This window comes from Xenorhabdus kozodoii, assembly GCF_002632875.1.
Taxonomy (GTDB): Bacteria; Pseudomonadota; Gammaproteobacteria; order Enterobacterales; family Enterobacteriaceae; genus Xenorhabdus; species Xenorhabdus kozodoii.
Window position 1 is genome coordinate 1 of the sequence record NZ_NJCX01000016.1, and the last position, 57671, is coordinate 57671.

Consider the following 57671-nt stretch of genomic DNA (forward strand, 5'->3'; position numbering starts at 1 on the left):
GGATCGGATAAGCTTTTACATCCCCTGCATTCAGCGTGATATCACCCGTTAACGGTTTTCCATTGATTTTCCGGCTAGCAGGAACCGCATTTTTCGCCAACTCCGCAGTTCCCTGTAAACCGAGGTTTTTCACAACCCACCATCACATAACATTACCCACCCGTTACAGCTCTGTACAAGGGATATGCCACTGAAAAAAATCCCATTTAGCCGTCAATAAATAACCAATAGGGTGGAATTGGGGAGTTGTTGGGGGATTGAGGGAAATGTGGGCGGATGCGAAAAAGCCCTCGGAGGGAGGGCTGAGGTTAGTCTTCATTGTTCACTTTGTCAAAAATGTCGTGATTGAGCTTTTGGACTTCAAGAAAGTTGATTATAAAAAATAAAATAGAAAAGGACATCACAAAACATATCAAAATTTGTATACTAAAAACGACATTTAATTTATTAATTGTAAAAAAAATAATATCTTTTTTAGGAGTATATTGCGTTGAGAGCATTCCTATTGTTGATATGGCGAAATAAAACAGAAATGAGTCTCTAACTTTTTTTAGGTTTATTCTAATTTCCTTTATGAAGGCCTTGTTTCTTACGCCAGACATGTTAAAGGTGACAATTAGCCCAAGACCAATCGAAAACATAATTCCAGCAATGGTATATAAAGTAGAGATTAGATAATTATCCGGCCGCGCATCGATGAGTGATGAACAGACTACGGAACCTAATGATATAGCTAGCAATCTAACTATTCTTTTCATTTTCTAATTCTACAATAAACCTACTCATTTCTTGGAATATTTGCTGTTCAACCAGTTTTCCTGACTCGGTAACTTCGATCTCAGCAGTCTTTAGCCTCAATAACTCGCTTCCCTTAACCATTGTCGCTCCGTTGGCTTTCTTGAATGATATACTATCAAGAGCTGCTATTGGCTTCAAGGTAGCGCCCAATATTGATGCATAATCTTCATCAGTCATCTTCTTTGGTTTTTTCTTGAATTTTATCAACAGCTTTGCTGATACTAGTTGACTTAGCTCTATATCGCTAAAGCTTCTAGCCTCGGACATACAATTTCTTAATACATCAACTGCTAATTTTGGTAGGCTGATTATTTTTTCCCCCATTGTTTGCGGGAGGTTATTATTTTGTGGTTCTTCGTTTTTATTTTTTAATGCTTTTTGTTTTTTTGAATGAGTAGGTTCTTTTACTTCTATTGAACTGATATCTTTGATTTTTATTTCATTTTTTATATCAATGACTGGAGTAAATTCGATAAGCTCATTATTTAAAAACCAACGGAGATATGTTTGCAAGCTATGAATCGTTCTATTTAATGGTTGATTAGTCACTAAATAATTGTTACTCATTGCAAAATAATAATAACCTTTGCATATTGCGGATGTATCAATATTTTTTCTTCCAATTTCATCAATAGTAAATAATTTTTTTCTAAACAATTCGTTAGTAACATGCTCCATTTCATTGCCGGGGGCTATTTTTAGCATAGTGCAAAGAACTGACTTGCTATGCTCAGAGTATTGGTAATAAGAGATTAAGTTTTGTTCTTTTTTTGGATCTTCATGGCTAAGTACCATGCATCGTGATTCCACTGTATCAGATTGCTCTAATAGCGAGTGCAACATTGAACAAATTTCGCTAGAGGCTTTAGTTATAGAATTGTTTTCAATCTTAAAGGCCTTAAATCTAACAGGTTTTGGTTTTGATGGTTTTGATGGTTTTTTGCGCGATCTTTTATCTTTAGCCATGCCTTCCCTCATATATTACCTAATTATCTGATAGTTGCTTACCTAGAATCATTTACTCCATATGACCCAACCTACATCATCCCCACTAATCTGTTGATCAGAAAGTGCCTAATTTGTGAGATTATAGACATAATTAATTCTCTTAGAGATCAACTAAAAGTTATTATTTAAATTTGAAACAGTATCGTTAGTCATATTATTGACAGGTGATTTTCATGATTGATATTAACCCGCAGAAAGTTGCAAATTAAACAACCTTAATTGTCTGTTGGATTTTAAGTTATGGTCATTAAGGGTGCTTACTTATACTAAAGCGGATAGGTGAATAGCCTATATGATATAGTGATTATCATTTCAGTACTCCATTAATAATGAAGTAATAATTAAGTGATTTCATTAAAAGGGGGCGATATGAAAGTTTTATTTAATATAATTTTAATAGCCTTATCTTTAATCATACAGCCAGTATTGGCAGCCAAAGATTATACGATAACTTTTGAAAAGCAAATTGAGCCATTCGAGTTATTAATACCTTTCTACCTATTGAAAGTAAACAATCAATGTATGCCTAAATTTGGTCCATATAATTTCACGCTTGACTCACTGTCTTCCAAGTTTTCCATAGATGCTCAGGATGTTAACTCTGGTGCGTGTGTAGGGAGGCAAAAAAAGATAGTTTGGTTGGTGAGCAGGACACTATTGCCACCCACTGGCTTAGATCCTCAGTCTTGCTTAGTGCAATTTAGCGTGACTTTCTATTGGATCGCTGGATGGCAGGCGGCAGTTACGAGTACTTGCGATGATCTTGTGAAACAAGCAACATGCGAGGGCGAAAATTGTTACAATTATTGCGCAGATCTGGATGATTGCTACATGCCTACTAAAGTAAACTTTGGCAATGAAGAGAAAGATCTTATAAAGATAGTTTTTAAATGAGAAGGCGCTGGACTTTAAAATTAATTATTTTCTCTTTGAAAAATTGAAACTATCCATATAAAGATGGTCAAGATTCTGACCATCTCAAAGTGTGATAACTCATTGATATCTAATCAGACGACAGATTTGGCGTCTGCTTGCTCAGCCCCTTGCGCACAAGTAACACGCTAAAAAGCAATGCATTTATTCCTTTTGTCCAGCACATGAATCAACCATTGGGATTTCCTCTATGGTTGATTCAAAGTAAGAATAAATGGAAAAATCAACAACTTACATAAAGGCGGGATTTCCCGACTTTTAGTTCAACATGCTTCCGTTTCAAACGTAGCGATTAAATACTGAGCGGTTTGGTTCACTGCCGTCATTTGGAGTCATCTCAGGGGTTCGCAAAAAGAAAAGGGCAGGATTACAAATCCGACCCTTTGGCGGTGATTCCAATCGGCGAAGTTTTTCGCTGAACTCTGTATGTTAAGGGGGGGGGATTTCTGGACTATAGTGATAGCATCTTTTCTTCCTAATCCTCACTTTTAAACTAGCCTACATTTATTTCATCTAATGCTATAAGATCAAGTGTCATATGATGTATTGAATACTTTTTTTGTTTGTACATATTTGTGTATATACGTGAATTTATGAAGATGATATTTTGTTGTAGTTTATTGTTTTTAATGGTGAATTTAAGATGAACACATATTTACAAGCTGGATATGTTGCTATCGCTAAGCGGATCTTGGGGTGGATTATTTTTGTACCGTCCCTGTTGTCGACTTTTGTTTCAGTGATTAATTTAGTCGCATGGCAACATGGTGTTAAAGGGGCTGGTGTTGAAAGTAGTGGTATTAACGCGGTATTGAATGATTTTCTCAACATGATGACAGAAATGATTAAATTTAATACACCATTTTTGGATTTTTTTTGGAAGCATTCTCCAACTCCTGATCATGTTGCGGGAATGACGGGAGAAAATATCAGTTTTCTTGTTATTTATATTCTGATGTTTGTAGGGTTGGCAATGAGTGCGTCTGGTTTGAGGATGTATCACCAATTTAAGTTCATCAAAGAGCGGATTGAGGATCAAATGATCCTTGAAAATGCAAAGGAAAGCGGAATAACTAAAGAACAATTGGAAGCCAAGATTAAATTCCCCCGTCACTCTTTATTCAGCCAAATTTTTACCCTCTATATATCACCAATTATTATCGGTGCAATTGCTTATTTCTTATTTCAATTTTTGGGATGATGATGGAATAAAATAAGTCATCAAATAATAACGGCGCAAGGATGCCCGATACTGCATTTTAGTGAAAATAAAATCATATGTTTCATGTAATTACTTCTTTGAATTGCGCCATTAATAAATTAGTTATATGTTATATTAATGAAATTTTTTCATACCTGTTCAGATAGAAGTTTATCAATAATATCTTGTACTAAGATAAAATTATCACCACCGAAAAGGTTATATCTATTCAACAAATAATAGAGTTGGTAAATAGGTTGGCGCTCAAGGAAATCTTTTGGTAGTGACCAGACACTCTGGTAACCATCAAATATTTGCAAAGGAAGATCCGGGTAAAGTGGTAGCATCGCCAGATCACATTCACGATCTCCCCAATAGCAGGCAGGATCAAAGGTAACTGCACAACTATCGCTCAATGATGCACAGTTCATGGGCCATAGATCGCCATGCAAGAGAGAAGGCTGAGGATGATGGTTATGTAATTTGTCACTGATTATTTGGACAATCTGGTTAATATCGCCAAACACGACTCCTTTATCAGCGGCAAGTTGCAATTGCCATCCAATACGTTTTTCGGCATAAAAATGATTCCAGCGCTTTTGCCACCCGTTAGGTTGTATAGTGGTTGCGAGCATGTTATCGAAATCAAAGCCAAATTTAGGTTGTTCACTCCATTGATGGAGTTTCGCAAGGTGTTGACCAAAAAGATATGCGCTATGTGCGTTAAATGGTTTTATAGGCAAATACTCCAGCAACAGGAAGCTATAGTTGCGATCGTGACCGACACCATAAACTTCGGGAACACGGGTTGTTTTGCTGCGAGCCAGCAACTCCAGTTGTTCCGCCTCTGCCTTAAAAATTGGCAGCATTTCTTTCACGTTGGATTTGATAAAGATATGTTGTTCACCATATTTAATGTGCCAGGCACGGTGAATATCTCCTCCAGCCAATTCCGTTTTATCGTGAATTTCAGCGTCACCAAAATGCTCACTTAATAGATGGTTCACTGCTTGCCACATGTTTCACCTCATTAAGTTGACAGTTGCTATGCTTATATTACAGACAGATGTAACGTTTGAACAGGCTAAATGGTATTTTAATAGAAATTAATAATGCCATATCTAAAATTTGATATGGCACTCTATTATTTTTTTTAATTTGTTTTTTCTGGAATTGATGTCGTTTGGGATAGATTTTTTTCAAATGATCCTTTGTTTGCTTTCTTGTAAGCTAATTTTATTTGGTCGTAAATAAGTGCAATAGTGAAGAAAATTGCCTGAATGATTACGATACAAGGGCCTGTTTCACCATCAATATGGAAGCTGATGATTGTCCCAATTACGCTGGATGATATGGAGGCAACCATGGCTACAATGAGCATGCGATCAAAATTTCGGCAAAGTATGAAAGCAATAATGCCAGGTGAAATTAACATCGCAATGACCAGGATGATACCGACGGCCTGCAAAGAGGCGACAATTGTTAGCGCCAGTAGTGATAATAATCCGTAATGCAGGCGTTTCACGGGGAGGCCAACCACTCGAGCTTGATTGGGATCGAAGCAGTAAAGCATAAAATCTTTTCTCTTTAGCAACACAATAGCCAATGTTATCCCTGCAATACCCAGTGTCTGGAGTAATTCATTCTGGCTAATGCCAAGTATGCTGCCAAATAAAATGTGTGTCAGGTGTTGATCCGTATCGATACGAGTAAACAGTACTAACCCAAATGCAAACATACCTGAGAAAACAATCCCCATGACAGTATCTTCTTTGATCCTGCTATGTTCTTTTAAATACCCGGTTGCAAACGCACAAAATATACCGGAAAGGAATGCACCTATTGCAAGCGGTATACCTGCTACAAAAGCGAGTACGATACCCGGCAAAACAGCATGAGAGATGGCATCTCCCATCAGTGACCAGCCTTTTAAGACTAAGTAGCAGGAAAGTATTGCACAAACGGCTCCTACCATAATGGCAGCATAAATGGCTCGTCGCATGAAATCATGCATGAAAGGTTCGGTAATTAATTCAATAAAAGTATTCATGAGCGTTTTTCCTGAATCAATGCCAGGGATTCCTTTCTGGCTTTTCGGCGGGAAGCTAACATGCCATGTTTGGGGGCAAAGAAGAACGCGAGTAAGAAAATCACGGTTTGCATCGTGACAATGACTCCGCCAGTTGCGCCATTGAGGAAATAACTCACATAGGCACCGATGCCACTGGTGAGTGCACCGATGGCGACAGCAATGATCAACAAATGTTTAAACCTGTCTGTTAATAAATAGGCGGTTGCGCCCGGTGTGACTACCATGGCGATAACCAAGATAGCGCCTACCGTCTGTAATGCCGCAACAGTACAGGCACTTAATAAAGTAAAGAAAATGATTTTCAACCGTAACGGTGATAATCCAATGGAGCGTGCATGAGTTTCATCAAAGAAAACAACCAACAGATCTTTCCAAATTACCATTAAGATAATGAAAGAAATCGCAATAATGATTTCAACTTGTAACACATCTTCATCAGCAATTCCCAGAATGTTGCCCAAAATAATGGTTTGTACATTCACGGATGTAGGGTTTAAAGAAACGATCAATAATCCAACGGCAAAAAAAGTCGAGAATATAAAACCGATCACCGCATCTTCACGTAACCGAGTAATATGACGCACCAATGTCATTGATAGTGCGGCGAGCATCCCTGTAAAAAAAGCGCCACCTGCATAAGGTAAACCAAGGGCATATGCACCGGCTACGCCAGGTACAACCGAGTGGGAGAGGGCGTCTCCCATTAGTGACCAACCTTTTAGCATCAGATAAGCGGATAAGAAAGCACAGACAGCCCCAACAATGGCACTTACCCACATGGCCTTTACCATGTAATTGTAATTGAATGGTTGTAAAAGGAGTTCCATCATGGTTGATTTCCCCTTTGTTTCAGGTTTTGTCGCGGGGAAATATGATGATCATGTCCGTAAAAGACGGCAGCCCGTTCATCATCAGTAATAACGGTCAGTGAGCGTGGATCATCATCTTTATGCAATTCAGAGCCAGAAAGATTAATATGGCGCAAGACACCGCCAAATGTAACTTCCAGATTTTTTTGAGTAAATGTGTTTTCAGTTAGGCCACTTGCGAGCACAGTGCGGTTGATCAAAATAACATGATCACAAAATTCAGGCACACTACCTAGGTTATGCGTTGACACTAAAATTAAGTGCCCTTCGTCACGTAAGTCGCGGAGTAAGTCAATAATGGCATTTTCTGTTTTAACGTCCACGCCGGTAAAAGGTTCATCCAATAGCAAAACTTTTCCTTCTTGAGCCAAAGCGCGGGCTAAAAATGCCCGTTTTTTCTGGCCACCTGAAAGTTCACCAATTTGGCGATCTCGCAATCCTGTCAGCCCGACACGGTCAAGGGCTTTATCGACGATTTCATGATCACGCTTGCTAGGGTGGCGCAAAAATCCCATTTTTCCATAGCGACCCATCATGACAACATCGGAAACCAGAACCGGAAAATTCCAGTCTACATCTTCAGTTTGAGGAACATATGCGATGGTATTTTGTTTTAATGCCGCTTTGATAGAATGATCATTGAGGGTAACTTTTCCTTGTGAAGGTGTAACTAATCCCATGATTGTCTTAAATAATGTCGACTTACCGCTGCCATTCATGCCAACTAACGCACAAATTGTGCCGCCGGTAATATCAAAACTGGCATCATAAATCGCGGTGTGTCCATTGTTGTAAGTGACAGTGGCGTTCTCCACAATTAAGTGGGGTGGCTTAAATAATGGTTGGTGATTCATTGATTAAATCCTTTTGCAATAGTATCTACAGTGGTATTAAGTAGATCAATATAAGTTGGAACAGGTCCTTTTTGCGTGGAAAGGGAATCAACATACAGTACTCCGCCGTAATGGGCTCCTGTTTCTTTACTGACTTGTTTTGCTGGCTTATCTGACACCGTACTTTCACTGAAGACAACAGGGATCTTGTTGGCCCTCACCGTATCAATGACACGGCGAACTTGTTGCGGGGAGCCTTGTTCCTCAGCATTGATTGGCCATAAATAGACTTCCTTAAATCCATAATCTTGAGTGAGATAGCTAAACGCCCCTTCACTGGTTACCAGCCAACGTTGTTCTTCAGGAATACGAGAAAGGCGTTCTCTAAGGGGCGCATCCAATTGGGCTATTTTTTCTGCATAATCTTTGGCATTGCGGTTATAAATTTCGGCATTTGCTGGATCGTTTTTGACAAAAGCTTTACGGATATTTTCAATATAAATCAGTGCATTGTTTGGTGACATCCAGGCATGGGGGTTAGGATTTTTATTGTAAGGGCCTTCACGGATCGGTAAAGGAGTAATACCTTCGGTTATAACAGCAACAGGTATGTCTTGCATGTTTGCAAAGAATCGTTGGAACCAACGTTCTAAATTTAAGCCATTCCAGAGGATAAGATCAGCACGTTGTGCCTTGATGATATCTTTGGGAGTGGGTTGATAATCATGAATTTCTGCGCCAGGCTTGGTAATTGACTCAACAATGGCCGCATCTCCTGCGACATTTTGTGCCATGTCTTGAATAATAGTAAATGTTGTAACCACCCTGAATTTTTTATCTGCATGAGCTTGCTGGCTGACTAGTGCCATTGTGAACAGAATAAGAACCAGTTTGAATATCGGAACAGTAGAAGAAGTGCATTTTTTATTCATTATGGTAGACCTTACTTGTTGTGTACATATTATTGATAATGATTATCAGTATCATTTATATAAAGTCAAGGTGATAAAGAACGAAATTGATGATAGATTCGATAGTTACACTTAAATTTCTATTGATGGATATGGCAGTGACACCTCACCCGAACGAAAAATCAGCATATTGTCCAGACTCACCACGATCAACAAGATATTTATTTTGATAAACGATAGATAAATATTTTTCGTTTATCAGTAAAATTATATATGCTTTATAGGGTTAATTATATTTGGGAGAAGCAGCGTGAAATTAAAATTCTGCTATATTGCTGTGGTATTGTTATTGTCAGGATGTGCAAACCAACAAGCATATCAATCAGATACCAATGGACAAACGGCAGCAAAACGTATGCTTGATAGTAATAAAGCGGCTTTTGGAACCCGTAAATTAACTAATAGATTAAAACCCACCCCATTTGATGGTCTTATTGCGCAAGCTGCAAAACGTTATGGTGTTGATGAAGCGCTTATCAAAGCGATTATTCAGGTGGAATCAGGTTTTCGCCCAGCGGTTGTTAGTCAATCGAATGCGGTTGGATTAATGCAGATTAAAGCATCTACGGCTGGGCGAGATGCCTATAGGATGAAAGGTAAATCAGGTCAGCCAACGATGCGCGAATTGAAAGATCCTGAAACTAACATTGACCTTGGTACAGCTTATATCAGTATCTTAAAAAAACAGCATCTGGAAGGTATTTCCAATCCAGAAACGTTGTACTACGCAACGATAGTCGCTTATGTCAATGGTGCTGGAGCATTATTGAGAACGTTTGATTTAAACCGGACTTTGGCAATTCATAAAATTAATCGAATGACACCGAATGAGTTTTATCAATATGTTCAAAATAACCACCCTGCACCACAGGCTCCGCGTTATTTATGGAAGGTCAAAAATGCTTATCGTGCTTTGGATGTCCAATAATCGTAATCCGAACATTTTCATTAGAATAGATTTGGCATCCTGTTTTTGTAATAAATAAAAACTAATAATCCATTGTCATTTTTAATGGCAGATATCGCACAAAACAGGGTTTTATAAATTATAGGCGTTATAATTTTTAGATAAATAGTGTGTAAGTATAGGTAAGATAATGAGGGAAATTAATTATCAAATGCTTGACAATGTAGTTCGGATAACAATAGATATTCCTTCCGATTGGGCGCAAGAAAATCGGGGTAATGGGGTTTAATTGATTATGCCGTAAGTAATATATATGGAAGCGAATATGGTTTCTCCCATGTATTAAGACGAGTTTTGTAATATACGCATTAAACTTCAAGTTGCAATTTACAACACTATATGAAACCTGATTTCTCCCCGCGTAGCGGGGAGATATAAACACTCACGTTGGTTTGCAAACGGCAACTTGAAGTTAGGTTGGTATAGACAGCTTTTTCATTATTTACCGCAATTTTAAATTTCCGTTAAGTGATGTACTTGCATAGTGGTGGTTTGGCTGTATGACTGACAAAGCTATTTTAACCTCTACTCTATGTGATAATATGTCGGGCGAGTTAGGGCAAATGTACTGGCTGCATTTTGAAAATGTGGTCTTAGATATGTGCACATCTTGCGGAGTGAAGCAAGGGTTTGCCACTAATGTAATGATTAATAATGAATTTTATTTAATGCAAGTGATCTTTCGTGCGGGTCACCACTGCATATAAGGATTTTAAATGCCTGTAATTACTCTTCCTGATGGTAGTCAACGTCAATTTGAACATGCTGTTTCCGTAATGGATGTGGCTCGTGATATCGGTGCTGGTTTGGCAAAAGCGTGTATTGCCGGCCGTGTTAATGGTGAATTAGTTGATGCCTGTGAATTAATCGATACCGATGCCAGCCTTGCTATTATCACTAGCAAGAATGAAGAAGGTTTGGAAATTATCCGTCACTCATGTGCACATTTGTTGGGTCATGCAATTAAGCAGCTGTGGCCTGATACGAAAATGGCTATCGGTCCTGTGATTGACAATGGTTTCTATTATGACGTCGATTTAGACCGCTCTTTGACGCAGGAAGACATCGAGCTGCTTGAGAAACGTATGCTGGAACTTGCCAAAAAAGACTACGATGTCGTCAAGAAAAAAGTTAGCTGGCAGGAAGCGCGTGACACATTTGCAGCTCGTGGTGAAGAGTATAAGATTCAGATTCTGGATGAAAATATTAGCCGTGATGATCATCCAGGCCTGTATCACCATGAAGAATACATTGATATGTGCCGTGGACCACATGTTCCTAGCATGCGATTCTGCCATCACTTTAAACTGCAAAAAGTGGCAGGGGCATACTGGCGCGGCAATAGTGACAACAAAATGTTGCAGCGTATTTATGGTACTGCATGGGCTGATAAGAAACAGCTTGGTGCTTATTTACAGCGTTTGGAAGAAGCCGCAAAACGCGATCACCGTAAAATTGGTAAGCAGCTTGACCTGTATCATATGCAGGAAGAGGCACCAGGTATGGCGTTTTGGCATAATGATGGCTGGACAATTTTCCGTGAGCTAGAAGCATTTGCTCGCGTTAAATTAAAAGAATACCAATATCAGGAAGTAAAAGGCCCATTCATGATGGACCGTATCCTGTGGGAAAAAACGGGTCACTGGGAAAACTATAAAGAGAATATGTTCACGACTTCATCGGAAAACCGTGAATATTGCGTAAAACCGATGAATTGCCCAGGACACGTCCAGATTTTTAATCAGGGCCTGAAATCTTACCGTGATTTACCGTTACGTATGGCTGAATTTGGTAGCTGTCACCGTAATGAACCATCAGGCGCTTTACATGGTTTGATGCGGGTACGCGGCTTTACTCAGGATGATGCACATATTTTCTGTACTGAAGAGCAAATCTTTCAGGAAGTGAGTAGCTGTATCAAAATGATTTATGATGTGTACGGCACATTTGGCTTTGAGAAGATTGTTGTTAAGTTATCCACTCGCCCGGAAAAACGTATTGGTACAGAAAAACAGTGGGATGAAGCAGAAGCGGATCTTGTTGAAGCATTAACCCAAAACGGTATTGAATTTGAATACCAACCGGGTGAAGGGGCATTTTATGGCCCCAAAATTGAATTTACTCTATATGATTGTTTGGATCGTGCGTGGCAATGTGGTACTGTGCAACTGGATTTTTCACTGCCACCGCGCCTGAATGCGTCATATGTGGGTGAAAACAACGAACGTAAGGTTCCTGTCATGATTCACCGTGCGGTTCTGGGGTCTTTGGAGCGGTTTATCGGTATCCTGACAGAAGAATATGCTGGGTTTTTCCCAACATGGTTGGCACCTCAGCAGGTCGTCGTTATGAATATTACTGATGGCCAGTCAGATTATGTACAGGAATTGGTTAAAAAACTTCAAGATGCAGGCATTCGTGCAAAAGCAGACTTGAGAAACGAGAAGATTGGTTTTAAAATCCGTGAACACACTCTGCGTCGTGTGCCTTACATGCTTGTTTGTGGTGACAAAGAAGTCGAATCAGGAAAAGTATCCGTTCGTACTCGCCGCGGCAAAGATTTAGGTAGCATTGAAGTCAGTGAGTTTGCCGAAAAACTGCTGACAGAAATACGCAGTCGTAATCTTCGTCAATTGGAGGAATAAGGTATTAAAGGCGGAAAAAGAATTCAACCGGCGCGCCCAAATCGCATTAATGAAGAGATTCGCGCCTCTGAAGTTCGTTTAACTGGATTAGATGGCGAACAGATTGGTATTGTCAGTCTGAAAGAAGCTCTTGAAAAAGCTGAGGAAGCTGGTGTTGATTTAGTTGAAATCAGCCCAAATGCCGAACCGCCGGTTTGCCGTATTATGGATTACGGCAAGTTCCTCTATGAGAAGAGTAAGTCAGTCAAAGAACAGAAAAAGAAACAAAAGGTTATTCAGGTTAAGGAAATTAAATTCCGTCCTGGTACAGATGAAGGCGACTATCAGGTCAAACTACGCAACCTGATTCGTTTTCTGGAAGATGGCGATAAAGCTAAAATCACCCTGCGTTTCCGCGGGCGTGAGATGGCGCACCAACAGATTGGTATTGAGATGCTTAACCGTATCCGTGACGATCTGAGTGAATTGGCTGTGGTCGAATCCTTCCCATCGAAGGTTGAAGGCCGCCAGATGATCATGGTGCTCGCTCCTAAGAAGAAATAGTCAGGCAAACAAGTAATAGACTCCAGTTCATTCTGGCCGGAGTCTATTCGCCTTACTAGTTCGTTGTAATTAACAATGCGAAGTGGAAATTAAAATGCCAAAGATTAAAACAGTACGCGGCGCAGCTAAACGCTTCAAAAAAACTGCCAGTGGCGGTTTCAAGCGTAAGCACGCTAACCTTCGTCACATTCTGACTAAGAAATCAACCAAACGTAAACGTCATTTACGTCCAAAAGGCATGGTCTCCAAAGGTGATCTGGGCTTGGTTGTTGCTTGTCTGCCATACGCATAAGCAAATTTTTTAGATTAGAACTCAGAGACGATAGGAGAAGTATATGGCTCGCGTAAAACGTGGTGTTATTGCCCGTGCACGTCACAAAAAAATTCTGAAACAAGCGAAAGGTTACTACGGTGCCCGTTCGCGCGTTTACCGTGTTGCTTTCCAGGCTGTTATCAAAGCGGGTCAGTACGCTTACCGTGACCGCCGTCAGCGCAAACGTCAATTCCGTCAATTGTGGATTGCACGTATTAACGCTGCTGCACGTCAGAATGGCTTGTCTTACAGCCGTTTCATCAATGGCCTGAAAAAGGCTTCGATTGAAATCGACCGTAAGATCCTGGCTGACATCGCTGTATTCGACAAAGTAGCATTCGCTGCTTTGGTTGAAAAAGCGAAGGGCGCTCTGGCATAAGTCAGATTAGAAGAGGGAGCTTGCTCCCTCTTTTACTTTTTTCCAAAATATGGCTTACTACTGATTAGATAATACTTGTGAGCAGATGATAGCGTAGATAGCGTAATTAAATTACGATTGGTGAGTGCAAAAAGGTATAGGAGAAAGAACTCAAATGATGAAATTAGCCTTTTTTCGTTTCTTTTTTTACTTTAGCGCCTGAAATCAGGGGGCTTCGCGCGTAAGAAAAGAGACGAAAAATAGCGCTTGAGCCTCCAGTGCGGAGGCTTTTTTATTTTTATGGCCTCATTAATTGATAGGTGAGGACATAGTCGATAACAACTAAAGGGCCATCTGGCCAAAGGAAGAGGAAAACGATGTCACATCTTACTGAGCTGGTTGCAAAGGCAAAAGCAGCCGTGGAAGAAGCCCAGGATGTTGCCGCGTTGGATTTGGTGCGAGTTGAATACCTGGGAAAAAAAGGCCATTTAACCCTCCAGATGTCATCGCTGCGTGACTTACCGGCCGAAGAGCGTCCAGCGGCAGGGGCTGTTATTAATCAGGCGAAACAAGAAGTCCAGGAAGCCTTGAATGCGCGTAAGGCAAAGCTGGAAGCCGATATTCTGAATACGCGTTTGTCGGCAGAAAAAATCGATGTTTCATTGCCTGGCCGTCGTATGGAAAATGGTGGCTTGCACCCTGTTACCCGCACAATTGAACGTATTGAAACTTTCTTTGGCGAGCTGGGTTTTTCTGTTGAATCTGGCCCTGAAATCGAAGATGACTATCATAACTTTGATGCTCTGAACATTCCTGCACACCATCCTGCCCGCGCTGATCACGATACTTTCTGGTTTGATGCGACACGTTTGCTGCGTACCCAGACTTCTGGGGTACAGATCCGCACCATGAAAGATCGTCAGCCACCAATCCGCATTATTGCGCCAGGGCGTGTATACCGTAACGATTACGATCAGACACATACTCCAATGTTTCACCAGATAGAGGGGCTGATCGTTGATAAAAATATCAGCTTTACCAATCTGAAAGGTACACTGCATGACTTTTTGAATAACTTCTTTGAAGAAGATATGCAGATACGTTTCCGTCCTTCTTATTTTCCATTTACAGAGCCTTCCGCAGAAGTTGATGTGATGGGTAAGAATGGAAAATGGTTAGAAGTATTGGGTTGCGGCATGGTGCACCCTAACGTCTTGCGCAATGTGGGTATTGATCCGGAAGTCTATTCTGGTTTTGCCTTTGGTATGGGAATGGAGCGCCTGACCATGCTGCGTTATGGTGTGACAGATTTGCGTGCATTCTTCGAAAATGATTTGCGTTTCCTTAAACAATTTAAATAAGGCGGGTATATCTCATGAAATTCAGTGAACTCTGGTTACGCGAGTGGGCAAACCCAGCCATTAGTAGTGAAGCATTGTCTGATCAAATCACCATGGCTGGTTTGGAAGTTGATGGTGTTGAAAATGTGGCAGGTCAATTCCACGGCGTATTTGTTGGTGAAGTTGTTGAGTGTGGCCAACATCCAAATGCAGATAAGTTACGCGTTACAAAAGTCAATGTCGGTGGTGAACGTTTGCTAGACATTGTCTGTGGCGCGCCTAATTGTCGTCAGGGGCTTCGTGTCGCTGTGGCTACCATCGGTGCTGTGTTGCCAGGTGACTTCAAAATTAAGCCTGCGAAATTGCGTGGCGAACCGTCAGAAGGCATGCTGTGTTCATTTGCCGAACTAGGCATTGCTGATGATCAGGATGGCATTATTGAACTCCCAGCCGATGCTCCGATTGGTGCTGATCTGCGTGATTACATGAAATTGGATGATAACGCGATTGAAATCAGTATCACACCAAATCGTGCTGATTGCCTGAGCATCATAGGGGTTGCTCGTGATGTTGCGGTTATCAATAAATTGTCCATGACAGAGCCGAAAATCGCAGCGGTTAAACCCACGACAGATGCAACATTCCCTATTCGGGTTGACGCTCCTCAAGCCTGTCCACGCTATTTGGGGCGTGTGATCAAGAATGTGAACATCAAGGCAACCACCCCACTGTGGATGCGCGAAAAATTGCGTCGTGGCGGTATTCGTTCTATTGATCCGGTTGTTGATATCACTAACTATGTTTTGCTTGAATTCGGTCAACCATTGCATGCGTTCGATTTGGAACGCTTAAGTGGTTCAATTATTGTTCGCTTCGCTGAGCAAGGTGAAAAAATTACTCTGCTAGATGGTAATGAAACCGAACTTTCTGCTGAAACACTCATTATTTCTGATGAAAAACAACCAGTTGCGATGGCGGGAATTTTTGGCGGGGAATATTCTGGTGTTAGTGCAGAAACACAGCATATTATGCTAGAATGCGCGTTCTTCGCACCGTTGGCAATTACCGGCCGTGCTCGACGTTATGGTTTGCATACTGATGCTTCCCATCGCTTTGAACGTGGTGTTGATCCACAGCTTCAACATAAAGCGATGGAATATGCTACCCAGTTGTTGATCGACATCTGTGGAGGAGAAGCAGGAGAAATCGTTGATGCTACCAGCGAATCTCACTTACCAAAACCAGCAACGATTACTCTTACTCGCAATAAGTTGGATCGTTTGATTGGCCATCATATTGCTGATGAACAAGTCACAGATATTCTGACCCGTTTAGGTTGTCAGGTCACTGTATTGAATGATAGTTGGCAAGCTGTTGCGCCTAGCTGGCGTTTTGATATGCAGATTGAAGAAGATCTTGTTGAAGAGATCGCCCGTATTTACGGTTATAACAACATTCCTGACGTGCCCGTGCGTGCAGATCTGATGATGACTTCACATCGTGAAGCTGATTTGCCACTGAAACGCGTTAAAACCATGTTGGTGGACAGAGGTTATCAAGAAGCAATTACTTATAGCTTTGTTGATCCTAAGGTTCAAAAATATCTCCATCCACAGGAAGAAGCGTTGATCTTGCCTAACCCGATTTCGTCGGATATGTCGGCAATGCGTTTGTCCCTGTTGACTGGATTATTGACTACGGTTGCTTATAACCAAAACCGTCAGCAAAACCGTGTTCGTTTATTCGAAACTGGATTGCGTTTTGTACCGGATGAAAATGCGGAGCATGGCATTCGCCAAGAACTGATGCTTGGTGGTGTTATCGCAGGTAACCGTTTCGAAGAGCATTGGTCGATTGAAAAACAATCAGTTGATTTCTTTGATTTGAAGGGTGATTTAGAATCTGTTTTAGAACTGACAGGTAAACTGTCTAACATTTCCTTTAAGGCAGAAGAACATTCTGCTTTACATCCTGGACAAAGTGCTGGGATTTATCTGGAAAATAATTACATCGGTTATATTGGTGTTGTACATCCAGAACTGGAGCGTAAACTTGACTTAAACGGCCGTACCGTGGTATTCGAGTTAATATGGACCAGTTTGGTAGACCGCGTAATTCCTGAGATGAAGGAAGTTTCTCGCTTCCCATCTAACCGCCGTGATATCGCCATCGTTGTGCCAGAAAATGTAGCCGCAGAAGATGTTCTGGTTGAATGTAAGAAAGTTGGCGTAAATCATATAGTTGGCATAAACTTATTTGACGTGTATTGTGGTAAAGGCGTCGCGGAAGGTTACAAGAGCCTTGCTATTAGCTTAATCTTGCAGGATACCATGCGTACACTGGAAGAAGAAGAAATTGCTGCGACCGTCAACAAGTGCGTTGCTGCATTAGAACAGCGATTCCAAGCATCCTTGAGGGACTGAACTTATGGCGCTTACTAAAGCTGAAATGTCAGAAAATCTGTTTGAAAAACTGGGTATTAGCAAGCGTGACGCTAAAGATCTGGTAGAGATGTTCTTTGAAGAAGTGCGTCGTTCTTTAGAGAATGGGGAGCAAGTGAAGTTATCTGGATTCGGCAACTTTGATTTGCGAGACAAAAATCAACGTCCAGGCCGCAATCCAAAAACAGGCGAAGATATTCCGATTACAGCTCGCCGTGTTGTCACTTTTCGCCCTGGTCAAAAACTGAAAAATAGAGTGGAAAAAGCGTTACCCAAAGAATAAATACATAAAAAGGCCGCATCTTGCGGTCTTTTTCTTATTTTCCTGTCCTCAATAGGAAGAGTATTTGTTTTCTCAATGGCCTCACACATGCGCTCTGTTTATGAATTAATCACCTACCAGAGAAGACGTAACCATCGAGTGATGGCCGTTTTGTCTGTTTTATTCGTTATTCTCTTTATTTTGTCATTGTGCGCCGGTGAAATCTGGTTTTGGCCTGATCAATGGTTATCGGAACCTGCCCAGTTGTTTATTTGGCAATTAAGACTGCCCAGAGCGATTGCGGTACTGGTGGTGGGTGCGAGCTTAGCCCTATCAGGCGCTATCATGCAGGCGTTGTTTGAAAACCCGTTGGCAGAGCCAGGATTACTTGGGATCAGTAATGGTGCCGGTGTCGTCGTGGTATGTTTAATCCTGATTTTTCATGGTATTGCACCATTGTGGTTATTAAGTGTTGGCGCGGTATTCGGGGCATTTTTCATGACCGCTATTTTGCTGGTTTTTTCCAGAAAACATCAGGTGACTAATACCCGTTTGTTATTGATTGGCGTCGCTTTCGGTGTGATCTTGGGTGCCATGATGACATGGATGGTCTATTTCAGTACCAGTCTGGATCTCCGGCAATTGATGTATTGGATGATGGGAAGTTTCAGTGGTGTTGATTGGCGCCAAAAATGGCTGATCGTTGCATTGCTTCCCGCCATTTTATGGCTAAGCAGCAAAGGCCACATTTTAAATTATCTCTCTCTTGGGGAGCTACAGGCTCGGCAACTGGGCGTGTCTCACCACACATGGCGCAATGTATTTGTATCCGTCATTGGGTTATTAGTGGGTCTGAGTGTGGCCCTTGCGGGCGCGATCAGTTTTATCGGTTTAGTTATTCCCCATATTTTGAGGTTGATTGGTTTGACTGATCATAAAGCGTTACTTCCGGCCAGTGCATTGGCGGGAAGCAGTGGTTTATTATTGGCAGATTTAGTTTCCCGTCTGTCATTATCTCACGCAGAAGTGCCAATCGGGGTTGTCACGGTAACCTTAGGTTCACCCATATTTATATGGCTTTTATTAAAAGCGCGTCACTATTAAAAAAACACCATTTTGTCGGTTAATGCAGACAAGGAAATGAGGATAAGAACATGGTCGGCCAGCCGATTTTGGAACTGGATAATGTTACTGTTAGCAATAGATTGAGTTCATTATCTGAGTCTGTTACGGCCGGGAAGCAAATTCATTTAGTGGGGCTAAATGGTTCAGGGAAAAGTACGTTACTTGCAGTAATTGCGGGCGTTTTATCCTATAGCGGCACAATCCACTTGCAGGGTAACAACTTGCAGGATTACCGCCAGAGCGCGCTAGCGAAGCGCCGGGCCTGGTTTTCTCAATCTTCTTCTGTTCCTGTCATGCCAGTTTTCCAGTACTTAGATATGTTTCGCCCTGGAACCGCTTCATTGTCCCAGAGTGAAAATGTGTTGTATGAACTTTGCCAGCAAATGAAACTCCTGCCACTGCTTTCTTCATCAATCGGCCAACTCTCTGGTGGCGAGTGGCAACGTGTCAGATTAGCGGGTACTTTTTTTCAAATATGGCCAGAGCTGAACCCCGATGGGAGCCTGCTTTTACTTGATGAGCCAACAAATAACCTTGATATCACCCAGCAAGCTATTTTAGATCAGTTGATAAAAAGATTTTGTGCATTGGGGGGAACGGTATTGCTGAGTAGCCATGATCTTAACCACACGTATGAGCAAGCGACAGAAGTCTGGCTGCTCTCGCATGGGAAGTTGTTAGCATCTGGAGTACCGCAGAATGTCATGACAGAACAAAATTTATCAGGGGTTTTTGAGGCAAATATTGGACATATCAAAAATGCCAGCTATAAATTATGGAGGGTCAGCCACGTGTAAATTTTTGTAAGTGCAATCCACCATAATTATAGTTTGCTTTTAGTGCTTGGTTGACCACAATTTGTTTTTCGTTGATGTTTCGTTAAAAAAACATCATCTAGAATCGACCAATTATAAAACAATTTGGGATGCAAGGCATAAGGCGGTTATGGATAGTTTTTTGCCATTTTCTCGTCCTGCGATTGGCAGTGAAGAGATAGAAGCGATAGAGAAAGTTCTACACTCAGGTTGGATTACGACAGGCCCGCAGAACCATCAGTTAGAGCAAGATTTTTCACTTATGTTTGGCTGCAAACATGCTATTGCTCTCTGTTCCGCGACAGCGGGAATGCATTTGGCTTTGTTGGCGCTAGGCATAGGCCCAGGTGATGAAGTGATTACCCCTTCACAAACTTGGGTTTCCACTATCAATATGATCTGTTTGCTGGGCGCTGAACCTGTCATGGTTGATGTTGACCGTGATACCTTGATGGTCAGTGCAGAAACAATCAAAAAAGCAATTACCTCGAAAACTAAAGCGATTATTCCCGTCCATTATGCGGGAGCGCCTTGTGACCTTGACGCTCTTCGCACTGTTGCTCAAGAAGCCAATATTCCCCTGATTGAAGATGCGGCCCATGCTGTTGGCACCCGTTATAAAAATGAATGGGTCGGAGAGCGGGGGACGGCAATTTTCTCTTTCCATGCCATTAAAAACATGACTTGCGCCGAAGGCGGTATGTTTGTGACAGATGATGATGCGCTTGCCCAGCGAATTCGTTGTTTAAAATTTCATGGGCTGGCCGTTGATGCTTTTGACCGGCAAATACAGGGTAGGAAACCTCAGGCGGAAGTGATTGAACCGGGTTTTAAATACAACTTATCAGATATTCATGCGGCGATGGCGGTTGTGCAACTAGGCAAACTGGCATCAATGAATGAACGCCGCCGCGAGTTGGTGGCTCACTATTCTGCTGCCCTTATTGACTCGCCCTTGCAAATGCTAAAAGTTCCCGAATATACGCATTTGCATTCCCATCATCTTTTTATGGTGCGTGTTGACAAAAATAGCTGTGGTATTGACCGCGATACTTTTATGGCACGCCTAAAAGATAGAAATATTGGTACGGGATTGCATTTCAGAGCCGCGCATACCCAGAAATATTATCGTGAGCGTTACCCACAACTTTCCCTGCCTGTATCTGAGTGGAATTCGTCAACACTTTGTTCATTACCCCTGTTCCCGGATATGAGCAATGACGATGTAGATCGTGTCGTAAATGCGATAGCGGAAATTCTTGCGGAGCATAAATAAGTGACATTTGAGAAAATCAAAAAAGTTTCAGTCGTTATTCCTGTTTACAACGAAGAAGAAAGTTTACCCCAGTTATTGGAAAGAACGCTCGCAGCGTGCCAAAAACTAGAACAGAAATACGAGTTAATCTTGGTCGATGATGGCAGCCGTGATAGCTCTGCCGAGATCTTAACCCAGGCGGCGGAATCTCCAGAAAATCATGTAATTGCGATTTTTCTTAACCGTAATTATGGGCAACATTCAGCCATTATGGCGGGCTTCCATCAAGCTGACGGTGATCTGGTTATTACACTTGATGCAGATTTGCAAAATCCGCCAGAAGAGATCCCCCGTTTGGTCAAAACCGCAGAGGAGGGATATGACGTTGTGGGTACACGTCGTACTCATCGTCAGGACTCTTGGTTCCGTAAAACCGCGTCTAAAATAATCAATGCGATGATAACCAAGGCGACGGGACGTTCGATGGGAGATTATGGTTGCATGTTGCGTGCCTATCGACGCCACATTATACGCGCAATGCTTCAATGTCATGAACGCAGCACGTTTATTCCCATTCTTGCCAACACCTTTGCCCGTAAAACGATAGAAATTGACGTCGCCCATGCAGAGCGTGAATTTGGGGATTCCAAATACAGTTTTATGAAACTGATAAACCTGATGTATGACCTTCTGACGTGCTTAACAACCGCCCCATTACGGCTATTAAGTGTCGCGGGAAGCATCATTGCCATAACCGGTTTCTTATTGTCGGTATTATTGATTGCCCTGCGCCTTATATTTGGCTCGATGTGGGCGGCTGAAGGGGTGTTTACCCTGTTTGCTATTCTTTTTATGTTCATCGGAGCACAGTTCGTCGCCATGGGATTGTTGGGTGAATATATTGGTCGGATATATAACGACGTTCGTGCTCGCCCGCGCTATTTTATTCAAAAAGTGGTCGGAGTTAAGAAGGCCAACGACAATCAGGAAGAAAGCTAATGAAAGCAGTTATTTTTGCCTATCACGATATTGGTTGTGTCGGACTTAATGCATTAGTAAAAGCGGGTTTTGAGGTTCAGGCTGTGTTTACTCACACCGATGATCCCAATGAAAATCACTTTTTCTCTTCGGTTGCACGTATCGGCGCTGATTTAGGTTTATCGGTGTTTGCGCCAGAAAATGTCAATCACCCGCTTTGGGTTGAACGCATTCGTGAAATGAAGCCCGATGTCATTTTCTCTTTTTACTATCGCAATATGCTTAGTCAGGAAATTTTATCACTGGCTGAAAAAGGCGCATTTAACCTTCATGGCTCCTTGTTGCCAAAATATCGTGGTCGTGCTCCTGTTAACTGGGCCGTACTCAACGGAGAAACTGCAACAGGCGTAACATTGCATAAAATGCTGGAGAAACCGGATGCGGGAGATATTATCGCGCAACAGGTTGTGCAAATTGATGAAAACGATACCTCTCTGGTCGTGCATGGAAAAATACGCACCGCGGCAATCGAGTTATTGGATCACATTCTGCCTCAAATAAAATCGGGTCATTATCCATCCATTCCACAGGATGAAAGCCAGGCTACTTATTTTGGCCGTCGCGCAGCCGACGATGGTGAAATAGTGTGGAATAAGTCAGCCAAAGAGATTAATAACTTAGTCAGGGCAGTAACGGAGCCATATCCAGGGGCATTTACTTTTCTCGGTGAACGCAAGATGACGATTTGGCGTTCACGGCCACTTACCCAATCCCACGGAAAACGCCCAGGAACTGTCGTTTCGACCGATCCCTTTGTCATTGCTTGTGGTGACGGTGCATTGGAAATTATGAGCGGGCAAGGGGAATCAGGGCTTTATGTGCAAGGTCATCGACTGGCCCTTGAGATGGGCATTGTGGCAGGGGGGCAGGTTGGCCCTAAAGCCACAACCCAAATCAGTCGTCGTAAGCGTGTACTCATTTTGGGCGTCAATGGATTTATTGGTAATCACCTGACCGAACGCTTGTTGAGTGATGGCAATTATGACATTTACGGCATGGATATTGGTTCTTCGGCTATTGAACGATTCATTGGCAACCCTCGTTTTCACTTTATTGAAGGTGATATCAGCATTCACACTGAATGGATTGAATATCACATCAAAAAATGTGACGTCATCCTGCCATTAGTGGCAATCGCAACACCGATTGAATATACCCGTAATCCTTTACGAGTCTTTGAACTGGACTTTGAAGAGAACCTTAAAATTGTTCGTTATTGTGTTAAATACAATAAACGGATTATTTTCCCATCAACATCCGAAGTTTACGGTATGTGTGATGATAAAGAATTTGATGAAGATACTTCGCGTCTCATTGTCGGGCCGATTAATAAACCGCGTTGGATCTATTCGGTTTCAAAACAATTACTTGATCGCGTGATTTGGGCATATGGTACACAAAAAGGCCTGAAATTTACCTTATTCCGTCCATTTAACTGGATGGGGCCAAGGTTGGATAACCTAAATTCAGCACGTATCGGTAGCTCAAGAGCCATTACCCAGTTGATTTTGAACCTGGTGGAAGGCTCCCCGATTAAACTGGTCGATGGGGGAGAGCAAAAACGTTGTTTTACCGATATTCATGATGGCATTGAAGCACTGTTTAGGATCATTGAAAACCGCGATGGGCTATGCGACAGCCAAATAATCAATATCGGTAACCCAACAAATGAAGCGAGCATTCGCCAGTTGGCTGAAATGCTGTTGGATAGCTTTGAGAAACACGAATTGCGGGGGCACTTTCCCCCCTTTGCCGGATTCAAGAAGATCGAAAGCAGCAGCTATTATGGGCAAGGTTATCAGGATGTTGAACACCGTAAACCCAGCATTAAAAACGCGGAGCGGCTGTTAGATTGGAGACCGACCATTGATATGAAGCAAACCATTGACGAAACATTGGATTTCTTTCTGCGTGGAGCCGTTGAAGAATTCAACGGCAAAAACTAAAAATCAATTGGAAAGCTAAGAACATATCGGGAATAACGTAATGAAGAAAGTGGGTTTGAGAATCGATGTGGACACTTATCGGGGCACTAAGGAAGGTGTCCCACGATTGCTTGAGGTTTTACAAAAGCACCATATCCAAGCCAGCTTTTTCTTCAGTGTGGGTCCTGACAACATGGGACGCCATTTATGGCGCCTGTTGCGTCCAAAGTTTCTCTGGAAAATGGTGAGATCACATGCAGTCTCTCTCTATGGTCTGGACATTTTGCTGGCGGGTACAGCTTGGCCGGGGAGAAAAATCGCACAAAGCCTGGGGCATTTGATGAGGCAAACAATGGATGCAGGCCATGAAGTTGGTTTGCATGCATGGGATCATCAAGGTTGGCAGGCAAAAGTAGGACGTTGGTCGGAGAATGAATTAGCAGAACAAGTGAAATTAGGTATTAACGCTCTGGAAGAGGCAACAGGGCAAGCCGTTACATGCTCCGCAGTTGCGGGTTGGCGGGCAGATGAACGAGTGCTGGCGGTTAAACAACGTTTTAGTTTTGATTACAACAGTGATTGCCGCGGAACACATCCATTCAGGCCACTTTTGCCCGATGGAAAAATGGGAACTGTGCAAATTCCTGTCACATTACCGACCTATGATGAAGTCGTTGGGACACAGGTCAGCGATGCAGATTTTAATCACTTTATCCTTGAAGCGATCAAAAATGATCATGGGGTTCCTGTTTATACGATCCATACCGAAGTTGAAGGTATGTCGAAACTTCCGCAGTTTGAGACATTGCTGGATATGCTTTATCAACAAGATATTCAGTTTTGTAAATTAAGCCATTTATTACCAGAGAACAGGGACATGCTGCCCGTTGGGAAAATTGTTCGTGCAGATTTTCCTGGTCGTGAAGGCTGGTTAGGTTGCCAACAAGAGGTATAAGCAGATATGTTTAACACTCGGACGAGTAAAGCAGGAGCCGTTCTGATGGCTCTTTTTTTTGTGCTTACTTACTTATTACCTCTGCATAGTCGCCTATTATGGCAGCCGGATGAAACCCGGTACGCTGAAATTAGCCGCGAAATGCTGCAACGTGCGGATTGGATCGTACCCCATTTTTTGGGTATCCGTTATTTTGAGAAACCCGTAGCAGGATATTGGATCAATAACATCAGCCAATGGATTTTTGGCGACAATAATTTTGCTGTGCGTTTTGGCTCCGTGTTCAGTACCCTAATCAGCGCATTTCTTCTGTATCGTTTGGCAATGATGATGTGGCAATGTCGCCAGACTGCTTTCGTTTCCAGCCTGATTTACATTTCCATGTTTATTGTCTTTTCCATTGGAACATACAGTGTCCTTGATCCTATGTTTTCTTTATGGGTTACCGCAGGGATTGTGAGTTGTTATTGGGCACTTAAGGCGACTTCGAACCGGGAACGCATTCTGGCATGGTCTGCTCTGGGGTTGACCTGCGGTATTGCCTTTATGACAAAAGGATTTCTGGCGTTGGCATTACCGGTGGTTGCTATGATACCCATCACGATATATCAGAAGCGCTTTTGGGAAATGGTTCGTTTTGGGCCTCTTGCCATAATTTTTGCCGTTTTGATCAGCCTGCCATGGGTGATTGCAATTGCTTTGCGTGAGCCAGATTACTGGCATTATTTCTTTTGGGTAGAACATGTGCAGCGTTTTGCTTCTGAAAACGCTCAACATATTGCCCCTATTTGGTATTACGTACCAATATTGATTTTAGGGGTGATCCCGTGGTTAGGGTTACTGCCAGGTGCCTTAATCAAAAGCTGGAAAGAGAAAAAAAGTCACCCAGAAATGTTTTTCCTGTTTTGTTGGTTCGTTGTTCCATTTATGTTTTTCAGTATCGCAAAAGGAAAATTACCCACTTACGTTTTACCTTTTATCGGCCCCTTAGCATTGATGATGGCAAAATATGCTGTCGATTGTGCCAAAAATGACAATATGAAGGTGTTAAAAATAAATGGGTTGGTGAATGTTTTCATCGGATTGCTTGCCATTTTGCTCCTGTTTGCTTTGGAAACGTTGAAGGCGCCGCCACTTTATCAGCCTGATGAATGGCTGAAATGGATTATGGGAATTACTGCCTTTGGCGTTTGGGCTGGGGTTGGTTATCTCTGTTTTATTCACGATGGTAAATATTGGTTATGGGCTGCGGCTTGTTCAATTATGCTCTCCTTATCTATAGGCAGCGCATTACCTGACAATACAATAAACTCGAAACTTCCCCAGCATTTCATTCAACAAAATGAGAAAGAGTTGGTGGGCAGTAAATATATTTTGACTCAATCTGTTGGGGTGGGGGCGGCGATGGCGTGGGAATTGAAACGCAGTGATATTTATCTGCTTGATCGTCCAGGGGAATTGGAATATGGCCTTGCTTACCCTGATAGCCAATACCGATATATCACCGAGCAAGAGTTTCCTGCATGGTTAGTGCAAGCGCGTAAAAAAGGCCAAGTTGCTATTGTTTTTCTATTACCCTCAGAAAGTGAATTGACTGAATTACCGGAACCGGATTTTGTGCGACGTAATCATAGACTTGTACTTTTAATTTATAAGAAACAGTCATGAGTAACAATATAATATTATTAATTTTGGTTAGCTTGCTCACTTGCGCTGGGCAGTTATGCCAGAAACAGGCGGTGATTTGTTGGCAGAAAAAAGATCCCCCGCATAAAGTGGTATCTATGGCGATGTGGCTGTTCAGTGCTATTTTTCTGCTGGGCATAGGGATGATATTTTGGTTACGATTATTGCAATTTTTACCACTGAGCATGGCTTACCCTATGCTGAGTATCAACTTTGTCATAGTGACTTTGATTGGGCAATTTTTGTATCAGGAAAAAGTCGGGCTAAGGCACTGGATGGGGGTTTTTGCCATTATGTTCGGGATATTATTGATGAGTTTGAGTCAATGAAAGGCTATCTTTGGGGTATAGTGAGCGTCTTGCTGATCACGGCAGCGCAGTTGTTATTGAAATGGGGAGTTGCCCGCCTGCCAGAACTTTCGTTATCAATGCATTGGCTGGACATTGATTGGCTTTGGGCAAATCATAATCCGTTGTTGATGATGATGGCAGGATTGGCGGGTTATACATTATCTATGGTATGTTGGTTTTTCACACTGAAATACCTGCCATTGAATAAAGCGTATCCTATTATCAGCTTGAGCTATGTTTTTGTTTACCTAATGGCGGCCTTATTGCCTTGGTTCAATGAAACTATCTCGCTGTTAAAAACGTTGGGCGTTTTTTCCATTTTATTGGGCGTTTGGTTGATCAGCAGACCGGAAACGAAGCAATCTCATTAAGTGAGTTACAGCGTAACCGGTACGAATAGCGCCGGATAAAATATCTCAGGTTAAATAAAATTATTAGGGATGCTTGTTTTTTTATTTCTCGCTGGATACAGTTCGTTGTTTCTATGTGATAACTGAGGGAAAGTTAATGGTAATAAGAATAAGGCATTTATGCTTATTATTGAGTGTCTTCCTTATTGGTTGTACCAATCCTGTTTCCAAGCCTAATTCACCTCAGTTGCAGGCAGCCCTTTCTGATCCGATAATGGTGATTGCCCAGTTAAACGATCAACTTGAACAATGGCAAAATACGCCCTATCGCTATGGCGGCATGGATAGGCGTGGTATCGATTGTTCTGGATTTGTTTATCGGACTTTTTCTGATCGTTTTAATATCCAACTTCCTCGGACAACCAATGAGCAAACCCAACTAGGCACACGGATAAGCAAAGATGATTTGATGCCAGGGGATTTGGTTTTTTTCAAAACCGGCAGTGGAAAAAGTGGATTGCATGTGGGAATTTACGATACGAACAATGAATTTATTCATGCATCCACCAGTAAAGGCGTAATACGTTCTTCCCTTGATAATGTGTATTGGCGGCGTGTTTTTTGGCAAGCTCGCAGAATTTGATGTTATTCTTCACAATACAAGAACGTCTTGAACTCAGGCAAATGCCCATTTTCCCGGAACTTAGCGGGGGTGGTATTAAAATGCTTTTTAAAAATTCGGGTAAATGTAGCTTGAGAGCTAAAACCATATTGAAGAGCAATATCAAGAATTGGCAAATTGCCTTCACGCAGAGATCTGGCTGCTTCATGGAGACGACGACGGCGTACATATTGGCCTAACGTACAGCCTTTCAGCTCCTTAAAAATTCGTTGTAAATGCCATTTTGAATAGCCACTTTTATGGGCTATGGCATCTATCTTAATACCTTCAGTCTGTTGAAGTTGGCTTTCTAACCATCTGACAATATCGTTGATAATATTTTCTAACACGTTTACCTCCCACATGGGTGGGTTTTTTTGCCAAAAATAGACTGACAAATAATTAATTGCGTTATTGTGTGAGCCATTTTAAGAATTTCTCTTTTAGCGTATACGCAAAATGTGCTGTTTCAGATTACTCACTGTCACCTATCGTTTATTTTGGGGCTGATAAAACCAACCGCCGCATCAGATGTTCATCAGGTTTTTGTATAAGTGGTATTATGCCCGGAGTTGTTAATTATAAACGAGGATATAATGCAATCGGCTCTCATCTATTTAACCCGGAAGCTGGTTTTTTTTATTTTCTACGCATTGGTGATCGCAGGAGTCACCGGTTTACTTTTTTTGGATGTCAATTACTTGCAAAATGGGGTAGGGGAAGATTCACTGACTGAAATTTTTCAGGAATTAACTTTACTGATTATTGCTACCTTGCTGTTTTATGAAGTCAAACAAAATGTAAAGTTGCGGCCATCATTGGTACTCATGGCGGGTTTTTTCAGTTGCCTTCTAATTAGAGAATTAGATAGCTATTTTGATAATCTCTTCTTTCATGGTGCATGGTCGTGGCTTGCCATTCCACTTGCTTTAGTCTGTATTGGATATGCCTGCAAAAATGGTCAGCAGACTCTCTCTGGGCTTGTTTATTTCACTCGTCACCAAAGTTATTCCATGATGGTTTGCGGCCTGTTGTGCGTGCTGGTGTTTTCCCGCTTATTTGGTATGGGGGCACTGTGGCAGGGGTTGATGGATGAACATTTTAACCGGACGGTTAAAAATATGGTGGAGGAAGGCTGTGAAATGTTGGGCTATGCCCTCTGTTTGATTGCGACACTTTGGTATTTGCCTTCGGCTCGCAAACAGCGTACTTCTAAAAATATTAATTAATTTCAAGCTGTTTTGAGCCAAATTGTTTATTTATTTGAGGCAAATTTTGCGGTGATCTGCAAAATTTGCCTTTCTTTTACTCTTGACGATTAAAAAGGAATAAACGATAGCATCTTATTGCCGGAGATAGATCTGTGGCTGGTGAGTTTCAGGATGCTGCATAACCCCCAGATCGGCTTGATACCATTGCTTAAGAACATCGTCACGCAGTACCTCTTTTGGCGTGCCGGATGCCACTAATCGGCCTTTATGCAATAAAATGATCTTATCGGCATAGAGTGACGCCAGGTTCAAATCATGCAAGACACAGCAGGCCGCAACGGGGCGCTGTCTTGTCAAGCGGTGAACTAATCGCAATGTATGTTGCTGGTGATAAAGATCCAGTGCTGACGTGGGTTCATCCAAAAACAGACAAGATTCGGTGGGTTCAGGGTGCCAAAGTTGGGCTAAAACTCTTGCCAGTTGGACCCGTTGTTGTTCGCCTCCAGACAATTGCTGATAGTTCCTGTTTCTCAGCTCTTCACACTCTGTCAAGGCAATCGCTTCATCAATGGCAGTTCTTTTGTGGGTATTTTCATGAGGAACACGTCCCATAGCGATGACTTCCTCTACACTAAACGGAAAGGAGAGTGAACTATATTGCCGCATTACGGCACGAATGCGAGCCAGTTGCTGAGTTGGCCAACGGGAAATAGGAACACCTTTTAATAAACAGTTTCCTGAATCAGGTAAAATATACCCAGTCAATAGACGCAACAATGTTGATTTTCCCGCCCCATTTGGGCCGATAATTGCCACAACTTCCCCTTGGCGCAGGGAAAGGGAAACATCCTTGATTATCTGACGCTGCCCGATGAAATAATTTAAATTTTGCGCTTCAAGTAAATTATTTGACATGATCGGTTCCATTATAAACGGCTTTTTGATGGCCTAAGGATGAGCCATAAAAAATAGGGCGCACCGATCAAACCAGTGATAAGTCCTACTGGCATTTCAGCAGGAGAAACTAATATTCTGGCTAATGTGTCGGCTTTTAACAAAAGACATGCTCCACCCAGGGCAGAGATTGGCAGTAGCCAAGTATGATCCCCACCAAACCGTAGCCTGGCAAGGTGTGGAATAACTAAGCCAATGAAACCAATGACACCCGTCAAAGCAACGGCACATCCAACTAATAGGGCACTTAACAGTAATAATTGATATTTGGTGCGTTGGACATTAATGCCTAAATAGTGTGCTTCTTCATCGCCCAGTTGCAATAAATTGAGTTTACGTGACTGGCTGAGAGTCAGTATACAAACAGGGATAATGAGCGAAGCAGCAATAATCAGTGTTGGCCACTCTATTTGGCTGAGTGAACCCATCATCCAAATGGAAAATTGGCGTAATTGTTGGTCGTTACTGATATAACTCAATACGCCGATAAATGACGAACATAATACATTGATGGCAATGCCTGCAAGGAGTAGCTTTGACAGGTTACCGTGGTTATATTTGTTGAGAATGAATATCAGGGATGATACCAATAAGCTACCGATAAAAGCGGCAATGATATGTCCGTACAACGCAATACTGGCGGGTAAGGAGAAAGGCAATATAATAAACATTGCAACGGTCAGTGCCGCTCCACTACTCATCCCTAATAATCCGGGATCGGCCATAGGGTTACGGAATAATCCTTGCATGACGGCACCCGATATCGCCAGCGCTCCTCCAACGAGGATCGCCAGCAAAATGCGTGGTAACCGAATATTCAGCCAAATTTGCCACTGTGGGTCATCCAAAGAGGATTCCCACAGTGTTTTAAAAGAAAGTGGCAATGCCCCCATATTCGCTGAGCTAATTGCTATCAGGAACAACAATAAGCTCAGGACTATCACACCGAGACTGGGGGATCGGGAATGACTCATTGCACTTTCTCCGCGACATCACGGACTTGTTTCATTACGGCCGGTGTTTGCAGGCCAAATCCAAGTAGGCCCATTTCATCAACCACCACGACCTGTTTTTTCTTTCCTGCTGGCGTGAAACTTAACCCAGGAAGCTGCCAGATTTTATCCATACCCCCCAAAGTCTTTAACCCTTCGGTGCTGATCAGCAGTAAATCCGGTTTGCTGGCAATAACGCCTTCTTGAGATAAAGGACGATATCCCTGGAAGCCTTGCATCGCATTTTTTGCACCAATGGCACGGATAATTTGATCGGCTGCGGTTTTCTGGCCCGCCGCCATTGGCATGATGCCACCGTGACTCATGATAAAAACGACGTTAGTGGAAATATCTGACGTGTCGATATCTGCCAGTTGTTGCCGATATTGGGCAATCAATGCTTCCCCGCGTTTTGCCTGATTGACCGCCTTGGCGACGGTCATAATCTTTGCAGGAACGGCTTCTAACGAGGTTTCGCTGGTCACTTTAATCACTTTTATACCGGCATCTTCGACTTGCTTGAGTGCCAGGGAAGGTTGTGCCGATTCACTTGCGATCACCAGTGATGGGCGCATGGATAAGATCCCTTCTGAATTCAGCATCCTCATATACCCGATATCAGGCAGGGAAAGCAGTTCTTTAGGATTTTGGCTGGTACTGTCCCTTGCGACAACATGCTGTCCTTCGCCAAGTGCAAAAACAATTTCAGACACATCGCCACCAATGGTAACAATGCGTTCAGCAGAGAACACATTGAAAGAGATGGCAAGCATAAATGTTAGAAGCCATTTTTTCATGCTACACACGTTTCCTGTTCTGGTTGCAGTTTAGGTAAAGCCGCAATTTGTTCACGCCAATGAGCTTGCTCAGGCGTACCTTCAGTACGTTGGCCGTACAATTGTGCGATTTGATTGCCAGAGGCATCAAACAACTCAAGGCTGGTGACGAAGCCACAATCAGTCGGTTTACGGGTAACCCAACTTTCTGCAATGGCACTTTCAATCAGGTGCAAAGTGAAATTGCGATTGAAAATGTTGATCCATTTCTGGGAGGAATTTTCTTCCTGATAAGGCATCAGACGTTCCAATTTACCCGTGAAAATCTGGACACAACCACGGTTCCCGACAAAGATCATGATTTCGTTTTGATCTTTATGGGCAACCTCTATCAGCTGAGTCAGGGCTGAATTATCCACACGATAAGCTAAATCCTCTTTTACTGCATTGAAAATCTGCTGGCGGTTAAGGTTGTGGCGTTTCATCATGATGAAGAATTGATGAACGTCAGTCATGGCACGCCATTCTTCATCTAGCTGGGCTTTCAGTTGCTCTGTGACTTCTGCATGTTCAGGCACTGCTTCCGGTTGGATCTCCAACTCTGGATTTTCACTGGTCTGATATTTTTCGATCAGCGCTTCCCATGCAGCCATATCGGTGTTGCTGGTGGCATAGACTTTATGCAACGCATCGCCTTGGCGATCAAAGAATTGAATGCTATGACGCATCCCATTTTTGGCCGGTTCAACCAGAGAGAAAATGCTGCTCCAGTGATCGAAGAATAGACGCAGGTCAAGCTCACGTGGGTTGAGGATCAAACCAACATGTGGGCTAAATTTAGTATTTTCATAGCATCCAATATGTTCATGCACGGCAAAGTCATTACGGGTGATCGCCTTGGTTTCGCCTACGGTTGCCAGCGCTTGAAGCAGAGTAGGTGCATCAATGTTCAGACGTTTTGCGTCGATACCGACACGGCTATGTAATAACTCGCTTTCACTGACATTAAGGTAAGCGGCCAGATCGCGGGCATATTTAGCTTTGTTTTCTGCCTTGGCTTGTAGATAACGTTCATAAAGTGACTGGTTCACAGTTGCTAGCTCCTTAAAAAAACGGTGTTTAAAAATAATGTTATTTTAAAATCAAAGTCATAATCTGTTTGTTCTTTACCACTGGTAGCTCACAAACAGCTTGGCATTACGACCAGCCTGTGGTGCTCCCAGTGATGAGTAATAGGATTTGTCGAAAGCGTTACCCAGCACAACGGAGGCCGTCAGCTCTTTTAATGTTCCATTACCATGGTAGCTGACGTAGAAGTCATTGACGCCATAACCCGCGTATTGGGTAATTTTTTGGTTACGTTCATTCTTATCACCATTTTTTCCTCTGAGGTTGGTATGTTGGGTAAATTTACCGATCCATCCAATAGAAAAATTGGTATTAAATAATGGAATATCCAATGTGCTGGTTAGGGTATCAGGACTCAATGCGCCTATAGAGGCGTCAGTTTCTTTATTTTTACCCGTTGTTCGGTTATAAGCGAGATCCCAAGAGAACCAGTCAGAGTCATACGTCATAGAAATGTCCCAACCCCAAATTTTGGCTTTTGGGATATTGAAAGATGTCGTAAATCTCATATCAGGTGTCACAGTGGAAGATATGTAATCTTTCGCCTGAGTATCAAAATAGCTAGCTTTAAATTTCAAACCATCATTGTTGGTAAACAGTTCATCGAAACGCAGCCCGAAACCGTATTCTTGAGTTTCATTGCTTTCAGGACGTAAGTTTGGATTGGGTTTCCAATAGTTTGTAAGTCCAGGACCACCTGTCTTTGAAGGCATATAGAAATGTTTCGAATCGTTATACATTTCGCCCATACCCGGAGCACGGAATGCCTGGGAATAGGAAGCAAATAACATTGACCAATCTGTAGGGGTGATACTAATGGCGCCTTTTGATGACCATTTGTCGGCACTGATATCATCATATTTGCTATTTGTGGCTTTGTAATTGTCGTAACGTGTACCCACAATAAACGAGACAGGTAGATCACGCAGGGTCATCTCGTTTTGGAACCAGCCAGAGGCAAAATGAATATTGGCGTTGGGAAAACCCTCTACTATATTGCTACTTGGCTGTTGTTTTTGCTTATAAGCCTCACCACCATAGGTAAATTGGTGTGTCGCAAAGGCGGTATTTCCCAAATGGGAACGATTTTCAAGTTTTATACCATAAGTCTCTTGCTTACGGCCTTCAAAGCTCTTGTCTTTATTTTTGTTATTAATATTTATATCGGAATAATAAATATCTGCTCTGGCGTTTAACCAGCTATATTCTGCTGGATTTAACTGATAAGACAGTTGGGCATCACGTTGTATTGTGGTGCGGTCTACATGTTGACTGTCATCTCTGTTTGGAAATTGTGGATTTTTAGGCTCATGTGCATCGTTGCGATAATAACGCAGGCTTCCGCTGAGTTTTTGGTTGTCATTTATTTTCCAAGAACCTTTTGCCAAGGCATTACCGATGAACTCATCGTTATATTCTGTTACGCCTTTTCCAAAACGGATATTGCCGACATCGCGGGTGCCAAATGCAAATAATCCATCAAACTGTTCTGTCTTACCGAATGCGGTTCCACCCAATCCCAGACTATGGTCACCACTACCTGCGCGGCTGAAGACACGAAAACCCGTATTTTTGCCTTCTTCCAATAGATCAGCGGCATCCACTGTTTGGTAGGCGATAACACCACCCAAGGCACCACTGCCATATAATAACGCTGATGGGCCACGGACAACTTCAACTTGCTTAATCAAGGCTGGATCAAGGAACACGCCGTTGAGGTGCCCAGTGTCAGTTCCTTGTCGAATACCATCAACCAGCGTCAAAACCCCTTTTTGAGAATAACCGCGCATGCTGATATCTTGGCCATTGGCACGACCAATGCCAGCGATATCAACGCCTGGAATGGTGCGCAGTAAATCATTTGCGTTGCCTGCAACCTGGTTACTGGCTGAATTGCCTTCAATAACTGTCACCATCATAGGTGCTTCAAAACTGTCACGTTGGTTGCCAGTGGCATATACCACCAACGTATCTTTAGATGATTTATCTTTCTCAGAATGTACTGTTGTTGCATTCGCAGAAGATAAACCTGCGAAGATGAGTACGCTTAATGTCGACAGTTTTAGATTTGATGATTTCATTAGAGTCATGCAGGTCAATTTCCGTGCTGAAATAGCGTGTTTCTATGAACACAATTAACTGATATCTCACCGTTATTCAGCGGTGAGCTTGTTGGGTTTTTTATCGCGTTAGAATAAATTTGCTGGATTTGGGCGGACGTAACGGGAAAATCTGCTTTGGTGGCAAATTTTCATAGCATACGGTTTTCCCAATAGCGGTTGACGATCGATGTCATTGATCCTTACAGGATCGTTGGATAGATCAGGAATAATCTGCTGTTGCAGATGACTTGTGTCGCAACGTTGATGGTGTGCTAATTTTTCCATAATCAAATTGAACAATAATTATTCTGATATTGAGAATAATTATCGTTTCAACAGGGGTTAACTTCAAGCTCTTTTTTCGATATCTGGAATTTTATATCATTTATTTGAATTTAAAGGATTTATTTTTCATGGTGGGTGGCTCCGACGGCGGGTAGGAGCCAAGATAAAGAAAGGATTCAGGAACGATTTTGTATGGCTTGGTCAAGGATATTGATAAATTCTTCCGTATCCTGCCAACTAAGGCATGGGTCGGTAATCGATTGGCCGTAGGTTAAGGTTCCACCCTTGATGACTTTTTGTGTTCCTTCGACTAAAAAACTTTCAGCCATCACACCAGCAATCGCGGTTGAACCAGATTGGATTTGTTCACCAATATTTCTTGCAATATCCAATTGACGACGATGAATTTTCTGACAATTCGCGTGGCTGCAATCCACAATTAAGCGTTCGGGTAAGTGAAATTCACGTAATTTATGGCAGGTTGCTGCAATATCTTCGGCATTGTAATTCGGTTTTTTCCCACCCCGCATAATAATATGTCCATAAGGGTTGCCGTTGGTTTGATAAATCGTCATTTGACCATTTTTATCTGGGGATAAAAACATATGCTTGGCGCGTGCCGCACGTATTGCATCAATGGCGATAAGCGTATTGCCATCCGTCCCGTTTTTAAAGCCAACCGGGCATGACAGGGCGGAGGCCATTTCCCGGTGAATTTGGCTCTCTGTTGTTCTGGCGCCGATCGCTCCCCAGCTAATTAAATCGGCAATGTATTGGCCGGTGATCATATCCAGAAATTCTGTCGCAGTCGGAACACCCAATTCATTGATCTCAATTAGTAACTTACGGGCAAGAGAGATCCCTTTATTGACCTGACACGATCCATCCAACAGGGGATCTGAAATTAAGCCTTTCCAGCCAACAACCGTTCTCGGTTTCTCGAAATAGGTTCGCATGATAATTTCTAAATTGTGCTGGTATTTTTCGCGCAGGGGGAGTAAGCGAGAGGCATAATCAAGGGCGGCATCAACATCATGAATCGAGCAGGGTCCAATAATGACCAGTAAACGGTGATCTTCGCCGGTCAGGATGGATTCAATACGCTGTCGTGACGATGTCACATTTTGCAAGATCTTGTCTGATATAGGATATTGTTCTGCAAGTGCTTTAGGTGTAATCAGGCTATCAATACGGCGGGTTCTTAGCTCATCTGTTTTGTACATATACTTTCTTTCTCGGATTCCACTTCATATTGAGACAGAGTTTGAAATAACTGGGGGATCACAATAACTCAACGCCCGGTAAATTCAACAGACAATCATGATATTTATACCCGTCGTCTTTCAAGATGCGTCTTATATCTCCCCGCGCAGCGGGGAGATATAAACACTCTCATTGGCTTGCAAACGGCAACTTGAAGTTGGATTGGTATATGCGAGAAAGTGGCGTGAATAAATATTGTTAAACATATTTGTGTTTTGCCATCAGAACATACGGCGTTTTAATCCCAGGCTGTCAATAATTTTGGTAGAAATCTCTTCGACAGAATAATTAGTGGTATTCAGGTAACTGATCTTATTTTTTCGGAATAAAGCCTCAACTTCAGCAATTTCAATCCGACATTGTCGTAATGACGCATAACGGCTATTTTCACGCCGCTCTTCACGAATGGCCGCAAGCCTTTCCGGGCTAATCGTCAGGCCAAACAATTTATGTTGAAAGGGTTTTAAGGCGGGGGGTAGCTGTAAATTATCCATATCATCTGAGGTAAAAGGATAGTTTGCCGCCTGAATACCAAATTGCATAGCAAGATAGAGGCTGGTTGGTGTTTTTCCACAACGGGATACGCCCAGAATAATCACGTGGGCCTGATCAAGATTACGCAGTGAAATACCATCATCATGGGCGAGGGTGTAATCGATGGCAGCAATGCGGGCATCATATTGCCCCAGATTTTTTTTAGATAAGCCGTGGGTTCGGTGTAATTCCGGTTGTGGCTCCAGGCCAATTTCTTGTTGTATTGGCGCGACCAAGGTTTGAACAATATCCTGACAAAATCCGTTGCTACGCGTAATAATGCTTTTAACTTCATCTGAAATAATGGAGTAAAAAACTAACGGCCTGATTTGGGTTTGTTGATATATCGCGTTTATTTGATCCCGAACTTCCTCTGCCCTGGTTTTGCTCGTGACGAAAGGTAAGGTATAGGAAATAAGGGTAATTGGAAATTGGGACAACACGGCATGGCCTAATACTTCTGCCGTAATTGCTGTTCCATCGGAAATAAAAAATACACTGCGTTCCAGTGTTTCATTTTCCGGTGTTTGGGGGATAAGCGTTTTTATCATTGGCGTTTTTCTTTTGTCGTTAATAAACATCATCAGCGTGGTTCATTTTCCAGATTATACCCGTAAAAAAATAATATTGTTGGGTTGATCGATTCACCTTTCCATATCTGACAAGACAATGTGCTAGGCTATTTCCTGCTGTAAAGAGCAGCTTCAATTTTCCGATTTGTACCTCCGAATGTAAAAAAGGATCGTTTCTAATGTCCAATAGTGGCCTCACCCCAAGCAATGTGCTCTGGTATAACCAATTAGGCATGAATGATGTTAGTCGAGTCGGTGGTAAAAACGCCTCGCTTGGCGAGATGATTACCAATCTGGCTGAACTTGGCGTGTCCGTTCCCAATGGGTTTGCTACAACTGCACAGGCATTTAATGATTTTCTGGAACAAAGTGGTGTGAACCAGCGTATTTACCAATTGCTGGATGAAACCCATGTGGATGATGTCAATCAATTGGCTAAAGCCGGTGCACAGATCCGCCAATGGGTGATTGACACACCATTTACGGCTCAACTTGAAAAAGATATCCGTAATGCCTATCTGCAACTCTCTGAAGGCGTGCCTGATGCTTCTTTTGCCGTGCGCTCTTCTGCAACAGCGGAAGATATGCCGGATGCTTCTTTTGCTGGACAGCAAGAAACGTTCTTGAATGTGCAAGGCATTGATGCGGTGATGGTCGCTATCAAGCATGTCTTTGCATCGCTTTTTAATGATCGGGCTATTTCTTACCGTGTTCATCAGGGTTACGACCACCGCGGCGTTGCACTTTCGGCGGGGGTGCAGCGTATGGTGCGTTCTGATTTGGCTTCATCTGGGGTCATGTTTACCATTGATACTGAGTCAGGTTTTGACCAGGTTGTGTTTATTACGTCAGCTTATGGCCTGGGGGAGATGGTCGTGCAGGGAGCGGTAAACCCTGATGAGTTTTATGTTCATAAACCTACGTTGGAAAAGCATCGTCCTGCCATCGTGCGCCGCAATCTTGGCTCCAAAAAAATACGCATGGTTTACGCGGACAGCAAAGAACATGGGAAACAAGTGCGTACGGAGAATATATCAGATGAACTGCGCAATCGTTTTTCTTTGGCCGACAGTGAGGTGGAAGAATTAGCCAGGCAGGCTGTGCTGATCGAGAAACATTATGGTCGCCCAATGGATATCGAGTGGGCGAAAGATGGGCACAATGGCAAATTGTATATTGTCCAGGCTCGCCCTGAAACGGTTCGGTCAAATCAGCAGGTCATGGAACGCTACCAACTCAATGAGCACGGCAATGTGTTGGTGGAAGGTCGGGCGATTGGGCATCGTATTGGTGTTGGAACGGTCAAGGTTATCCACAATTTGAGTGAAATGGATCGCATTCAAGTGGGGGATGTGTTGGTAACTGACATGACTGACCCCGATTGGGAGCCGATCATGAAAAAAGCCGCGGCCATTGTCACTAATCGTGGAGGACGTACTTGCCATGCCGCCATTATTGCCCGTGAATTGGGTATCCCTGCTGTTGTGGGCTGCGGCGATGCGACGGAACGTTTGCAAGAAGGCCAACAGGTCACGGTGTCTTGCTCAGAAGGTGATACAGGTTACGTTTATCAGAATAAATTAGACTTTAGTGTTCAGAGTTCCCAGGTTGATAGGTTGCCGGAATTAGATGTGAAGATCATGATGAATGTGGGTAATCCTGATCGCGCATTTGATTTCGCCTGTTTGCCAAATGAAGGGGTTGGCCTGGCGCGACTGGAGTTTATTATTAACCGCATGATCGGTGTGCACCCTCGTGCCCTGCTTGAATTTTCCGCACAATCCCATGAGCTGCAAGAACAAATTAAGTCGCTGATGGTGGGTTATGATGACCCAATTGAATTTTATGTCGGGAAATTGACCGAAGGGATTGCCACGTTGGCGGCAGCATTCTGGCCTAAGCGTGTGATTGTTCGCTTGTCAGATTTTAAATCCAATGAATATGCGAACTTGGTGGGGGGCGACCTGTATGAACCACATGAAGAAAACCCGATGCTGGGGTTCCGTGGCGCAGGGCGTTACGTCTCTGATAATTTCCGCCAATGTTTTGCTTTGGAGTGTGAGGCGATCAAACGAGTACGCAACGTGATGGGGTTAACGAATGTTGAAGTGATGATCCCCTTTGTACGTACCGTTGCTCAGGCGGAAGCTGTCATTGCGGAATTGGCATCCCAGGGCTTAAAGCGCGGCGAGGATGGCTTGAAAGTCATCATGATGTGTGAAATTCCGTCGAATGCATTATTGGCAGATCAATTCCTTGAACATTTTGACGGTTTCTCAATTGGCTCAAATGATATGACGCAATTGGCGTTGGGATTAGATCGCGATTCTGGTGTGGTCTCCGAATTATTTGATGAACGCAATGATGCGGTAAAACAGTTGCTTTCCATGGCAATTCAAGCGGCTAAACGGCAGGGGAAATATGTTGGTATCTGTGGACAGGGACCGTCGGATCATGAAGATTTTGCCCAGTGGCTAATGGAGGAGGGAATTGACAGTTTATCGTTGAATCCTGATACCGTCGTGAAAACATGGATTGCTTTAGCTGGAAATAACTGATCGAACCTAATTCAAACCTAAATATAAAAGCCTGAAAGTAACCTGACAGGCTTTGATACCAATCCAACTTCAAGTTGCAGTTTGCAAACCAATGAGCGTGTTGATATCTCCCCGCTGCGCGGGGAGATATAAGACGTATCTTGAAAGGCGATGGGTATATATTCTCTGTAATCTAATTTTTTTTAGAATAGAGGATTAATTATCGAGAAGATAGAAAATACGCAAAAAAAAAGCCTATCATGGGCTGACAGGCAAAGACTACACACAGCAATATATATTACTTCATTGAACCCAGCCTATGGCGTTATAGGCTGAGATAGCAATACTCTGGGAAACATTTGTTTCGATGGAGTGAATACTAATTTAATAAATGCGTTTATTCATTAAGAATTCTCTTAATAAATAGAGAGTAGAAAAGAAAATTTGAAAAAATAACTTTTTTGCAACAATTTTCTTGATGGGTTTGATTCATTTTGAAAAATAAATTTGCATTGGCGTTCAGATAATATATTTACCAGTTTGATAATTGCGCGAAAATATTATTTTTCGCGCAGTTATTTGATTATCAGACGTGTTTTTTCCCGAAATGGTTTTCCGTATCCGTCACTTTTTCTTCAGGTTCAGGAACTTCATTCATCCATGCCAAGAGCAAGCTGTAAGAAACGGCCAGTACAACAGGCCCAATAAATAATCCAATGACGCCCAAGGAAAGTATTCCGCCGATGACGCCAGTGAGAATTAATACCATAGGTAAATCAGCCCCAAGACGGATCAGGAAAGGGCGCAGGACACCATCCATTGTGGTTAAGACTAAGCTCCAGATAATTAAAATGGTTCCCCAGGTTGTTTCGCCTGTCCAATAAAGCCATGCGATAGAGGGAATGAGAACGAGCAGAGGCCCAAGCTGGGCGACACAGCATACAAACATGATTACAGTCAATATCGTAGGATAGGGAATGCCGGCAATGGCTAACCCCACTCCGCCTGCGATGGCTTGAACCAGCGCCGTTACAACGACACCAAGGGCCACGGCGCGGATAGATCGGGCTGCCAGTAACACGACAGCATCACCGCGTTTATCTGCCAATCGGATAGCAAAATGGCGAATACTCAGCATAACCTGTTCACCTTTCCAATACAGTAATACACTGAACATGACCATCAGCGCCAGATGGAAAAGAAAACGTCCCGCATTGGCTGCCTGGGTAAAAAACCATGTGGCTGTTTTACCAATATAAGGGGGGATTTTGTTGAGAAGCATGTTACTGCCATCGGCAATCAAATCCTGCCATTTAAAATAGAGGTTTTCACCAACGACGGGTATCCGATTAAGCCACTCCAATTGTGGAAGTTGGAAGGAGGAAGGGGATTTTGCCCATGCGATCAATGGCGCGCTGTTTTCCACTAAACTGCTGACAAGTAATGCAATGGGAATAACGAATAGCAAAACTAATAGTAACGTCATGACGGAAACCGCAATCCAGCGTTTTCCCCATAATCGTTGCTGTATTTTCTCCAATAATGGCCAGGTTGCGATAACCACCATCCCTGACCAAATAAATCCCAGGATAAAAGGACTTAAAACCCAAAAGCTGGTGGTAATGAGTAATAAAATGAAAAGCAGAGCAAATAAAAGCCTAGGTAAATCTTGGTATGATTGTGATTTTTCCATGAAATCATTTCTCAGGTAATTAAAAAGAGTATGGTATTGGCAGTAACAATGGTCATTGAATATAACGTTATTTCATTGGTTGCTCAAAATCGATAAATATTGTGATATTGTTGCAAGCCTGCCTGCTCAGAAAGTCGAAAATGTCTGAGTGATGCTATCCAAGATAGTATAGATAAAGCAATGTTGTGGATACTTATTAGAATAAGGGGCAATTAGCCAATGATCCCACGTATATCACAAGCCCCCCATGTCAGCGAACTGACACAGGACTATTTGATTGCACTGAAAGAAGCTGGCTTTACTGGCGACACAGCCAGTAGCTATGCTGATAGGCTGACGATGGCGACAGATAACAGTATTTATCAACTGTTACCCCAAGCTGTTGTATTTCCTCGTTCCAGTGCTGATGTTGTACTGCTGACAAGAGTGGCAGAAGAGGAGCGTTTTAAGACTCTGACATTAACTCCCCGCGGTGGAGGGACTGGCACGAATGGACAATCACTTAACAATGGTATTGTGGTGGACATGTCCCGCTATATGAACCGTATTCTGGAAATTAATCCAGAACAGGGATGGGTAAGAGTCGAAGCGGGTGTTATCAAAGATCAACTTAATCAATATCTCAAACCATTCGGTTATTTTTTCTCTCCTGAACTTTCAACCAGTAACCGTGCCACGCTAGGCGGCATGATCAATACCGATGCTTCCGGCCAGGGATCACTGGTTTATGGCAAAACCTCAGATCACGTACTTGGCGTACGCGCCGTTTTATTGGGCGGGGAGATTTTAGATACCCGTCCTATGGATACAGCATTAGCGGAATCGATTGCCCAAGAAGAGAGTATCGTTGGTCGTGTTTATAAAACGGTATTGGAACGTTGCCGTGAACAACGGAAATTAATCATTGAGAAGTTCCCTAAACTCAACAGGTTCCTGACAGGATACGATTTACGCCATGTGTTCAGCGATGATATGCAGTCTTTTGATCTCACCCGTATTTTGACGGGTTCTGAAGGGACTCTGGCCTTCATTACCGAGGCGACACTGGATATTACGCCATTACCTAAAGTCAGGCGATTAGTGAATGTCAAATATGACTCTTTTGATTCTGCCCTGCGCAATGCCCCTTTTATGGTCGAGGCCAAGGCGCTCTCCGTTGAGACGGTAGACTCTAAAGTACTGAATTTGGCGCGTGAGGATATCATCTGGCATTCAGTGAAAGAATTGATTACTGATGTGCCTGATAAGGATATGCAAGGCCTGAATATTGTCGAATTCAGTGGTAATGATGAGCAGAAAATTGACCAGCAATTACAAGCGATTTGCTTGCGTCTTGATGAATTGATGGAAAAAAATCAGGCGGGCATTATTGGCTATCAAACATGCCATGATTTGATGGATATTGAGCGTATTTATGCCATGCGGAAAAAGGCCGTCGGATTGTTAGGCAACAGTAAAGGTGCCGCTAAGCCCATTCCATTTGTCGAAGATACCTGTGTTCCTCCTCAACACCTTGCCGATTATATTGCCGAATTTCGCCAGCTTTTGGATAACCATAAACTGAATTACGGCATGTTTGGACATGTCGATGCGGGGGTTTTGCATGTGCGTCCGGCATTGGATATGTGTGATCCCCAACAGGAAATGTTGATGAAACAGATTTCTGATGAAGTTGTTCATTTGACGGCCAAGTATGGTGGCCTGTTATGGGGAGAGCATGGCAAGGGTTTTCGGGCAGAATATAGCCCCGCCTTTTTTGGTGAGGTCTTGTATAACGAACTGCGTCGAATAAAAGCGGCATTTGACCCGCTTAATCGACTGAATCCGGGGAAAATTTGTCCGCCAATTGGGGTAGATGCTCCAATGATAAAAATTGATGCCGCCAAGCGTGGGACTTATGACCGTACTATCCCCGTCAATGTCAGGACGACATTTCGCGGGGCAATGGAATGTAATGGTAATGGGTTATGCTTTAATTTCGATGTCAAAAGCCCAATGTGTCCGTCAATGAAAATCAGCCAGCACCGCATACACTCTCCCAAAGGCAGGGCGACCTTGGTCAGAGAATGGCTACGGCTTTTGACCGAGCAGGGGGTTGAACCCAGGTTATTGGCGCATGGGCTGGATCAGGCGCGTCCTAGTTTGCGGGGTTTGATTGAAAAGACACGCCATAGCTGGCAGGCGTGGCGAGGTGAATATGATTTTTCACATGAAGTTAAAGAGGCGATGTCAGGTTGTTTAGCTTGTAAGGCTTGTTCAACACAATGTCCGATCAAGATTGATGTTCCTTCGTTTCGCTCACGCTTCTTAGCGCTGTATCACAGCCGTTACTTACGCCCATTACGTGATCATATTGTTGCTAATGTTGAACACAGTACGCCATTAATGGCAAAAGCGCCGCGAGTATTTAATTTTTTTCTCAAACAACCTTGGGTACAAAAAATCAGCCAGCATACGATTGGTATGGCTGATCTGCCGTTACTCTCCTACCCGACATTGCAGCAGCAACTTGCTGGTCATTATGCAGCGAGGACAACGCTGGAACAGTTGGAAGGCTTATCGCCATCACAGCATGCTCAACATGTATTGATCGTTCAGGACCCTTTCACAAGCTACTACGATGCAAAAGTCGTCACTGATTTTGTCCTGTTGGCAGAAAAGCTCGGTTATAAACCCGTCTTACTGCCATTTTCACCTAATGGAAAAGCACAACATGTCAAAGGATTCTTGAATCGGTTTGCCAAAACCGCGGGGAAAACGGCTGATTTCCTGAATCGGATTGCACGCCTGAATATCCCCCTGGTCGGTGTCGACCCTGCTTTAGTCCTGTGTTATCGGGATGAATATAACGATATTCTCGGTGAACGGAGGGGAAATTTTAACGTTCAGTTGGTACATGAATGGCTAGCCAGTATCCTGCCGGAAAAAATGTCACCAGCGAAAAACGATGATTCGGTGCCTAAGCATGGCTGGTACTTACTGGGTCACTGTACCGAAGTGACGGCACTCCCCAATAGCGGTAAACAGTGGGCTGATATCTTCCGCCAGTTTGGTCATCGGTTGGATCATGTCAATGTCGGGTGCTGTGGCATGGCGGGAACCTATGGCCATGAAAAGAAAAACCGGGAAAGCTCCCTTGGCATTTACAAACTTTCATGGGCTTCAACCCTGAAAAATCTCTCTTCAGAACATTGCCTGAGTACCGGATATTCGTGCCGCAGTCAGGTAAAACGCATAGAAGGAAAGTTGCTTAAACATCCATTACAAGCCCTATTGGAGATAATGTCGTGATTTGGAAACGTAATATAGATGTCAATACACTGAATCAATTGAATGGTGAGTGTATGGTAAAACATGTCGGGATCGAATTTACCCAGCTGGGTGATGACTTTATCGAAGGGGTAATGCCTGTCGATCAACGAACGAAACAACCCTTTGGGATCCTGCATGGTGGAGCCTCTGTCGTATTGGCTGAAACACTCGGCTCAATTGCCGGCTATCTCTGCTCGGAAGGCGAACAGAAAGTGGTGGGGATAGAAATTAATGCTAACCACCTTAAATCTGTTCGTGAGGGTAGCGTTAAAGGAATTTGCAAGCCTATCCATCTTGGCCGTTCACATCAGGTCTGGCAGATTGATATTTATAATGATCAGCAACAATTATGCTGCACATCCCGCCTGACAACGGCAGTTTTACCTTAGTATTTTCCCCCGCGTTGTGGTGTTTTTGTTCCCGTCAGTATTTGGCTGACGGGAACAGCCGGCCAATATAGCTTCCGCTTTGATTACCGCAAATGCGATAGAATAGTTTTGCAAAATAGGCTATTAATTAACCACAAACATGCAACTATCATTTTCAGGAAGCACGTATGAAGCGATTTTTACCTGTTATCGGCATGTTCTTGATTGGCATGTTGTCGTTGAGTGGATTGACTAATATCGCCCATGCTATCGAGTATCCATTGCCTCCTGCTAATAGCCGCCTGATTGGGGTAAATTCTACCTATATTGTGCCCGATGATGGGCTTCCACTAGAAGCTATTGCGGCCAAATACCAAATAGGCTTACTGGCGATGTTGGAAGCGAATCCGGGTATTGATCCCTATTTACCTGAGCCTGGTACGGAATTAATTATTCCATCCCAGATGCTGCTTCCAGACACGCTTCGCCAGGGAATTGTTATCAATCTGGCTGAACTTAGGCTCTACTATTTCCCTGAGGGAAAAAATGATGTTGTTGTTTACCCTATTGGTATAGGTCAACTTGGGCGTAACACGCCAACCATGACAACATCAGTCAGCCAATTGATCAAGAACCCGACATGGACACCAACGGTGAATATCCGCAAGGATTATGCGAGTCGGGGAATTATTTTGCCTGCCGTGATACCCGCAGGTCCAGATAATCCAATGGGGGATTTTGCCTTACGTTTGGCCGCTGGGCGTGGCGAATATCTGATCCATGGTACAAATGCAAATTTCGGCATTGGGATGCGCGTCAGTTCAGGATGTATTCGCCTGCGCCCGGATGATATTGAAGATTTGTTTCGTACTGTCCCACGGGGTACGCGCGTTCAGGTCATTAATGAGCCGGTGAAATATACCGTAGAGCCAGATGGTAAGCGCTATGTGGAAGTTCATCAGCCACTTTCCAATAAAGAGACAGATGATCCACAAACAATGCCGATCCCACGTACTGAAGGTTTGGTCGAGTTCATTAATAATCGTGAGACGGATGGGGCTCTTGTTGAACAAGCCATTATCCGTCGTTCAGGCATGCCCGTGCAGATGAATGCCGGGTCGGTGACAAATAGCCAAGCGGCAAGGCCGATTGAAAATACAGAAGACGCAATTAAACCCGTCAAAATACCGCCATTACATCAACCTGGGCCGATTTATCGACCTGAAACCTGACAAATAGAACTGTGTAGAAAAGTAAAAATAGAAATGGCGTACACGGATAGTACGCCATTTTTTATTAACCCACTATAAAGATTATTTCTTGTATGAGCGAACCTGGTTATCAAGGCGCTGGTTCGCACGAGCAGCTTCGTCTTTGGCTGATTGCACATCAGAACGAATAGCACTGAGGCCACTGCTCAATTGGTCAACTTTGGAACCGAGAGTTTGAACCTGAGAGGCAAGTTGTTCAACTTTAGTCGCGCTTGAGCAACCCGCTAACAGGGTGGAAGCCAGAATTACTGCACCAAATACAACTTTAGTACGATTCATCACATTACCCTCTAGATTAAGTTAATCTCCAAGTAGCCATCTAAGTATTACACAAACTATTTTAGAAAGAGAATAAAAATTTGCTACGAAAAAAACCTGCTATTTTTTTATTTCAAAATAAGCCAGTAATTTTTTGGGATATCGACAATAAAAGTGTTGCCAACTCGATGATTTAACCAGAATAATTTTAACTGTTACGTGAAGTGTATTCCATTTTGCCTGTTTCATCAGAATAAACAACAGTAAGAATTATCTGTTTAATTAATTTAATATTTAAAGGCTAATTGAATCAATATTGTTAAATTAACACGAATAATTGTTATATAAAAGATCTATTTTATAAACATAATTAAGTGAAAATAGTAAAATATTATTGTATTAAGCAGCAATCTGAAGGAAGGATATTATACCCGTCGCCTTTCAAGATGCGTCTTATATCTCCCCGCTACGCGGGGAGATATAAGCACTCTCATTGGCTTGCAAACTGCAACTTGAAGTTGGATTGATATAGGCCGTAACATTGATCATGAAAATGGGTTGTAAAGAAATATAAGAAGCCCAATTTGCATAATAAAAATTTAGGCTTCTTTATGATTATCAGCACTGCCCAACTTGGGCAGTGCTATTTTATTGATGGTTTACTGAGTCTTACAGCACATGGACAGAAGAGGTGTTGGTTGTGCCACTGGGTACTAATGCACCGGATATCATGACAACGGCTTCCCCTTTGTTTGCCATACCACTTGCTAATGCAGCTTCTTTACCGATACGGTAAAAATCATCGGTAGAAGCGATTTCTTTGACAACCAGAGTGGAAACACCCTTGACCAGCAGCAATTGACGAGCAGTGATCTCATTAGTTGTCAACGCAAGGATCGGTGCGTTAGGGAAATATTTGCGGATAGATCTCGCCGACTTACCACCATAAGTTGCCACGACAATCAGCGGGGCTGCCAGTTTTTCTGCAATTTCAACCGCACCACGGCATACCGCTTCGGTAACACGCAGTTTCTGGGTTCGGGTATTCTCAATTCGGCTGCCCATAACGCGATCTGTACGTTCACAGATGGTTGCCATGATAGAAACGGCTTCAACAGGATATTTTCCTTTCGCACTTTCACCAGAAAGCATCACTGCATCTGTGCCGTCTAAAATGGCGTTAGCAACGTCACCGGCTTCGGCACGGGTAGGGCGGGGGTTTTTGATCATGGAATCCAGCATTTGGGTTGCAGTGATAACAACCTTACGAGCGGCATTACATTTTTCGATCATCATTTTTTGCGCGAAGATGACTTCTTCTACCGGGATCTCAACACCCAGATCACCACGGGCAACCATGATACCATCAGAGGCTTCGAGAATTTCATCGAAGTTATTCAGGCCTTCCTGATTTTCGATTTTGGAAATGATTTGGATATGTTCGCCGCCATGAGCTTTCAGGTGCTCACGGATCTCCAATACGTCAGAGCGTTTACGGATGAAAGAGGCGGCGACAAAATCTACGCCTTGTTCACAACCGAAGATCAAATCTTGTTTATCTTTTTCTGCCAGTGCAGGTAAGTTGATGGAAACATTTGGCAGGTTAACGCCTTTGTTTTCGCCCAAATCACCGTTGTTCAATACCTCACAGATGACTTCAGTCGCGGTTGTTTCTTTCACTGTCATGGCGATCAAACCATCATCAACCAATATGGTGTTTCCTGGTTTCAGATCTTCTGACAATCCAGCATAAGTCACGGCGACGCGCTCTCGATTGCCGATAACAGATTTATCTGTGGTAAAGGTGAAAATTTGACCCGCAGTGAGGGAGACATCATTACCCTCTTCCAGTTTCATGGTACGGATTTCAGGGCCTTTAGTATCCAGCAAGATTGCTGCTTTTTTGCCGGTTTTCGCGACGACTGCGCGAATGTTTTTAATGCGCTGGCCATGCTCTTCGTAGTCACCGTGAGAAAAGTTCAGGCGCATTACATTCATACCTGCACTCAGCAGTTCGGTCAATTTCTCTTCGGATTCTGTCTTCGGCCCGATGGTACAAACAATTTTAGTTTTTTTCATGACAATCTATCTACTGATTTAATGGATTAAAAGAGTGAATCACTAGCCATTACATTAACACTTATGCCAACATCATCTGATGTTTTGAGTTGCGCAAATAATGGAAAACGGATAGCAATAGAAAATGGATAGCAGTAAGCGTCAAATGGTTTTTCAGCGTGAAGTTGGGTCTATGCAGATATGCGGGTTTAGTTCGACTAATCATCTGTAATTTTTTCTGGATTCGGTAAATAAACCGGCTGAAACCATTCAACTTATGACATAAGCGTATTATAGAGACTAATTTCTGTGAAATGAATCAAAAAATAGCACTTGAAAAGATTTCTATACAGAAAGGGGGCGATAGCCGTAGCTCATGGTTAAAGAAATCAGACAGTTGTTGCGCAAACAAAATGCCATTGGATTTTTAGTGAGTTGTTAGCATGAGTCAAAAATGAGTTTATGAACAGAGAGAGCATTGTACTGAAAGAGATAGGTTTGATGAGATAAAGGAAAATTGAAACGGCGAATTTGATATGGTGCGTCCGAGTGGACTCGAACCACCGACCCCCACCATGTCAAGGTGGTGCTCTAACCAACTGAGCTACGGACGCACATAGAATTGTTTTCTTGTCAACCGGATATTTGGTGCGTCCGAGTGGACTCGAACCACCGACCCCCACCATGTCAAGGTGGTGCTCTAACCAACTGAGCTACGGACGCAATCTAAATTTACGCGGCTGACAACGGGAACGAATATTAACGGGCACTGGGCCTTCTGGCAAGGGGAAAAATGCAAATTCTTGTTCAACTGCTCGCATTTACATCTTTTTGCATGAATTCGCAGCTTTTCCCCTTGAACCTACCACTTAGTATATTGAAATGTATTAAATTAACGATTAGAACGTCTTAGAACATAATGCGCCGGCTGTTTCTGTGTCCATAGGATCCGGTAACCCATCATGAATGCCGATGCGGTTAGACCGATAATAAATCCAATCCAGAAACCCTGTGGCCCCATCGGTTTGGTGACATAATCCGTCAACGCCAGAATATAGCCACTTGGCAGCCCTAAAATCCAATAAGCAATAAAAGTGATAAAGAAGATAGAACGTGTATCTTTGTACCCGCGTAATATCCCGGAGCCAATCACCTGAACCGAATCAGAAAGCTGGTAGATCGCGGCAAATAGCATCAAATGGGAGGCAAGCGTAACAACCTCAGAGTTATCGTTGTACATAAATGCGATGTGCTCGCGACCCAGTACCGTGAAAGTTGCCGTCATACAGGCAATAATTAAGCCAACAATAATGCTCGTATAGGCGGATATTTTAGCGCCTTCTGCTGATTGTTGGCCCAGGTTATGGCCAACACGAATGGTTGCCGCTATCCCTAATGATAGTGGGAACATAAACATCATGGAGCTGAAATTGAGCGCTATCTGGTGCCCGGCCACGGCCACTACCCCCAGTGGGGAAACCAACAATGAGACGACGGCAAACAACGTAACTTCAAAAAACATCGCCAAAGCAATGGGTAAGCCAAGCAGTGCAATACGTTTTTGCATATGCCATTTAGGGCCTGCAAATTTGTTGAATGTTTGGATATCCTTCTGGGAAGGAGAGTGCTTCACATAGGCAAGCAAAAACAGGAACATAACCCAGTAAACCGTTGCCGTAGCGACACCGCAGCCTACACCGCCCAATTCAGGCGCACCAAATTTACCATAAATGAAAATATAGTTAACGGGGATATTGACCAGTAGTCCGGCTATGCCAATTACCATGCCTGGTTTGGTTTTCGATAATCCTTCACATTGACCGCGCAAAACTTGATAAAACAAATAACCTGGCGCTCCCCACATGATGGCATGGATAAAATCTGTGGCTTTTTGAGCTAATACAGGATCGACGTTATGTTGTGCCTCTATAATAAATCGGCTGTTATACAAGATGGCGATGATCAAGACAGAAAGGAAGGTGGCAAGCCAGAACCCTTGCTGAATTTGGCCTGCAACATTTTTTCTCTGACCAGATCCATTCATGTGTGCCACGATGGGGGTTAAGGCAAGCAATAAGCCTTGACCAAACAGGATAGTAGGCAGCCAGATTGATGTACCAACAGCAACCGCTGACATTTCAACAGCACCAGCTTTACCTGCCATGACAGTATCGACGAAACCCATCGCAGTTTGTGAAAACTGCGCAATGACGACAGGGATCCCTAAAGCGAGCAAACTACGCGCTTCATTTAAATATTTCTGCACGTACTACACCTTTTTTGATTGAAAATTAACGAGAAAAATAAGAAGTATTTTTTGCGAGCAAACGATGTAAATAGAAAATGTATCGCTTATAAGCCGTCATATTGTATAGGACTCATTTTATTAATCCAATCATTGTACGATGGCTATATCCAATAACCGGGCAATGAATTTGAGACAACATGATTGAAGCAACATTCAACTGAAACTAAACTCAGCCAAAATAATATTCTGTTTAAACAGGGTGGTGTTTAAAAGCGGCGAGTAGGTTAAACTAATCCGCTAGATAAAATGATTAAAGAGGGTCCCATGTTTACAGGTATCGTTCAGGGAAAAGCGCCGATAGTTGCCATTGATGAAAAGATGCATTTTCGGACTCATATTGTTAAGTTTCCGGCTGAATTATTACCCGGAATTGAAACGGGGGCTTCTGTTTCCCACAATGGCTGTTGCCTGACTGTGACTAAGATCAATGGTGATTTAGTCAGTTTTGATTTAATGAAAGAGACATTGCGTCTGACCAACCTTGGTGAGCTTAGGGTAGGTGATTGCGTCAATCTGGAAAGAGCGGCTAAATTTGGTGATGAAATTGGCGGGCATTTGATGTCCGGTCATGTGATTACAACAGCAGAAATTGCCAAGATCTTCACTTCTGAAAATAACCATGAAATATGGTTTCGCATTCACGACAAGCAGTTGATGAAATATATCCTGCACAAAGGGTTTATTGGTATTGACGGAATTAGCTTAACCATTGGAGATGTCGTTAATAATCGTTTTTGCGTTCATTTAATTCCGGAAACATTGGAACGAACAACACTTGGCAAAAAACGCTTGGGTGAAAAGGTTAATATTGAGATTGATCCACAAACTCAAGCGATTGTAGATACCGTTGAACGGGTTATGGCCCAGAAAGAACAAGAAAAACTATTGTTACAGGTTGAAGAACAATAAAAAATATTTCTGGATTGTGTCGTAAAGCTTGTAATGACTCGATCCTATAAGATAGGAAAGCTACAGAAATATCCTATTTCTGTAGCTTTGGGAACGCCATTATGGGGAACACTATCGAGGAACTCTCAATCCGTTTTCAATGCCTCGCGGGCTGAATACTATCTGCCATAACTGAATATCTCTTGCGCGGAATGCGCCTGCACAGGCATTCAGGTAATAAGTGAACATCCGTTTAAAGCGTGGGCTGTAGTTATGTTCTATTTCATGCCAACTGGCAGTAAATCGTTCATACCATGCCATCAGTGTTCGGTCATAATCTGCCCCAAAGTTGTGCCAATCTTCCATAACAAACTTTCCGGCAGTGGCTTTGGCAATTTTGGCTATCGATGGTAAGCAGCCGTTAGGAAAAATATATTTGCTGATCCATGCATCGGAGCCTGACTTATCAATATTGGAACCGATGCTATGGAGAAGGAACAGGCCATCAGGTTTCAGGTTTTTTTCCACGATATTGAAATAGTTGTCATAATTTTTAGGGCCAACGTGCTCAAACATGCCGACAGATACAACGCGATCAAACTGAAGGTTAAGGTTGCGGTAATCTTCAAGGATAATTTTTACATCCAGATCTTTACAGCGCTCCTGAGCATATTTCTGCTGCTCGGCTGAAATTGTAACCCCTGTGACAGATACACCATAGTTTTTGGCAGCATAAGCTGCCAATCCTCCCCATCCACAACCGATATCTAATACAGCCATGCCTGGAGAAAGTTGTAGTTTTTCGCAAATCAGGTGTAGCTTATGGGATTGTGCTTCTTCCAGGGTATTAGCATTTTTCCAATAGCCACAAGAATATTGCATATGAGGATCAAGCATCCGGGTAAAAAGGTCATTGCCTAAATTATAGTGTTCCTTACCGACAATCCAGGCACGTTTGGGCGATTGTAAATTGAATATACGAGAGATAACTATCTTGAAGATATCTTTGGTATTTTTAGGAACACGATGTTCTAAGCCTGCCCGTAATATTTTATAGAAGAAAATATCAAGGCGATCACATTCCCACCAGCCGTCCATATAACTCTCACCCAGACCCAATGAACCTTCCCTTAATACACGCTTATAGAAGTCAGGATTTTTAATGCGTAGATCGAAAGGACGCTTGCCATTGATCTCAATATCGGCTTCCTGAAGTAACTCATGGGCGATCCTATGCCAAGGATCAGTGGTTGTTTTTTTACCTTCAACAAAAGACGAACTCATATACTCTCCAACATTTGTGTGATGGAATTCTGAGGTGTTACTTATAGCTGATTTTTATTATGTAAACCTTGAAGGTTTATTGAAAAATAATATAGAAATGGCATTAAAAGCACATATTGCCTATTCATCCTGAAATTAAAGAGAGCCTCAATGCCCTGAAATACCTCAAATCCCGAACTTTTAGAATAATGAATCGGTATAAGTATATGAGTGAAATAGCATTTAAACAATCATCTAAAGGTTACATAAAGCGTAACCTTTAGATAATAATGTTCTTAGCTATTATTTTTTTCGGGGAGTTATAGCATTTATGCCTGGTGGTTTTTTTCAATGCCTTGTTTTTGCAGCCAATAACCGATCGCCATTGGGAGAGCTGTAAACGCCATTACTGTTGTTGTCGACAAAAGAGGATATTCCATAAATAAAGAGACGATCATACTTGCGACAAAACAGAGGCCCAATTGCAGGGCATTTTGCAATGCAGCCGCTTTACCACTGTCCTGAGGATAAACAGACAGAGCATTTGCGACTGCAATTGGATAAGATGCACCATTCATTGCCGCCATCACACAAAAGGGAATAAGAATAGCGATAAATGAAGGTTCACTTAATATGGAAATTAAATAAATAGTGATCATGCTTACAGCATAGCCCACTAATAGAAATGGAAATACGGTTTCACTTTTCACTTTTTCCAATAAGATACGGCAACCATATCCGCCAATCATAAAGGCCAGAGTTTGGGGAATATAACTTAGGCCAATATCAGTAGGATCATAACCCATGTCTTTTAAAATTGTGGGTGACCCGGTTAACCAGGCAAAAAAACCTGCACTGCAAGATGCGTAGATCATTACATTCCCGTTAAAAACGGGAGAAGTTAATAACGTAAAGAAAGAAATCGATTTTTTATTGGTGTGGCTTTCAATGTTAGTACGTTTATTAGCCAAAAAAAATGTGGGTATTAACAGCAATACCGTCACGATCATTAAAATAAGGAAAATGACCCTCCAGCCATCATGCGTTAATAGCCACGCTCCTAACAAAGGCGCAAGGGCAGGGGAAAGGGCAACCAGGGGCATGATCATGGCAAAAACCCGTTTGGTACGCTCTGCATCATATCTATCAACGACTAAAGCCTGCCAGGTAACCGCAGCAGAACAAACACCCACTGCCTGCATAAATCTCAATACCAATAACTGAATATGATCAGTTATCCAAAGCATACCTAAACAGCTAATGGAAAACAGGGATAGTCCGATAATAAGGACAGGTTTTCTGCCTAAACGATCAGACAATTGTCCCCACAAAAGTTGGGCAAAAGCAAATCCGGCAAGAAAAATACTGAGGCTCGCACTGATAGCATTGGTTGATGTACCTAACTCTGCTTTCATTGTATCGAAAGCGGGCAGATACATATCGATGGCCAAATAGCCCAGCATACTGAGGCCTGCGAGATAAAACATAAATGAGATGGAGTTTTTATTTGTTGTCATTGTGTTAATAACTCGGTGTGGTAGTGGATGAGTGGCTAATTGGCTTATTTTATATAGCATGATTTTTACTTGTGAAACGGTAATATTTGCACCATGCTGTGAAAAAAATTGAAAGGAAGAACTATGTGGTCTGAATATTCTCTGGAAGTTGTTGATGCTGTCGCCAGAACAGGAAGTTTCAGTGCGGCTGCATCAGAGCTTCATCGTGTACCTTCTGCTGTCAGTTATACGGTAAAGCAGCTCGAAGAGTGGCTGGCAGTACCTTTGTTTGAACGTCGTCACCGTGATGTCGATTTAACAGAAGCGGGAGCCATTTTTGTCAAAGAAGCTCGTTCTGTTATCAAAAAAATGAATCACACTCGGCACCAGTGCCAACAGGTGGCCAATGGTTGGCGAGGACAATTTAGTATCGCAGTCGATCAGGTAGTCAAACCAGAGCGAACTCTTCGGCTAATTTTGGATTTTTATCGCCATTTCCCAGATATTGAATTATTTATCTACCCTGAAGTTTTTAATGGCGTATGGGATGCCTTGGTGGATGGGAGAGTGGATGTTGCCATCGGAGCGACACGCGCCTCCCCTGTTGGTGAACGATATAGCTTCAGGGATATGGGATTTATGCCATGGTTATGTGTAGCCAGCCCTGAACACGAACTGGCAGCGATATCGGGAAAATTGAATGATGATCAGATGCGGCCTTATCCCAGTTTATGCCTCGAAGACACTTCACGCAGCTTACCCAAGCGTGATACATGGGCTTTGGATAACCAACGAAGGTTGATTGTTCCCGATTGGGGAGTTGGATTAAGTTGTCTGATGGATGGATTGTGTGTAGGCATGGTGCCTAAACACCGTGCACTACCGCTGATCCGTAAAGGCAAGTTGATAACGCTCGAACTTGAACAACCATTACCTGATAGCCCATGCTGTTTGACATGGTCACAAAAAAGCCATTCACCGGCATTAAGCTGGTTACTTGATTATCTGGGGGATAGCGAAACGCTTAATGCCGAATGGCTGCAAGAAAATTAACTGTCAGCGGCGATAATCGATAAAAGGTCCATCCGCAACAGAGCGCCGTTCAACAAGGCGTGGGTGGACTTCAATAGTTTGTGCATCCTCACGTTTATTGACGATCCTGTCCAGTAACATGGTAAAAGCCATTTGCCCTAAACGTTCTTTGGGTTGGTGGATAGTTGTTAATGCTGGCGTGAAATAGCGGGCATTGCGAATATTGTCATAACCGATGATGGAAATGTCTTGTGGAACGCGTAATCCTAACTCGTCGGCTGCACAGATCGCTCCCATAGCCATGACATCCCCACCACAAAAAACAGCGGTTGGGCGATGTTTCTGGCTCAGGATTTTGTACATGGCCTGATAACCGGATTCAGGTTCAAAATCACCTTGTACAATCCATTCATCCTGAATGGTGATATTGGCTTCTTTCAGTGCCTTAAGAAAACCCTGATGGCGTCCTCCGCCAGTATTTCTTGCCAATGGCCCAGGAATGGATGCAATATCACGGTGGCCGCGCTCAATAAGATAACGGCCAGCCAAGTAACCACCATGAAAGGCATTATCAATAATTGCATCGGTAAAATCGCCTCTGGATTCTCCCCAATCCATGACCACCATAGGAATATTGCGATAGCCTTCCAGCATACTCAAAAGCTGATCAGGGTATTCTGAACACATTACCAGCAAACCATCGACCCGCTTTTGCGCCAGCATCGCGAGATAAGCTTTCTGTTTATCGAGGTCGTTATGAGAATTACATAAAATCAGTGTATAACCTTTGCCATAGCAGCTATTTTCAACAGATTCTATAATCTCGGCAAAATAAGGAGCTTCACTTGATGTTGCCAGTAACCCAATGGATTTGGTGTGGTTAACTTTTAGGCTGCGGGCAACGGCACTGGGAGAATAATTCAATTCCTTAATGGCAGCCCAAACAGCGGCCTTTGTATCTTCGGCGACGAAACGGGTTTTATTGATAACATGGGATACGGTTGTGGTCGAAACACCAGCGCGTTTAGCCACATCTTTAATCGTTGCCATGAAAAAAGGACTCCTGACCTTCTGGTCTAATTTATATACCCTTTATCTTCCAAATTGCCGTCTGGCTGATGGCACTGACTTGCACACCACCGTAACTTGAAATTTGTCGGGTATAGCTATTTGTTAATCGTTTGCCAATATATTTATATACAGAGTGATGGTTGGCAATAATTTAGCGATAAACCTTGAATTTTGTCTGATCTAGCTCAAAAGTGAAAGTAATAATCGATGCTATAAAGAGTATGGACTAAATATCGCGGTATGATTTTTAGATAATAGGGTAAATAACCGCTTAAAATTTATGGTGTTGAGGTGTCTTAATTTTCACATTGAGGATGTTCTATGGATACAGATCTGAAGTTGGGATTATTGGCTGCCAGTAGTGCATTAATCATGATTGTTTTTCTGGCAAGCCTTTGTCTGATCTGATCAAGATCTAAGAGAAAAGTTTGTCGCACCGATTGCTTTAAGGGCGGGTTTCCCAGCATGTACAATGTCGCGAATGCCGGAAAACCCGCCCTTATTATTTCAAGCGGATATAAGGATCAATCTTATTTAAGCCAGGTTTTCTTCAACAAATTTCCAG

At 42.8% G+C, this 57671-nt stretch carries 51 protein-coding genes, 2 tRNA genes and 1 other annotated feature (1 of these 54 running past the window's edge); of the genes, 29 read left to right on the forward strand and 24 right to left on the reverse strand.

The features are described 5' to 3' along the window. Positions 1–741 precede the first annotated feature (741 nt). Positions 742–1764 carry a hypothetical protein gene (locus Xkoz_RS21945; protein ID WP_208615252.1) on the reverse strand — a complete coding sequence of 341 codons (1023 nt, stop codon included), beginning with the start codon at positions 1762–1764 and terminating at the stop codon, positions 742–744. A 411-nt stretch (positions 1765–2175) separates the two neighbouring features. Between Xkoz_RS21945 and Xkoz_RS11790 the strand changes: the two genes are divergently transcribed. Together Xkoz_RS11790 and Xkoz_RS11795 are read left to right on the forward strand one after the other, a co-directional pair. Further along, entirely contained in the window at positions 2176–2700 is a 525-nt protein-coding gene (locus tag Xkoz_RS11790) for a hypothetical protein (RefSeq protein WP_099142350.1), read from the forward strand. Between the two features lie 682 nt (positions 2701–3382). Then, on the forward strand, positions 3383–3940 hold the full coding sequence (locus Xkoz_RS11795) for a YniB family protein (RefSeq protein WP_099142351.1): 558 nt from the start codon (positions 3383–3385) through the stop codon (positions 3938–3940). A 149-nt stretch (positions 3941–4089) separates the two neighbouring features. On the opposite strand, the gene Xkoz_RS11800 is transcribed toward Xkoz_RS11795, so the two are convergent. The 5 genes from Xkoz_RS11800 to Xkoz_RS11820 all read right to left on the reverse strand — a co-directional run bounded on the left by Xkoz_RS11800 (position 4090) and on the right by Xkoz_RS11820 (position 8666). After that, entirely contained in the window at positions 4090–4959 is an 870-nt protein-coding gene (locus Xkoz_RS11800) for a fructosamine kinase family protein (protein ID WP_099142352.1), read from the reverse strand. Between the two features lie 134 nt (positions 4960–5093). Then, positions 5094–5990, reverse strand: coding sequence for a metal ABC transporter permease (locus Xkoz_RS11805; protein ID WP_099142353.1), 897 nt, complete (start codon positions 5988–5990; stop codon positions 5094–5096). Further along, positions 5987–6862 carry a metal ABC transporter permease gene (locus Xkoz_RS11810; RefSeq protein WP_099142354.1) on the reverse strand — a complete coding sequence of 292 codons (876 nt, stop codon included), beginning with the start codon at positions 6860–6862 and terminating at the stop codon, positions 5987–5989. The genes Xkoz_RS11805 and Xkoz_RS11810 overlap by 4 nt, the downstream gene beginning before the upstream one ends. Then, positions 6859–7755, reverse strand: coding sequence for a manganese/iron ABC transporter ATP-binding protein (locus tag Xkoz_RS11815; RefSeq protein ID WP_099142355.1), 897 nt, complete (start codon positions 7753–7755; stop codon positions 6859–6861). Before Xkoz_RS11815 ends, Xkoz_RS11810 begins: the two co-directional genes overlap by 4 nt. Continuing rightward, positions 7752–8666, reverse strand: a complete 915-nt coding sequence (locus tag Xkoz_RS11820) for a metal ABC transporter substrate-binding protein (RefSeq protein WP_099142356.1) — start codon at positions 8664–8666, stop codon at positions 7752–7754. The genes Xkoz_RS11815 and Xkoz_RS11820 overlap by 4 nt, the downstream gene beginning before the upstream one ends. Positions 8667–8955: 289 nt before the next feature. Between Xkoz_RS11820 and Xkoz_RS11825 the strand changes: the two genes are divergently transcribed. The 20 genes from Xkoz_RS11825 (at position 8956) to Xkoz_RS11910 (ending at position 27716) form a co-directional block, all read left to right on the forward strand. Next, the gene (locus Xkoz_RS11825; RefSeq protein WP_244183464.1) at positions 8956–9633 is read left to right on the forward strand and encodes a transglycosylase SLT domain-containing protein; all 678 of its coding nucleotides are present in this window, start codon (positions 8956–8958) and stop codon (positions 9631–9633) included. Between the two features lie 539 nt (positions 9634–10172). After that, the gene (locus Xkoz_RS19885) at positions 10173–10379 is read left to right on the forward strand and encodes a hypothetical protein (RefSeq protein WP_141554416.1); all 207 of its coding nucleotides are present in this window, start codon (positions 10173–10175) and stop codon (positions 10377–10379) included. A gap of 9 nt (positions 10380–10388) precedes the next feature. Next, positions 10389–12317 (forward strand): threonine--tRNA ligase, encoded by a 1929-nt coding sequence (gene thrS / locus Xkoz_RS11830; RefSeq protein ID WP_099142357.1) that lies wholly within the window; start codon positions 10389–10391, stop codon positions 12315–12317. 3 nt (positions 12318–12320) lie between these two features. Next, positions 12321–12860: a translation initiation factor IF-3 gene (gene infC / locus Xkoz_RS11835; RefSeq protein WP_099142358.1), complete on the forward strand. Its 540-nt coding sequence runs from the start codon at positions 12321–12323 to the stop codon at positions 12858–12860. Positions 12861–12954: 94 nt separating this feature from the next. After that, the gene (gene rpmI / locus Xkoz_RS11840) at positions 12955–13152 is read left to right on the forward strand and encodes a 50S ribosomal protein L35 (protein ID WP_006118955.1); all 198 of its coding nucleotides are present in this window, start codon (positions 12955–12957) and stop codon (positions 13150–13152) included. A gap of 43 nt (positions 13153–13195) precedes the next feature. Then, positions 13196–13552 (forward strand): 50S ribosomal protein L20, encoded by a 357-nt coding sequence (gene rplT, locus Xkoz_RS11845; RefSeq protein WP_099142359.1) that lies wholly within the window; start codon positions 13196–13198, stop codon positions 13550–13552. Between the two features lie 151 nt (positions 13553–13703). Then, positions 13704–13828, forward strand: a sequence feature (Phe leader region). Next, a complete protein-coding gene (pheM, locus tag Xkoz_RS25935; protein WP_198688755.1) occupies positions 13710–13754 on the forward strand; it encodes a pheST operon leader peptide PheM in 45 nt (14 codons plus the stop codon). (Overlaps the previous feature by 45 nt.) Before the next feature lie 80 nt (positions 13829–13908). Beyond that, on the forward strand, positions 13909–14892 hold the full coding sequence (gene pheS, locus Xkoz_RS11850) for a phenylalanine--tRNA ligase subunit alpha (RefSeq protein WP_099142360.1): 984 nt from the start codon (positions 13909–13911) through the stop codon (positions 14890–14892). A 14-nt stretch (positions 14893–14906) separates the two neighbouring features. Further along, positions 14907–17294: a phenylalanine--tRNA ligase subunit beta gene (pheT, locus tag Xkoz_RS11855; protein WP_099142361.1), complete on the forward strand. Its 2388-nt coding sequence runs from the start codon at positions 14907–14909 to the stop codon at positions 17292–17294. Between the two features lie 4 nt (positions 17295–17298). Beyond that, on the forward strand, positions 17299–17595 hold the full coding sequence (gene ihfA / locus Xkoz_RS11860) for an integration host factor subunit alpha (protein ID WP_038233943.1): 297 nt from the start codon (positions 17299–17301) through the stop codon (positions 17593–17595). Between the two features lie 87 nt (positions 17596–17682). Beyond that, positions 17683–18678, forward strand: coding sequence for a vitamin B12 ABC transporter permease BtuC (btuC, locus tag Xkoz_RS11865; protein WP_099142444.1), 996 nt, complete (start codon positions 17683–17685; stop codon positions 18676–18678). 50 nt (positions 18679–18728) lie between these two features. After that, a complete protein-coding gene (btuD, locus tag Xkoz_RS11870; RefSeq protein WP_099142362.1) occupies positions 18729–19496 on the forward strand; it encodes a vitamin B12 ABC transporter ATP-binding protein BtuD in 768 nt (255 codons plus the stop codon). A 148-nt stretch (positions 19497–19644) separates the two neighbouring features. After that, positions 19645–20790 (forward strand): UDP-4-amino-4-deoxy-L-arabinose aminotransferase, encoded by a 1146-nt coding sequence (gene arnB / locus Xkoz_RS11875; RefSeq protein ID WP_099142363.1) that lies wholly within the window; start codon positions 19645–19647, stop codon positions 20788–20790. After that, positions 20791–21768 carry an undecaprenyl-phosphate 4-deoxy-4-formamido-L-arabinose transferase gene (gene arnC / locus Xkoz_RS11880; RefSeq protein WP_099142364.1) on the forward strand — a complete coding sequence of 326 codons (978 nt, stop codon included), beginning with the start codon at positions 20791–20793 and terminating at the stop codon, positions 21766–21768. Beyond that, complete coding sequence (gene arnA, locus Xkoz_RS11885) at positions 21768–23753, forward strand: bifunctional UDP-4-amino-4-deoxy-L-arabinose formyltransferase/UDP-glucuronic acid oxidase ArnA (protein ID WP_099142365.1); 1986 nt, start codon at positions 21768–21770, stop codon at positions 23751–23753. Before arnC ends, arnA begins: the two co-directional genes overlap by 1 nt. Before the next feature lie 40 nt (positions 23754–23793). Next, positions 23794–24687 carry a 4-deoxy-4-formamido-L-arabinose-phosphoundecaprenol deformylase gene (gene arnD, locus Xkoz_RS11890; protein WP_099142366.1) on the forward strand — a complete coding sequence of 298 codons (894 nt, stop codon included), beginning with the start codon at positions 23794–23796 and terminating at the stop codon, positions 24685–24687. A gap of 6 nt (positions 24688–24693) precedes the next feature. Next, positions 24694–26355: a lipid IV(A) 4-amino-4-deoxy-L-arabinosyltransferase gene (arnT, locus tag Xkoz_RS11895; RefSeq protein WP_099142367.1), complete on the forward strand. Its 1662-nt coding sequence runs from the start codon at positions 24694–24696 to the stop codon at positions 26353–26355. Beyond that, on the forward strand, positions 26352–26702 hold the full coding sequence (gene arnE / locus Xkoz_RS11900; protein WP_099142368.1) for a 4-amino-4-deoxy-L-arabinose-phosphoundecaprenol flippase subunit ArnE: 351 nt from the start codon (positions 26352–26354) through the stop codon (positions 26700–26702). Before arnT ends, arnE begins: the two co-directional genes overlap by 4 nt. Then, positions 26699–27094 carry a 4-amino-4-deoxy-L-arabinose-phosphoundecaprenol flippase subunit ArnF gene (arnF, locus tag Xkoz_RS11905; RefSeq protein WP_099142369.1) on the forward strand — a complete coding sequence of 132 codons (396 nt, stop codon included), beginning with the start codon at positions 26699–26701 and terminating at the stop codon, positions 27092–27094. The genes arnE and arnF overlap by 4 nt, the downstream gene beginning before the upstream one ends. Before the next feature lie 142 nt (positions 27095–27236). Then, positions 27237–27716, forward strand: coding sequence for a C40 family peptidase (locus Xkoz_RS11910; RefSeq protein ID WP_208615256.1), 480 nt, complete (start codon positions 27237–27239; stop codon positions 27714–27716). A 2-nt stretch (positions 27717–27718) separates the two neighbouring features. Here Xkoz_RS11910 and Xkoz_RS11915 read toward each other — a convergent pair whose 3' ends face one another. Next, positions 27719–28084 (reverse strand): helix-turn-helix domain-containing protein, encoded by a 366-nt coding sequence (locus tag Xkoz_RS11915; protein ID WP_099142371.1) that lies wholly within the window; start codon positions 28082–28084, stop codon positions 27719–27721. Between the two features lie 246 nt (positions 28085–28330). Here Xkoz_RS11915 and Xkoz_RS11920 point away from each other — a divergent pair, with 246 nt between their 5' ends. Further along, on the forward strand, positions 28331–28963 hold the full coding sequence (locus tag Xkoz_RS11920) for a hypothetical protein (RefSeq protein ID WP_099142372.1): 633 nt from the start codon (positions 28331–28333) through the stop codon (positions 28961–28963). Positions 28964–29077: 114 nt separating this feature from the next. Here the strand turns inward: Xkoz_RS11920 and Xkoz_RS11925 are convergent, their stop codons facing one another. The 7 genes from Xkoz_RS11925 to ppsR form a co-directional block, all read right to left on the reverse strand. Next, positions 29078–29872 (reverse strand): heme ABC transporter ATP-binding protein, encoded by a 795-nt coding sequence (locus tag Xkoz_RS11925; RefSeq protein ID WP_099142373.1) that lies wholly within the window; start codon positions 29870–29872, stop codon positions 29078–29080. Then, entirely contained in the window at positions 29872–30873 is a 1002-nt protein-coding gene (locus Xkoz_RS11930; protein WP_099142374.1) for a FecCD family ABC transporter permease, read from the reverse strand. The genes Xkoz_RS11925 and Xkoz_RS11930 overlap by 1 nt, the downstream gene beginning before the upstream one ends. Then, entirely contained in the window at positions 30870–31688 is an 819-nt protein-coding gene (locus tag Xkoz_RS11935; protein WP_099142375.1) for a heme/hemin ABC transporter substrate-binding protein, read from the reverse strand. Before Xkoz_RS11935 ends, Xkoz_RS11930 begins: the two co-directional genes overlap by 4 nt. Next, positions 31685–32758 (reverse strand): hemin-degrading factor, encoded by a 1074-nt coding sequence (locus tag Xkoz_RS11940; protein WP_099142376.1) that lies wholly within the window; start codon positions 32756–32758, stop codon positions 31685–31687. The genes Xkoz_RS11935 and Xkoz_RS11940 overlap by 4 nt, the downstream gene beginning before the upstream one ends. 75 nt (positions 32759–32833) lie before the next feature. Continuing rightward, entirely contained in the window at positions 32834–34885 is a 2052-nt protein-coding gene (locus Xkoz_RS11945) for a TonB-dependent hemoglobin/transferrin/lactoferrin family receptor (protein WP_099142377.1), read from the reverse strand. A 473-nt stretch (positions 34886–35358) separates the two neighbouring features. Beyond that, a complete protein-coding gene (locus Xkoz_RS11955) occupies positions 35359–36405 on the reverse strand; it encodes a 3-deoxy-7-phosphoheptulonate synthase (RefSeq protein WP_099142378.1) in 1047 nt (348 codons plus the stop codon). Positions 36406–36666: 261 nt separating this feature from the next. Beyond that, positions 36667–37530, reverse strand: a complete 864-nt coding sequence (gene ppsR / locus Xkoz_RS11960) for a posphoenolpyruvate synthetase regulatory kinase/phosphorylase PpsR (protein ID WP_099142445.1) — start codon at positions 37528–37530, stop codon at positions 36667–36669. A 200-nt stretch (positions 37531–37730) separates the two neighbouring features. Here ppsR and ppsA point away from each other — a divergent pair, with 200 nt between their 5' ends. Next, entirely contained in the window at positions 37731–40109 is a 2379-nt protein-coding gene (gene ppsA, locus Xkoz_RS11970; protein ID WP_099142379.1) for a phosphoenolpyruvate synthase, read from the forward strand. Positions 40110–40674: 565 nt separating this feature from the next. Here ppsA and ydiK read toward each other — a convergent pair. Beyond that, positions 40675–41781, reverse strand: a complete 1107-nt coding sequence (gene ydiK, locus Xkoz_RS11975) for an AI-2E family transporter YdiK (protein ID WP_099142380.1) — start codon at positions 41779–41781, stop codon at positions 40675–40677. Between the two features lie 219 nt (positions 41782–42000). Here ydiK and ydiJ point away from each other — a divergent pair, with 219 nt between their 5' ends. From ydiJ to Xkoz_RS11990, 3 genes are all read left to right on the forward strand, one after another. Beyond that, on the forward strand, positions 42001–45072 hold the full coding sequence (gene ydiJ, locus Xkoz_RS11980) for a D-2-hydroxyglutarate dehydrogenase YdiJ (protein WP_099142381.1): 3072 nt from the start codon (positions 42001–42003) through the stop codon (positions 45070–45072). Continuing rightward, entirely contained in the window at positions 45069–45482 is a 414-nt protein-coding gene (locus Xkoz_RS11985; protein WP_099142382.1) for a hotdog fold thioesterase, read from the forward strand. The genes ydiJ and Xkoz_RS11985 overlap by 4 nt, the downstream gene beginning before the upstream one ends. Before the next feature lie 167 nt (positions 45483–45649). Further along, complete coding sequence (locus Xkoz_RS11990) at positions 45650–46693, forward strand: L,D-transpeptidase family protein (protein WP_099142383.1); 1044 nt, start codon at positions 45650–45652, stop codon at positions 46691–46693. Positions 46694–46774: 81 nt separating this feature from the next. On the opposite strand, the gene Xkoz_RS11995 is transcribed toward Xkoz_RS11990, so the two are convergent. From Xkoz_RS11995 to Xkoz_RS12020, 5 genes are all read right to left on the reverse strand, one after another. Beyond that, positions 46775–47011, reverse strand: coding sequence for a major outer membrane lipoprotein (locus tag Xkoz_RS11995; RefSeq protein ID WP_099142384.1), 237 nt, complete (start codon positions 47009–47011; stop codon positions 46775–46777). 648 nt (positions 47012–47659) lie between these two features. Continuing rightward, on the reverse strand, positions 47660–49069 hold the full coding sequence (pykF, locus tag Xkoz_RS12000) for a pyruvate kinase PykF (protein ID WP_099142385.1): 1410 nt from the start codon (positions 49067–49069) through the stop codon (positions 47660–47662). 516 nt (positions 49070–49585) lie between these two features. After that, a tRNA-Val gene (locus tag Xkoz_RS12010) sits at positions 49586–49662 on the reverse strand. Between the two features lie 32 nt (positions 49663–49694). Continuing rightward, positions 49695–49771, reverse strand: a tRNA-Val gene (locus Xkoz_RS12015). A gap of 169 nt (positions 49772–49940) precedes the next feature. Beyond that, positions 49941–51314, reverse strand: a complete 1374-nt coding sequence (locus Xkoz_RS12020) for an MATE family efflux transporter (RefSeq protein WP_099142386.1) — start codon at positions 51312–51314, stop codon at positions 49941–49943. A gap of 306 nt (positions 51315–51620) precedes the next feature. On the opposite strand from Xkoz_RS12020, the gene Xkoz_RS12025 reads away from it, so the two are divergent. After that, complete coding sequence (locus Xkoz_RS12025) at positions 51621–52265, forward strand: riboflavin synthase subunit alpha (protein WP_099142387.1); 645 nt, start codon at positions 51621–51623, stop codon at positions 52263–52265. A 111-nt stretch (positions 52266–52376) separates the two neighbouring features. Here Xkoz_RS12025 and cfa read toward each other — a convergent pair whose 3' ends face one another. Next, on the reverse strand, positions 52377–53528 hold the full coding sequence (cfa, locus tag Xkoz_RS12030) for a cyclopropane fatty acyl phospholipid synthase (RefSeq protein WP_099142388.1): 1152 nt from the start codon (positions 53526–53528) through the stop codon (positions 52377–52379). A 308-nt stretch (positions 53529–53836) separates the two neighbouring features. Next, the gene (gene punC, locus Xkoz_RS12035; protein WP_099142389.1) at positions 53837–55024 is read right to left on the reverse strand and encodes a purine nucleoside transporter PunC; all 1188 of its coding nucleotides are present in this window, start codon (positions 55022–55024) and stop codon (positions 53837–53839) included. Between the two features lie 123 nt (positions 55025–55147). Between punC and punR the strand changes: the two genes are divergently transcribed. Further along, positions 55148–56056, forward strand: coding sequence for a DNA-binding transcriptional activator PunR (gene punR, locus Xkoz_RS12040; protein WP_099142390.1), 909 nt, complete (start codon positions 55148–55150; stop codon positions 56054–56056). Between the two features lie 3 nt (positions 56057–56059). Here the strand turns inward: punR and purR are convergent, their stop codons facing one another. Together purR and sodB are read right to left on the reverse strand one after the other, a co-directional pair. Further along, positions 56060–57085: an HTH-type transcriptional repressor PurR gene (purR, locus tag Xkoz_RS12045; RefSeq protein WP_099142391.1), complete on the reverse strand. Its 1026-nt coding sequence runs from the start codon at positions 57083–57085 to the stop codon at positions 56060–56062. 555 nt (positions 57086–57640) lie between these two features. Beyond that, positions 57641–57671, reverse strand: the final stretch of a protein-coding gene (gene sodB / locus Xkoz_RS12050; protein ID WP_099142392.1) for a superoxide dismutase [Fe]. 548 nt of this gene lie beyond the right edge of the window; 31 of the gene's 579 nt are visible here — the last part of the coding sequence; the start codon falls outside the window, past its right edge; the stop codon is at positions 57641–57643.

Bases quoted from the DNA above. Each gene is read 5' to 3' on its own strand.
- Xkoz_RS21945 (WP_208615252.1), bottom strand. From the start codon at position 1,764: ATGGCTAAAGATAAAAGATCGCGCAAAAAACCATCAAAACCATCAAAA.
- Xkoz_RS12025 (WP_099142387.1), top strand. From the start codon at position 51,621: ATGTTTACAGGTATCGTTCAGGGAAAAGCGCCGATAGTTGCCATTGAT.
- arnE (WP_099142368.1), top strand. From the start codon at position 26,352: ATGAGTAACAATATAATATTATTAATTTTGGTTAGCTTGCTCACTTGC.
- ydiJ (WP_099142381.1), top strand. From the start codon at position 42,001: ATGATCCCACGTATATCACAAGCCCCCCATGTCAGCGAACTGACACAG.
- Xkoz_RS11815 (WP_099142355.1), bottom strand. From the start codon at position 7,755: ATGAATCACCAACCATTATTTAAGCCACCCCACTTAATTGTGGAGAAC.
- punC (WP_099142389.1), bottom strand. From the start codon at position 55,024: ATGACAACAAATAAAAACTCCATCTCATTTATGTTTTATCTCGCAGGC.
- Xkoz_RS11795 (WP_099142351.1), top strand. From the start codon at position 3,383: ATGAACACATATTTACAAGCTGGATATGTTGCTATCGCTAAGCGGATC.
- Xkoz_RS19885 (WP_141554416.1), top strand. From the start codon at position 10,173: ATGACTGACAAAGCTATTTTAACCTCTACTCTATGTGATAATATGTCG.
- arnD (WP_099142366.1), top strand. From the start codon at position 23,794: ATGAAGAAAGTGGGTTTGAGAATCGATGTGGACACTTATCGGGGCACT.
- Xkoz_RS11920 (WP_099142372.1), top strand. From the start codon at position 28,331: ATGCAATCGGCTCTCATCTATTTAACCCGGAAGCTGGTTTTTTTTATT.
- pykF (WP_099142385.1), bottom strand. From the start codon at position 49,069: ATGAAAAAAACTAAAATTGTTTGTACCATCGGGCCGAAGACAGAATCC.
- Xkoz_RS11945 (WP_099142377.1), bottom strand. From the start codon at position 34,885: ATGACTCTAATGAAATCATCAAATCTAAAACTGTCGACATTAAGCGTA.
- arnF (WP_099142369.1), top strand. From the start codon at position 26,699: ATGAAAGGCTATCTTTGGGGTATAGTGAGCGTCTTGCTGATCACGGCA.
- ppsA (WP_099142379.1), top strand. From the start codon at position 37,731: ATGTCCAATAGTGGCCTCACCCCAAGCAATGTGCTCTGGTATAACCAA.
- Xkoz_RS11790 (WP_099142350.1), top strand. From the start codon at position 2,176: ATGAAAGTTTTATTTAATATAATTTTAATAGCCTTATCTTTAATCATA.
- purR (WP_099142391.1), bottom strand. From the start codon at position 57,085: ATGGCAACGATTAAAGATGTGGCTAAACGCGCTGGTGTTTCGACCACA.
- punR (WP_099142390.1), top strand. From the start codon at position 55,148: ATGTGGTCTGAATATTCTCTGGAAGTTGTTGATGCTGTCGCCAGAACA.
- arnT (WP_099142367.1), top strand. From the start codon at position 24,694: ATGTTTAACACTCGGACGAGTAAAGCAGGAGCCGTTCTGATGGCTCTT.
- Xkoz_RS11995 (WP_099142384.1), bottom strand. From the start codon at position 47,011: ATGAATCGTACTAAAGTTGTATTTGGTGCAGTAATTCTGGCTTCCACC.
- rplT (WP_099142359.1), top strand. From the start codon at position 13,196: ATGGCTCGCGTAAAACGTGGTGTTATTGCCCGTGCACGTCACAAAAAA.
- arnA (WP_099142365.1), top strand. From the start codon at position 21,768: ATGAAAGCAGTTATTTTTGCCTATCACGATATTGGTTGTGTCGGACTT.
- Xkoz_RS11805 (WP_099142353.1), bottom strand. From the start codon at position 5,990: ATGAATACTTTTATTGAATTAATTACCGAACCTTTCATGCATGATTTC.
- Xkoz_RS11935 (WP_099142375.1), bottom strand. From the start codon at position 31,688: ATGAAAAAATGGCTTCTAACATTTATGCTTGCCATCTCTTTCAATGTG.
- rpmI (WP_006118955.1), top strand. From the start codon at position 12,955: ATGCCAAAGATTAAAACAGTACGCGGCGCAGCTAAACGCTTCAAAAAA.
- Xkoz_RS11925 (WP_099142373.1), bottom strand. From the start codon at position 29,872: ATGGAACCGATCATGTCAAATAATTTACTTGAAGCGCAAAATTTAAAT.
- pheT (WP_099142361.1), top strand. From the start codon at position 14,907: ATGAAATTCAGTGAACTCTGGTTACGCGAGTGGGCAAACCCAGCCATT.
- Xkoz_RS11820 (WP_099142356.1), bottom strand. From the start codon at position 8,666: ATGAATAAAAAATGCACTTCTTCTACTGTTCCGATATTCAAACTGGTT.
- cfa (WP_099142388.1), bottom strand. From the start codon at position 53,528: ATGAGTTCGTCTTTTGTTGAAGGTAAAAAAACAACCACTGATCCTTGG.
- ydiK (WP_099142380.1), bottom strand. From the start codon at position 41,781: ATGGAAAAATCACAATCATACCAAGATTTACCTAGGCTTTTATTTGCT.
- ihfA (WP_038233943.1), top strand. From the start codon at position 17,299: ATGGCGCTTACTAAAGCTGAAATGTCAGAAAATCTGTTTGAAAAACTG.
- pheS (WP_099142360.1), top strand. From the start codon at position 13,909: ATGTCACATCTTACTGAGCTGGTTGCAAAGGCAAAAGCAGCCGTGGAA.
- thrS (WP_099142357.1), top strand. From the start codon at position 10,389: ATGCCTGTAATTACTCTTCCTGATGGTAGTCAACGTCAATTTGAACAT.
- btuD (WP_099142362.1), top strand. From the start codon at position 18,729: ATGGTCGGCCAGCCGATTTTGGAACTGGATAATGTTACTGTTAGCAAT.
- Xkoz_RS11800 (WP_099142352.1), bottom strand. From the start codon at position 4,959: ATGTGGCAAGCAGTGAACCATCTATTAAGTGAGCATTTTGGTGACGCT.
- Xkoz_RS11990 (WP_099142383.1), top strand. From the start codon at position 45,650: ATGAAGCGATTTTTACCTGTTATCGGCATGTTCTTGATTGGCATGTTG.
- Xkoz_RS11930 (WP_099142374.1), bottom strand. From the start codon at position 30,873: ATGAGTCATTCCCGATCCCCCAGTCTCGGTGTGATAGTCCTGAGCTTA.
- ppsR (WP_099142445.1), bottom strand. From the start codon at position 37,530: ATGATAAAAACGCTTATCCCCCAAACACCGGAAAATGAAACACTGGAA.
- Xkoz_RS11955 (WP_099142378.1), bottom strand. From the start codon at position 36,405: ATGTACAAAACAGATGAGCTAAGAACCCGCCGTATTGATAGCCTGATT.
- Xkoz_RS11810 (WP_099142354.1), bottom strand. From the start codon at position 6,862: ATGATGGAACTCCTTTTACAACCATTCAATTACAATTACATGGTAAAG.
- btuC (WP_099142444.1), top strand. From the start codon at position 17,683: ATGCGCTCTGTTTATGAATTAATCACCTACCAGAGAAGACGTAACCAT.
- arnB (WP_099142363.1), top strand. From the start codon at position 19,645: ATGGATAGTTTTTTGCCATTTTCTCGTCCTGCGATTGGCAGTGAAGAG.